This is a genomic window from Kitasatospora sp. NPDC058492 (assembly GCF_042720685.1).
GTDB lineage: Bacteria > Actinomycetota > Actinomycetes > Streptomycetales > Streptomycetaceae > Kitasatospora.
The window spans coordinates 55,872-101,690 of record NZ_JBHXMU010000008.1 but is presented as its reverse complement, the minus strand read 5'-3'; the positions used below and the strand labels follow the sequence as shown (position 1 = coordinate 101,690).

Below are 45,819 nucleotides of genomic sequence, written 5' to 3'. Positions count from 1 at the left end.
GGGTTGGGCCTGGCGTTCGAGGCTACGGCGTCGCCGCCGCCCGCCGCCCCACCCGCCCCCCACCACTGCCGTCGCCGCATCGTCCGAGGTACACCCGCGCCGTTCTGCCGCCGGCGAAAAACCGGCCCGCCCGGGCTCGACGCTCACTACAGTCCGGTCCCATGACGACGGTTACCACGCGCACGGTCGAGTACCCGGCCGACGGCCTCACGATGATCGGGCACCTCGCGCTCCCGGCCGGTACCGGCCGCCGACCCGCGGTCCTAGTCGGGCCCGAGGGGCCGGGGCTGAACGACTTCCAGCGCCGCCGGGCCGACGCCCTCGCCGAACTCGGCTACGTGGCAATGGCCTTCGACATCAACGGCGGGCGCTGGTTCACCGACCCGCAGGAGATGCTGACGCGCATCACTCCCCTGCTCGCCGACCCCGACCGGATGCGCGGCATCGGCCACGCGGCGCTCGACGTGCTGCGCGCCGAACCGCGGACCGACCCCGACCGGATCGCCGCCATCGGCTACGGCACCGGCGGCGCGATCGCCCTGGAACTCGGGCGCGACGGCGTCGACCTGCGCGCGATCGGCACGGTCAACGCCCTGACCACGGGCCGACCGGGCGAGGCGGCGCGCATCCGCTGCCCCGTCTGGGCCGGGGTCGGATCGGAGGACCCGATCATGCCGCCCGCGCAACGGGACGCGTTCGCCGCCGAGATGCAGGCCGCGGGCGTCGACTGGCGCCTCGTGGTCTACGGCGGCGCGCTGCACGCCTTCCACCACCCGACGGTCGGCCACGCCGTGCTCCCCGGCGTCGGCCACCACCCCCGGCACGCTCAGCGCGCCTGGCACGACATCGTCGCCCTGCTCACCGAGTGCCTGCCCGTAACGGAGTGACCTGGCCGTACCGAAGTGACCCGGTCGGCGGACCCGACCTGCCCGGCGAGTCAGACGTCGGCTTCTGCGATCTGACGCACCAGGTGATCGCCCTCGAACCAGCGGCTCAACAGCTGGTGAACCGGGTCCGGACTTCCCGCCTGGTCTCCACGGCCCCAGCCCCAGCCGGCTCCCTGGGCGGGCGGCGTGCCGCCGGTCATCGCGGCCAAGCGGATCAGCGCCGTCTCGGTAGCGCCCGCGTCCTCCTTCCCAAGGGCCCACATGAACGCCTGCGGATCCGCGGCAGCCGCCAGGACCGGGGAGAGCCCGCAGCCGGCCGAGTACCACAGGGTGTTTCCACGGCGACGCGCGTCCCGGAACTGCTCGGTCCACGTCCTCTCGTTTCTCGTTCGCCTGGCCACGTTGCCCGACCTGCCGATGTACAGCACCGGATGACCGACTGCCCCTACGTCCACCCAGACATAGATGCCCGATCCGGTCACCTCGTCCGCGCTCTCCGGCCCGATCGCCGCACGTATCGTGCCGATGTCCATGCACCCCTCCCAGGTCTCACGAAGGACGCCGACTGTACTGATCGGCCCCGGCGTACTGACAGCCGGGGCCGACCGACATCCCCTGGCCGACCTGTCCCGCCCACGGCGGCCACCTCGACGGGGCACCGCTGTTGCCGGGCGTCGGCGGTTCGACGGTTCGAGTCAGCCGGCCCGGAGCAGGGTGCGCAGCTCGGCGGTGTCGATGATGTGGGCCCGCGAGGGGAGGACCTTCTGCAGCAGGGCGTCGTGGACTTCGGTGTCCGGGTCGGCGACGCCGTCGGACAGGACGTAGAGCCGGTAGTCGCGGTCGGCCGCGTCGAGGACGGTGGACAGGACGACACCGCTGGTACTGACGCCGGAGACGACCAGCGTGGTGATGCCGCGCTCGCGCAGCTGCTGGTCGAGGTCGGTGTTGGACATGCCGCCGAAGCGGGTCTTGCGCACGACGAGGTCGTCGTCCCGGGGGGCCAGGCGCTCGTGGATGGCCGTGGCAGGGTCCTCGTGGTGCATGACGCGGTGTCGGGCCAGCGGGGCGAAGGACTTGTTGGTGGCCGGGATCGCGTCCCAGTCGGCCTCGGTGAAGCCGACGCGTACGTACGCGATGGTGCCGCCGCTGGTGCGGACGTCGGCGATGGCCGCTTCCACACGGTCGAGCAGGGCTTCCCGGCCTCCGCCCTCGGGCAGAGCAGCCAGGATCGCGGGCTGGCAGTCCAGGACGAGCAGAGCGGTGTGCTCGGGGTCAAGTGCGGGGGCGGTACTCACGCGAGTGTTCTCCTTGCTTAGCGGCACCCGGTCGGTGCGGGGACACGATTCGGCGGACCGAAAGCCACTCCCCCCGCACAACCGATCGGCGATCGGAAGCATCAAAGCGCGCCTCATCCCCGGGGATCAAACAACCCCAGGACCATCAACCCACAACCACCAGTTGTACCTATAGAGTGCCGCCATGGACCTCGACACCGTTCGGACCTTCGTCGCCGCCGCCGACGCGGGGCAGTTCCAGGAGGCGGCCGCCGAGCTGGCCGTCACCCAGCAGGCCGTCTCCAAGCGCATCGCCGCGCTGGAGCGCAACCTCGGCGTGCGGTTGTTCACCCGCACCGCGCGCGGGGCCGAGCTCACCATCGACGGGCAGGCGTTCCTGCCCCACGCGCGCGAGCTGCTGCGCGCCGCCGAGCGCGCGGTCGAGTCCGTGCGCCCCGGCCGCCGTCCGCTGCGCGTCGACGTGATCAACTCGCGCGGGGCGGCGTCGGGCCTGATGCGCGGCTTCCACCGCGCGCATCCCGAGATCGACCTCGACGTGATGATGCTGTTCGAGATCGAGACGGCCGTCACCGCCATCCGCTCCGGTGCGATCGACGCGTCCTTCCGCGCCGTCGTCGCGCCCGGCCGGCCCCTTCCCGAGGACATCGAGTCCGTCCGGGTGATCGACGAACCGCTCCAGCTCCTCACCGGTCCCGCCCACGCCCTGGCGGGCGCCCGGTCGGTGACCGTCGCCCAGCTCGCCGGGCACCGGATCTGGATGCCCGGCATCGTCCCCGGTACCGAGTGGGGCGCCTACTACGACGACCTCGTCGCCGAGTTCGGCCTCACCATCGAGGCGACCGGACCCAACTTCGGCTCCGACGCACTCCTCGACACCATCGCCGACACCCCGGCCCTGGCCACCTTCATGGGCGAGCACACCCGCCTCGCCTGGCCCGCCGACCACGGCCTGCGCCGCATCCCGGTGACCAGCCCGACGCCCGTCTACCCGCACTCACTCCTCTGGCACCGCGACAACCCCCACCCAGCCCTCGCCACCCTCCGCACCCACCTCGCCGCCACCACGCCGGGCCACGACGCCCCGGGCACCTGGACACCGGACTGGGTGCGCCCCCACTGAACGTCGCCGCAGTTGGTTCCCACGTCCGGCGCCGGGCGGTGCGGTGGCCGCTCGGGAGCGGGACCGCACCGCCCGGCGCCGGGGGGCTGTGGGCCGAGGGCCGTGGGTCAGCGCACGGTCACGGTGAACACGGGGGAGGCGACGTCTCCGCTGACGATGCGCAGCTCGTTCAGGCCCTTGATGCCGAGCTTCACGCCGAGCGAGTAGGAACCGTTGTGGTTGGTGGGGACGGAAGCCGGCAGGGTGACCCACTTGCCGTGCTGCTTCTGCTGCAGGGTCACCTTGGTGCCCGCCTTGAGGCCGGTGGTGGTGCCGTTGACCCGGAACAGCTGCCAGGCCTGGACGGACGTGACGGACGGCTTGGCGGTGATGCCGGCCTGCGCGGCGGCCTGCTGCGCCGTCGCCTGCTGCGTGGTGGAGGTGGGGTAGGCGGTCGGGGCGGCCGCCATGGCGGCGGTGCCCGCCAGCCCGAGGGAGAGCACGGCGACGGTGGTCACGGCGGCCAGGCGCAGGGAGTTCCGCTTGGAGACGATCACGGGTGCCCCTTTCAAGGGGAGGTGATTGCTCGGCCCGAAGAGCACGGTCGGCGCGATTCGGGCTCTGTCATCTGTAGGGACGCCGCGCTCCACACTTCGGTTGTGAGCGGATCGTCACCGCCTTGTAACAGTCGGCAATGCCTCGGAGTTCCCAACACCCGCGCACACGAGCGGAATTGGCGCATCCTCTTCCGCGAACGCGACGGCCCCCCTCGACGGCCCGCGCGGGCAGCCGGGCAGCCGTCCCTGGATGAACAAGTCCGAAGTCAGGCTCTCAGTGACGGTCGCCGAGGCTGGCGACCACGGCGGCCAGTCGGTCCATGGCGTGGGCTACGCCGAGCCCGTCCATGTAGTCGCGGACGTGCACGATCCGGCCGTTGCGGACCCGGATCACCAGGAGGCCGGGAATGCTGAAGGTCTGGCCGGTTGTGGTCACGGTCCCGGTGACGACCTGCTCGACGGTGATCACCTCGGGGTCGGTGCTCTCGTGCACGGCGACTTCGCGGATCTCCTGCGGTTGCGCCGGGCTGGCGCCCCAGGCCGCCCGGTAGCCCGCGCGGACCTCTTCGCGACCCTGGTAGCACGCGGGCATGCCGGGGAAGAGGAACGGGAACTCGTGGACGGCGTCGACGGTGTAAAGATCGGCCAGGTCGTCCGCTGACTTGTCGAGCATCGCCCGCTGGTAGCGGGCCAGGACCTCACGAGGGCCAGGGCTGGCGGGGGTGGTGTCCGGCATGGCGCTTGGGCTCCGTTCGGTCAACGCGGGACTGAGCTCTGTCGATCGATGGGCCGGGCGTTCGGGCGCACGGATGCGACGAAGGCCCCCAAGACCCGGTTGTGGCACCCGACTTGGAGACCCGCTTGACCGCACTCTACGTGAAGATCGACGCCGAGATCGGAGGAACGCGACGGATGGGACGACCGCCCCGGTCGAGAGTGCCGTCGTCGTGCTGGAGTGCGCGGTGCATGGACGCACCGTCCACAGCGAGCAGCCCTACGACAACCACCAGTGGCCTGATGAACGTCAATGCGAAGGCCACGGCCGCGCCGGCCCGCCCCTACCGACACCGCGCCAGCCAGGTCGCGATCTCATCCACCACCGCCGACTCCACGTGCCCCGGTCGCGCGTATTCGGCCGGGGTCGCACGGCCACTGCCGGGGAGGAAGAGGTGGTTGGCGTCCTGGTGGATCCTGATCGCCACCTCGGGCCGCTCTGCCAGGGCGTCCTGCCAGCGCGTCAGGTCGTCGGCGACGGTGACCTGGTAGTCCCGGCCGCCCTGGAGGATCAGCATCGGGCGGTCGAGTGCGGCCGCCGTGGCCACCGGGTCGTACGCGCGCAGGTCGAGCCAGTAGGCGGCGGAGAGTCCGAACGGCAGCAGCTCCGACGGCGTGTCGGGCATGAGTTCGGGGCCCGCCACCAGCGCGGCCTGTCGGGCCAGCGCCGCCACCGCGTCGTCGATGCCCGGGCCGGGGGCGAGCGCCGCGAGGTGGCGGGCCACCCGGACGGCCGCCTCGTGCATCGGCTGGGCGTCCGCGGCGAGCAGCACCAGTCCCGCGATCGACGGGTCGGCGGCGGCGATTCGGGGAGCCACCTTGCCGCCCATGCTGTGGCCGACCAGGTGGATCCGGTCCGCGGCCACCCCGGGCTGTCGCCGGAGCAGTTGGACGGCGGCGAGCGCGGGCGGCAGGTACTCGTCGGCCATGGTGAAGTCCGAGGGCAGGTGGTCCGGGTGCGCGAAGGTGGCCTTGTCGAAGCGCAGCACGGCCACCTGTCGGCTGGCGAGCCCCCAGGCGAGGTCCTTGAGCGGCTTGTTGGGGCCGCTGCTCTCGTCCCGGTCGAACGCGCCGCCGCCGCTGAGCAGTACGACGGCGGGCCACGGTCCGGGGCCGGCGGGCAGGCTCAGCGTGCCGGGTACGGCGAGCGGACCGGCGCCGAGCCGGACTTCCCGTTCGGTGAACCGGGCCTGGTCCGCGTAGGGCGGCGGCTGCCACTCGGCGCCGTCGTCCTGGGCGAGCCGCAGACCGTGCAGCAGGCCGTCGGCGCCGACCGACGTGACCACGGTGAAGCTGCCGTCCGCGCAGGTCACCGGGATTCGGACGCGCACCGGGTCGGCTTCTCCGGGCCCGCTCACCGGCTCCCCGATCGCCCTGACCCCTCCCCGTCCCGCGGCCTCGGCCGCCCAGGCGAGCCGCAGCGCTTCGGCGGATACGGCAGCGCGCAGAGGAGGTACGAACAGTTCCACGGTCTCGGCGAAACTCTCCGCGCGCAGTAGCGCGGCGAAGTCCCGGGTGAGCCGAGCCGGGGCTCGTGGCGAAAGCGCCGGTGCTGCCCAGTCGGTACTGTCCGGCCGCAATTCGGTAGCGGACCGAGCGGCGCTTCGGGCAGGCTCGCGTGCATGGTCTCGGTGTTGCAGAACGTGGCGATCGACTGTGCGGATGCCTACGGGCTGGCTCGGTTCTGGAGTGAGGTGCTCGGTCATCCGCTGCACCCGGAGGACGGCCCGGGTGATCCGGAGACCGCGGTGATGCTGCCGGAGGGCCAACTGTTGTACTTCCACCAGGTGCCGGAACCGAAGACGATCAAGAACAGGGTCCACCTGTGCCTGCGTCCGGAGACCACGCGCGAGGAGGAGGTCGAGCGGCTGCTGAACCTCGGGGCCACTCTCGTCGACGATCGCCGGGAACCCGATGGTGCCGGCTGGGCCGTCCTCGCGGACCCCAACACACGCGACTACCAGTTCTGCTGAGCATACCGTCACGTCAGAGCACGCAAGAGGCCCCGCACGGTCAGCGAGACCGCACGGGGCATCGTCGTACATGGGGCCTACCGGACAGGGCCCGTAGCTTCCGGGATCAGTCCCACTCGATCCGCTGGCCCTCGGCGCTGACGACCATCCGCAGCCGCTCGCCCGTGGGCTCACCCGCGACGCGCCACCGGGTGATCAGCTCGGCAACGGAGTCCCAGAGCCGGACCGGGCCGCCCTGCCGGACCAGCCACCGGCCCCCGTCCTCGAACACCACGGCCCAAGACCCGCCGTCCACGTCTACCAACACGTGCTCGGTGCGTCCGTTCCGAGGCATGGCGAAGTACTGCGCCGTGGACGCCGCGAACTGCGCCACGAACCGCGCTGCCCACTGGTCGAGCACGTCAGCGCCGATGCCCGCCGGACGGGCCTCGCCCCGGTCGAGCGCGGGCAGCATGCCGAGCGGCGGGGGCATGTGGGGGCGGGCGAGCATGAACGACACACCGCCGCCGAGCACCGGACCGGCTGCCGTACCGTCCTCGGCCACTGTGAGCCGCACCAGCTCGGAAGCATTCATCCAGCCGCCCACGGTCACCAGGATTTCGCCACCCGGCCGGGTCTGCGCGACCCACTCGGCTGGAACCGTCCGGACCCCGCACGTGGCGATGATCCGGTCATACGGCGCCGCCTTGGCGTGACCGGCGAGCCCGTCACCGGTCACCAGCTCGGGCCAGTAGCCGAGTCCGCCCAACGCCACGGACGCCCGCGCCGACACGTCCGCGTCCACCTCGATCGACGTCACCTGGTCGTCGCCAAGGACGTGCGTCAGCAGAGCAGTTGAGTAGCCGGTGCCGGTGCCCACCTCCAGCACGGACATGCCGGACTGCACTCGCAGGTCTTCGAGCATCCGGACCACCAGGCCGGGCAGCGTCGAAGACGACGTGGGCACCTGCGCCAACCGGCCCTCAACCTGTCGGGGCACCACGCAGCCGGCGAGTTGCGTCACCAGCGTGTCGTCCTCGTACACGCGGCCGATCAGCTCGGGCGACTTCTCCAGCGACGCGGGCCGATACCACCCGTCGCCGTCGTACTCGAACCAGCCGTCCCGCAGGAACGCCTCACGCGGGACAGCCAGCACGGCAGCTTCCCACTCGGCAGTCAGGATCACCCCCGCTTCCTTGAGCTGTGCGGCCAGCACCGCCCGCAGCCCTTCAGACTCGTTCACTCGGTTACTCCGTTCTCCAGAAGATCGGCGATGGCGGACGTGATCGGCAGGCCCGCCGCGTGCTCCAGCCACGCCCATTGACCGTTCGGGTTGCACTCCAGGAACCACCATTCACCCTCGGGGGTCACGGCGAAGTCGAACGCCCCGAAGCGCAGGCCGAACTCACCGAGGAACCGCAGCAGGACGACCCGGACCGGCCCGGGGCAGTCCACGGGTTCGTAACTCAGATTCCGGTACTCGCTGCGCCAGTCGAGCACCCCGGGAGGGGCAGTGATCAGCGCACAGAACACCTGCTCCCCGACCACCACGGCGCGCACGTCGCCGGACTTCGGCACCTGCGCCTGAAAGAGATGGGCGCAGGTGCTCACGGCGTCGGTGATCTCCCCCGGCTCGACCGATGCCGCCCAGATACCTGCCGGCTCGCCGTCCACGTGGTACGCCCCGGCATGCAGGGGCTTGTAGATCGTGGGTTGCGCGGCGGCGAACAGCTTCGCTTCGGCCGGATGGTTGGTGATCAGCGTCGCCGGGACCAGCAGCCCGAGCCGGGAGGCGAGGGAGAGTTGCGCGGGCTTGTACTCGGCGCGGGCGATGGCCTGCGGGTGGCTCAGGTAGAGGCAGCCCGGAAGTGCGCCGAGTACCCCGTTGAGCCCCCGGCGGTTCTCCTGCGCCGCGAACCGTTCGGCCTGGTGGTCGCTCTGCGGCGCGTACGGGTTCGGCCGCCGATGGTAGAGCGCGCGGACGCGGGAGAGATCGGCAGTGCGCTTGCCCACCGTGAGACTTCCCGACCAGCCGTCAGCCGTGATCGAAGCGACCAGCGCCGCGCGGGCCGGGAAGTCTCGTCCGGGGTCGAACCGGAGGACGGGCACCCGGCGCCGGTTCAACTCCGCTATGACCAGATCGGCGGTCGGGTCCTCGGCTTCGGTGGAGACCAGCACCGGGCGTCCGTCCATGGTGTTACCTCCTAGTCCTGCGTCGCGTCGTGGCCGGAGTCGCCGTCAACCTTGCCGTCCTTGCCGACCTGGGTGGGCGGGTAGGTGCCCACCGACGTACCGTGCTTGCCCAGCTCGGCGGGGCTCATGGTCCCGTCCTCGCCGAACCACAGGCCGGTCTGCGTCGCGGGGTCCAGCCCCGCGTACTGCCACTGCGACGGCTCGCCGTTGCGCAGCGGCGCCATACGCCCCATGCCCCACGGGGCAACGGGAGCGAGTTCGGTAGCGGTGCTCAACTTTCCTCCTACGTCTCGGTGTTGCTCGGAGGTGCGAAAGACCCACCTTGCCCGCTCCGGCCTGGTGCCGGGTGCGAACAGGCAATGTGGGGTTGGGCCCCGTCCCGGCGGGGGTGTTGGCCCTTCCCCACCCGCCGGAACGGGAGTTACTGGGGCGCCTAGGTACGCCCGAGGCGGGACGTCCTGCGGAGCGGGGCTGGCTCGCCGGGGCGCGTCCACCCGAGGGGGAACAACTGCGGCTCACCCGGGAACAGCGCGGCCCACTCGGCGGTCATGACACCGCCCCACCGGCCGCACGTCAGGCACCGCCAGACCGGCCCGCCCGGACCGCTCTGTAAGGCGCCGGGTTCCGTGGTCGTCTCGACCTTGTGTCCGGGGCCCTCGGGGCACTCGTGCATCTCCGCTCCATACCGTGATCCGTTTGTGCCCCGCCCCGGTCGTCCGCGTCCGTCCAAGTCGCGTCACCGGGGTGGGGGTTGTACTTCCTCCGGCGGCAAGCAGGCACCCGCCGGGGGGTCTAAGGGGTGGCCCTGGTTCGCGCCGGGGAGCTGAACCAGGACCACCGACGCGCGCTGTCCTGCGCATCCTTCCGCCGGGTGGGACCGGCGGGCGTCCCGAAGTGCCGGGGGAACACTCCGGGAGACTGCGGCGCCGGACGGACACGCGGGCGGGAGCGCGCGCCGTACCAGGCCCGGAACCGGACCGTACGTCGGAACCGCTCCGAGTACCGGTCGTAGTGCTTCGGGCAAACGGTCAGGATCGACCGGAGCCCTACCGCCGGTACCGGTGCAACGTCCTGCGTTGCTCCGCAGGGGTAGCACCAGCCCGAGGCCCAGCGTGGGCCATCGGGCGGTATGTGGGCTTCCCCGCTCACCTTCCGACCCACCCTTGCCGCGCCGATCGACACAGCGCCGTACCGTGGCGCCGAGCGGTCCGCACGCGGGCTCGGGCCCGTCTTCGGCGCCACCAGGTTTCCCAGTCTCCGCTGTACACGACGCCGAGCATGGCGACCGCCAGGGCGAAGAACCACCACACCCAACGACGCGCGGTGTCCGGGTCGAGTTTGGCGAGGGCGAGCACCAGAGCGGCAGGTGCGAGAGCGATCGCCACGCCCAAGGCACAGGCAACAAGAGTCTTGCGGCTCATGCCGGTTCCTCCTCGGGCACCAGCACCATCGGGACCGAGGCCGCGTCCAGGCTGTACGACCGGTGGTCCTGGTTGAGCCACGTGTGCGTGCGCGCCCACTCCGCCACGGCCCCCACGTCCGCACTCGGCCGGGACGTCTCGCCGCACATGGTGCCGTCTTCGTCCTCGGACACGCAGGACAGGACGTAGCGCGCCGGAACGATCCGAGGGTCATCCGGGCGCAACTTCCAGTCCCCGAACCGAGTAACGATCCGGTTCGTCTCCTGGCAGTCCGTGTGCGTCAGTACCGCTGGGAGTTCCCTGGTCGGCATGCTGCTCATTCGGCCTCCAAAATGCTGAATGCCCGTCACGTCCAATGGACGGTACGGGCATTCGAGTGTTGCAAGGGGGACAAACTGTCCCCCTAACCGATTGAGCTAGGCCGCGACGCCGATTGACTCGGCCAACGCCACGGCGGAGCGACGGAGCGGCCCAACTGCCTGCCGCTCTAGTGATGCTGCGAGGGTGCGGGCTCCGGGGACGTATCGAACGCCCTCGGGCGTCACGCCGATCGCTTCCCCGAGGTAGTGCACGGCTGCCGTGATGTCGCGCTTCTGGTGGTAGCCAAAGGCGATGTCGAGCAGCAGCCGCGAACGACGTTCCAGGGAAGGGATGGTGCCCGGATCGATGCTCTCCGACCGCAACAGCGCTTCGCCGGGCCGCCGGAGCCCCACCCCGATGGAAACCCCGTACACATCCACGTTCGAGGTGCCAAACGCACTTTGAGGATGCCAGTAACCCCCCGGAAGCAAGCGGGCGATGCGGGCCGCTTCGTCCAGGTGCCGTTCGGCAGGACCAGACACCCCGTCAAGTCCGTGCGTGCACGCCGCCTGCAAGTGCAACTGCCCATAGGCTGCCAGGACTTCGGGGCTTCCCGACTCAAGCATCGGCCGAACAAGGGCCATGCCCAACTCGGCGGTATGCACCGCCTCGTCAACGAACCCCACGGCGCGCTGACCAATGCTGACGGTCCATGCCCCGAGAGCCAGCGATACCGGATCGTCGGCGTTCTCCGAGGCGTCCCGGGCCCTGTCGAGTGCGAGCCAGTACAGCTCGGGCTCACTGATGTGAGCCAGCAGCCGTTGCACCAGGCGGTACAGGTCAGCTAGCGCACCGTACGCCGCTCGCCGCTCCCGCCCGTCGTAGGCGCGAACCGCACCGTGGGTCTCGCGCAAGAGGTCCGGCAGCAGAACGCCAACCTCGGTCCGCTGGTGCGCCGAGGTGTGCCACAAGCGCCAAGCCTGTTCAACCCTGCCGCGAAGCACTGCTGCTGGCAGCACCTCGGCCGGGGCCGGCTGGAACGCAACGCTGTGCATGGCCTTCCGGATCTCGGCCACCGAGGGGTGCGAGATCTTGCCAGGCTGGTCAGCGGGGATGCTCACCGTGTCCCCGGTCAGGATCGACACGTCCGTGACGTGGAGAACCTGCGCCAGCTTGACCAGCAAGCCAACGCCCCGAATCTCCCGCTCGCCGTTTTCGATCTTCTTCAGCCAGTCGGCCGAACGACCCACCAGACCCGCCGTGGCTGCGCGGCTCATTCCCCGCCGCTCACGCAAGGCTCGGATTCGTTCGCCTGTGGTCAACTCTGCTGGCAGGTCTGTCATGTGGCCACTCTCCCGCGACACGCGCTGATGTGGTATCAGCGTACGCGGGAATCCGCGCGGGCCAAGGGGTTCCGATGGACTCGCCTGGTCGGCGCCTCGGGCCGTGGAGCGGCGGGCGCGAGCAGCGGGGCCGCGCCGAGAGCGTCTGGCCGGACCACTCGCCAGGGTTGGGGCACGTCGGGCCCGGAACGCAGAAAGGCCCCGCCCTGACTCCGCTGAGGGAGAATCAGGACGGGGCCTCTGCAATTTCTGCCAACGGACTCGCCGTCATCACTTGGCGGGATGATCAATCCCAGATATCGGAATCGTCGTCAGGCTCCGGCGAGGCAATGGCTACTCGCGCACTCGGCGAGAGACCAAATTCCCTGATATACCGGGCAAGTTGGGAGCGATACTGTGCCGCGATGGTGGCGGCACCGTTCTTCACCGTGCCGCGCTCAGCGGTGACCATGAGTCCGCGTTCGGACAGGTCCCGCTCGGCCTGGTCGATCCGTGCCACGCAGACGCAAAGATCCTTGACGGTCGAGTGGTCCACCTCACCGAGCCCGGCAGCCACTTCGAGAATCGGCACAACGCGCTGCCATTCGGCCGAGGCCATTTCTCGACAGCGGATATTGGCTGCTTGGGTCTCAGCGGCCGGCGAGTCCTTGAATACCTCCCGCCAATCGGGCTCGGCGAGCACGGCGCGCGGAACAATCACCCCCTCTCTAATTTCGGACTTGGACGGGTTCCCTTCGCGGGCCCGTATTGCCGCTGGCTTGGGTCGGTACCGGTCGGCCATGGTCTCCTCTCTCGCTCGCCCGGGTCTCCAAAAGTGGCTACAGCTCCGGCGAGGGTTCTTTCTCTCCCTGCCGATCACCCTTGGGTATAGAGGGGAGTACCCCCCTGGGGCGCAGGCCGCTCAGTCGCCCTGTGCGCCCACGTATTCTTCACGCAGACCCACGAGACCCTGATTGAATTCCTCGGCAAGCTGCGCCGATTCCTTTTCAAGGCGGTCAACGATTTCTTCAAGGATCTGCGCCGCGTAATACCGCTGCTCGGGCACGGTCACGACTTCACCGATAGTCCGCTGTGCTCGCTGTGCCTCGGTCAACACATATTCACGCTTGTGCCGGGCGGCCCGGTACTCAACATATGCCGCGAACCACGGCTCCGCTGACAGGGCATCGTAGAATCGCTGTCGAGCATCGTCACCGGAATTTGCTGCTTCGCTGGCTCGCTCTGGCCAATTGCCGGCGAACTCGCGGCTGTACTCGATTTCTCGTTCCGCGCGTCGGGCCTTCTCGGCGTCCTCGGCGGCACGCAACTGTGCCTCGGCATCAGCCAGCGGGCCGGAAACCTTGTCGATCTGTGCGCGCAGCTTGGCGACGCGCTCGGTGGCCTTCTCGATTTCGGCGCTCATATCAGTTGCCGCCCTTCGTAGTGTCGCGCCCGAACTGGGCTGCAATCTTCTTCGCGTTCTCGTAGTAGCCGAGCATGATGTGGGCGGTGGCGCCCATGCGGTCGTACACCTCGGGGTTCAAGTCCCGCAGCGCGGTCAGCTGCTCCATGCGCTCGTCTCGCTGCCACTCGGCAGCGCGGGCCGCATCCTTGTCCCGGAAGCCGTCCAGATAGCCAACCCGGTTCAGGGTGTCGCTCACGATGTTGTCCGTCCTTCACGGGCCGCAGGTTGTTGCGGCCCTCTACTGGTTATGGGGAGCAGACCTTGCCGGGCTCCTCACTGGGCGTGCGGTCGTGGCCTTTCCCGGTTTGTATGGGGAGCGGACCTTGCCCGCTCTGCCCTCGCTCATGTGAAGGGCGGCGGGTTCCGGATCTCGGTGGCGAGGTGGCGAGAGTGGTCCTGTTTCTTGTTTTTCTTAGTTTTTTCTATGCAATCAAAAAAATAGGTAAGAACCACCACCCATCACCCCTCTTGCGCTGTCGGCCGGTCCGGGGCCGGCGGGAGCCGAGGCCACAGGTGCCCGTCTGCGGGCACGAGAGAGCCCCGGCCGACCACGGGGGCCGACCAGGGCTATTCGGGGCTCTATGGGGCCGTTACGCGGCTGCGGGCAGTACCTCGGGAACCGTGCTGGTATCCCATGCGGAAAGCTCCTCGGCGGCGGGGTCGAGTTCGCCGTTCATGGTGAAGTCCACCCGCCGTGTGTCGAGCTTGCGCCATCCGCCACGGGTGCCCCGGCGGACATTCAGCCGGACTCCGGCGTCAACGAGCATGCCGCGCCGCTCGGCCGTGTCGGCAGCCTGCCAGTCGTCGGCGAAGGTGCGTCCGGTGCCCGTGGTGATGCGCTGCGGCTCGGTCTTCTCGCGGGACTCCAAGTCGGCTATGCGGTTGTCCAGCGCATCGTGTCGCCGCTGCCACTCCTGCGCGGCATGCCTGGACTTCTGCTGTCCCTGGATTTCCAGGTGCGCGGTGAACTCGGCCACGGTGGCGTTCAACTCCGGCTCGGGGTCGTACCCGGGGACGACCATGGTCGTTCGGGTCTGAATGTCGCCGACCAGACGCAGGAACTCGGCTGTCACGTACTCGTCCACCCAGTCTCCCCGGATGTTCGCGGGTGCTTCGCACTTGTCGCCCCGGGCGTGGTAGTTGCACTTGTAGACAGGCGCCTGATTCTTCTTGCTCTCCTGCCTGTTGAGGTACATGCGCCCGCCGCACGAATCGCAGTGGATGACGCGCAGCAACAGCGCTTCCGTGTCGGACCGCTCGCCGTTGTTGATGCTGCGTTCGTCCAACACGGCGCCGATCTGGTCGAACTCCTCGCGAGTGAGAATCGGCGTCTCGCTGCACATGACCGGGTTGCCCTGGTCATCGCGCACGGGCACGCCGTTGTGCATCTTCCAGCCCAACAGGACCTCATTGCGGAGCATCCGGGTAATGACCGCCGGAGTCCACTGGAACGACTCCCGCACGACGTGCGAGCCCTTCGTCCCACCGGTCTTGCCGCCCCGCTCGCGGCCCATCTTGTCGGCCCAGTAGTCACGCGGGCTCAGCACACCATCGGCGTTCAGCCCCGCAGCGATGGCGGACACCGTGGCACCCTCCAGCAGCTCACGGACGATGCGCTCAATGACCGCCACGGCGTCCGGATCGGGCACCAGCGTCCAGCCCTTGCCGCCGAACTCCTCGGGCATCGGGGCGGGCATGTAGCCGTACGGCGGACGACCCCCGCCGCGCCAGCGAAGCGGCATCTTGCGCATGGCGGCCTGCGCACCGCTCACGCGGTCGCTGATGGACTGCGACTCGAACTGTGCGGCGAAAGCCAGCATGAACAGTTGGAGTTCCGCCATGGGGTCCATGGGGTTGCGGAAGTCGAACACCTGCCGACCCCCGCCCAGACCCTCGGCGAAGATGAGCACCTTCCGGTGCTCGCGCGCCCAGTTGGCGAGGGCGTACATGTGCCCCATGGACCGGATGGCACGGTCGAACCGCCAGAACACCAGCGCGTCGTACGCGCTCGGGTTGCTGAGCCAGCGCAGAAGCTGCGGGCGCTCCCACGGGGACGTCTTGGACGCGCTGACGTCAAGGTCCACCGCCTCGCGCAGCGCGTCACCCTCGCCGAAGGTGACCCGCAGCTCTGCGCCTACGTGGTCGCACGCTTCCCGCTGCCGCTCGGGGCTGGTGGTCTCGTCCGTCAGGACGGACAGTCGGATGCACCGGACGCCCCGAAGGGTCTCGGTGAACACGGTGCCGGACAGTGGGTTTCGAGCATCTTCCATGCTCTGCGTGGGGAGCGAGGGTTGCCCGCCGGAGAGCGTGCGCGGTGTGCCTTTCACGCTCTCTGTGAAGGGCGAAGGTTGCCCGCTATCCGCTTCCGATCCCCTGACCAGCACAGATGCCGCTGCCATCTCTCACACTCCAGAACATCCAGTTCTGTGTGTTGGGAGACCCTGAGGGCAATGAATTCTGTGTTCTCCGCAGCGCGTCCGACCGCGCGGCGATGTCTTCCTGCGACTCCCCCGCGCAACGGCCGGCTGCCCCGCAGTAGCTGGTCACAGCCGTTCGTTGACGGCCGGGACGACGTGGTGGTCTCCGAGCAGTGACGCGGTTCTCACGTCCGGTTCAGTGCAGCGTGGCGGCGAGCGGTCGGACGGCTTCCAGCACGTGGCGGCGGAGCCACCGGGACGCGGGATCGTCGTCGAGTCGGCGGTGCCAGCGCAGTTCGATGTCGGCCGCAGGCATCTCCAGCGGCACCTTGTACCACCGGAGGGGCACCTGTCGTTCGACGAGGTGCTCCGCCACCACCCGGGGGCCGAGGCAGATGACGTCCCCCTCCAGCGCCATCAGGGCCGCCACGGCGAAGGAGGGAACCACGGCGACGACGCGGCGGGAGCGGCCCAGGCGGTGAAGTGCCTCGTCCAGCGGCCCGTGCGCGAGGCCTCGGCGGGAGGCGGAGATGTGCGGGTGGGCGCACAGGTCGTCCACCGTCAGCCGTGCTGCCTGGCCCAGGGCGGAGTTCGCCGCCACCACGGCGACGAAGTGGTCGGAGAACAGCGTTCGCGCGCGCACGTCCGGAGGGGGCGGGTCGGCGACGCCGATGTCGAGGTCGAGCGAGCCGTCGCGTAGCCGGTCGGGTTCCTTGGAGTCCTGGGCGACGAACCGCAGGCGGACCTCGGGTGCCTCGGCGGCGATCCGGTGCGTGAGGCGGGGTGCGAGGACGGGGCTGAGTCCGTCGTTGACCCGGATGGCGAAGGTCCGCCGCCACGATCGCGGGTCGCTTCCCGCAGCATCCACCCGGAGTTCGGCCGCGGCCTCCAGCAGCGCCTTGACCCTGGCGGCCGACCGCTGGGCGAACGGGGTGGGTACGAGGCCCCGGCCGGCGCGCACCAGGATCTGGTCGTTCATCGCCCGTCGCAGCCGGCCCAGGGCCCTGCTGGTGGCCGGAATGGACAGGTGAAGGCGCGTCGCGGCCGCGGACACGCTGCCGGTGTCCATCAACGCGTCGAACACGCGTAAGAGGTTGAGGTCCAACTGGTCGGCCACGGACGCCCCCTTCGTTTGCGTCTGACGCAAACTCCCTGTGCAAAGCATGCATTAGACATCGTGTCAGGGGCGTTCGAAACTGACGTCGTGGCCACCACACCCTCCGTCCCGTCCACGAGGAGCTGCGGACATGCCGAACACCAGGCACCCTGAGAACCGGACGCCGTCCCCTAGTGAAGCCACCGAATCCGCCGAAATCGCCGTAGTCGGCTGCGGGCCGGTCGGCATGACGCTCGCGGCCCTGCTGGGCAAGGCCGGGCACTCGGTCGTGGTGCTCGAACGCTACCCCGGCCTGTACGGCCTCCCCCGGGCCGCCAGCTTCGACGGTGAGATCATGCGCGCGCTGCAAGGGCTCGGACTCGTCGACGAACTGGCGCCCACCCTGCGGACACAGGACGCGTACGAGTGGCGCAACGGGGCGGGTGACCTCCTCATCCGACAGGTGTTCCGCAACGTCGGCGCCAGCGGTTGGGCCGACCTCTACCAGTTCCACCAGCCCGACCTGGAGACGGCGCTGCACTCGCTGTGCACCTCACTGCCGAGCGTCGACCTCCGTTTCGGCACGACGGTCACCGGCCTGTCCCAAGGCCGTGACCAGGTCACCCTGAACACGTCGAACGGTGCGACCCTCGCGGCGCGCTACGTGATCGGCTGCGACGGCGGGAACAGCTTCGTGCGGAACGACCTCGGCGTCGAGCAGGACGACCTCGGCTTCTCCGAACCCTGGCTGGTCTGCGACTTCGCCCTCCGGCGCCCCGCGGCCGACCTGGGACTGCCGTCGATGCTGCAGATCGGCGATCCCGAGGGGCCGACCACCGTCATCACCACCGGTGCCCAACGCCAGCGGTTCTGCTTCCTGCTCGACGATGACGACGACCTCGGGCGGGAACGTGCGGCGGACGGCGTGTGGTCCCGCGTAGGCCGCTACCTGTCCCGCGACGACGCCGACATCGCCCGTACCGCCACCTACACCTTCCAGTCGCTGGTCGCGAGGCGCTGGCGGGAGGGGCGGGTCCTGCTCGCGGGCGACGCCGCACACCAGATGCCGCCCTTCCTGGGGCAAGGACTCTGCTCCGGGATACGGGACGCACTCAACATCGCCTTCAAGCTGGATCTCGTGCTGCGCGGAGTCCGGGGCGCCGAGGTGCTCGACACCTACCAGAGCGAGCGGGAGCCGCACGTGCGCGGTGTGACGGCCACGAGCATGGAACTCGGCCGCCAGCACACCCTGCGGGACCCGGTGCTCGCCCGCGAACGCGACCGCACGCTGATGGCCCACCGACGCGCGCTCCGGGAGCCGGACCGGATCCGGCTGCCCGACCTCGGTCCCGGCCTGTTCGCCTCCGGCGGAGGCCGACTGTCGGTCCAGGGCCGGGTGAGCGACGGCCGGCGGACGGGCCTGCTCGACGACATCGTCGGCGGAGGTGGCTTCCGGCTGCTGGTCGCCGAGCAGGCCCTTCCCCTGCTGAACCGGGCCCCGCTGAGCGACCTGGGCGTCACGGTCGTCGGCTTCGGCCCCACCGCCACAGGCACCGCCGCCGGAGCCGTTCACACCGGAGCCGCTACCCCCGGAACCGTCGTCGCCGACCCGGACGGCACCCACCGTCGCTGGCTGTCCGACCTCGGCGCCACCGCTGCCGCCGTGCGCCCCGACAACTACGTCTACGCGGCCGGGCCGGACGCGGTCACGGTGGCGAACCAGCTACTGGCCCTCCTCACCCCCGGCACCTGAGCGCGAACCGGCTCAGCCAGACCCCACCGCCGTGCTCCGCGCCCGGAACCGCGGCCACGCCCACGAGCCCGCGCCCACCAGCAGGACCGCCCCCAGCGCGTACACCGGCAGCCAACGCGTCGTCGTCGCCGCCAGGCAGACGTCGACGGCCTGGCGGCTCTGCTCCCGCTGCACGTACCCCAACGCGTCACCGGCACGCCCGGCCAGGTCCCCCAGCGCGGCCTGCGTCCGCAGGACCTCGTAGCGGCCGGCCTCGACGCACCCGCTGCGCGTCCCCGGCATGGGGAACAGCCAGTCCCAGCGCTGAAGTGCCGGAGCCAGCGCCAGCGCCACGCACAGCCCCACGACCAGCGAGTACGCCGCCAGGCTCCGCCCGTAGGCCGCCCGTCGACCCGGCGCCGGCAGCGGCGCACGGCCGAACGACAGGACCACCGCCAGCAGCGTCACCCCGAGATAGGTGGAGAACCACTGCCATGACCCCTGCGCGAGCGAGAACGCCAGCACCACGCCGAGCGCCGTCCCCAGCACACCGGCATCACCGGCCGTCCGTCCCCCGCCCGCGCCCATGGACACGGGGCCGCGGTCACCTCCAGGGCTGTGCCCACTCACAGGCTCTCCTCGTCCGCCAACGGGGCACCAGCCTCCCGCCACCGCCTACCGCCACGGCTTGTCACCACACCGGTGAGCCCTCGGACGCCACCCGCCCAGCCCAGCCCGGGCCTACGGACGGGTCAGTGCCCTCACCGCTCCCAGTAGTCGACGTCGGGCAGCCGTATCCAGCTGTCGGCGGGGCCCGTGACGGCGCGGGCGTCGGTGGGGCGCAGGCCCGCGAAGGCACAGGCCTGGGCGACGGCGTGGTGGTGGTAGAGGTAGCCGGTCAGGACCTCGTCAGGGCTGTGGTTCGGGAGGGGGGCGCCACCGGGGTGGAGGTCCCAGGCTTCGACGGTGCCGTCGCGGACGATGCTGCCCTGATTGCCGCTGTTCCAGGTCACACCGTCCCAGCCCGTCATCGCGGCCCCCGTTCGTTCGTCGTCAGCGCGGCTCTCCGCGAGCGCCACCCGTCCACACACGATGGCATACCGGTCTGACAGTCGCTGTCCGGTGCCTTCGGTAGCTGCTGGCGCCGTGCCCTCGGTGACCGCCACTCGTCACCGGACAGCGCCGCAGGGCTCTCCCCCGGCTGCCCGACCGTCGTGCTCCGGAACCGCAGGACCGCAGGACTGTGCCGGGAGCCCGACGCCTTCCAGATGCCGGCTGACCGGTCGTCGCCCGAGGTCAGCGGTACCAGGTGCGGACGGCGGCCGCCGTCTCACGGACGTCCGCGTCACCGGCGCGGATGCGGGCGGCCAGGTCGGCGGCCTGCTTGGGCTCCGCGGTGACGATGACCCCGGAGGCGCTGAGGTAGGAGGCGGCCACGACGGCGGCGAAGTGCTCGTTGGCGAACTCCAGGGCCGGGACGCGGATCAGCTGGTGCATGAGAGCGGCGGCCCGCTGGTGCACCTCGCCGTACACCGGCACGTCCATGACCTCGTCGAGGTGACGGGCGACCGCGGCGGCGAGGGTGCCGTAGTCGGTGATGTCCGGATCGGCGGGCAGGAACTGGTGGGCGATGTCAAGCAGCCACGCCCGGTCTATCCGGAGGATCACGCGGCATCCGCTGCGGCGCCGCGAGTGCTCTGCGGGTAGGGCCCGAACTCGGCCTCGAAGGCCGGCGCCCACGTCGGCGCGAAGTGCGCCGCGGCTGTCAGGAACCGTTCGCGCCGCTCGTCCGCCTCCTCGGCCAACACCTTGCGCGCATAGTCCGTCAGGCTCAGCCCGGCTGCCTCCGCCCGCTGCTCCAGCGCCTCGTGCACGGCGTCGTCCAGTCGCACGTTCAGCTGCTTCATAACGGCGAATCGTAGTTCGGGGTACACCCCGCTACAAGCTTGAGAACGGCGTGTCGGGCAACGCGGACCACCCCGGCGGGCTCCGGCACGTCCTGAGCGACCAACTCGGCCGATGGCCGACGGAGCCTCGGCCCGTTGCTTTCTCGACCAAGTCGGAGTCTCGGTCGCTTGGGTCGCTTCAGTAGCTGCCCTGCCGAGCCGCGTCCTGGCGCTACGGACCCTCCGCCGGCTCAGGCTTCCAGCGACTGACCCGGATCCGGTGCCACAAAAAGGCCGTACGTACCGGGACAGCAGGGCAACGACACTGTCCTCGGAGGGCAGCGGCGACCGAAGCGACTCAGCGACTCAGTGCTGGAAGTGTTCAGGCACTGATCGCTCCTGCGGACATAGTCCCAGGTCACAGCAGCGAAGCGACTCTCCAGGCCCTGCGGCGGAGCTACTGAAGCGACCCAAGCGACCCAAGTCGGGGACTTGCACGAGAACCTGGTCCGGCGACACGCCGGGGGACAGTGCCCGAGAGACTCAGTCGCTTTCAGTCGCTGAGGTTCAGTCGCTGGGAAAAACCCCAGGTCAGGGCAGGTTCACCCACCCCGTCAGCGACCGAAGCGACTCAAGGTCAGGTATATGAAGACATTCCCCTGTGCGTGTGCGCGTTATAGACCCGGGCTACAGTCGCTTCAGTCGCTGTTTGCTGTTAAAACCGGCTTTGACCTGCGAAAATGCCGGAAGACCGAAACCAGCGACTGAACGGGGTCAGTCGCTGGCCCGGGTTTCGGTAGCTGAGTTTCGCCGCCGACTCCGGCAGTTCGCGTTCCCACGTCCTCGCTCGGATAGTCTGTGTGAGCTATCTTCTGGACTTCGGTCGCTTCAGTCGCTGATCCGGCGCCCACCAGTGCCCTGACCTGGCTATTTGCCCTCAGCGACTGAACGAGCGACTCAAGTCCGAGCAGCTACCAACCATGGGGAGAGGGACCAGCGTGACGGCGCCTAAGGCCGTGGGGAGCGACCGAGCGTTTCGCCAGCCGGATGCGCTGGCCGTCGCGCGCTGGTGTGCCGTCCAGGGTTGGCCCGTCCACCCGCTCGCACCAGGCCGCAAGACCCCGCCCGCCAACTGCCAGCCCTGCCAGGAGCCGGCTCACAGTCCCGCCGACTGCCCGTGCCCTGCGGCCGGTCGCTGGTGTCACGGCTTCCACGCGGCCACTCTCGACCAGGACATCCTCACCGCCTGGTGGCGCGTCAACCCGGACTTCGGTACCGGGGTCGCCTGTGGCCCGGCGGGTCTCGTCGTCATCGACGTCGACAGCCACCCCAGCACCGTCCCCGCCCGGGACCGGATCCTGCCCGGAATCCCGATCCACGAGAACGTCAACCTCGACGGCCTTGAGAACGGCTACCACACCCTTGCTCTGCTCGCGGCCCTGCGCCAGGCTCCTGACCCGGCGACCGACGCGGAAACCCTGCGCGTGCGCACCCCCTCCGGTGGCCTGCACATCTGGTACCAGGAGGACGCCCCCCGCCGGTTCGCCTGCTCCACCGGCTCCTCCAACGGCCGGGCCCTGGCCTGGCAGGTCGACGTGCGCGCCCACGGCGGCTACATCGTCGCCCCCGGCACCGTGACCACCGCCGGTACCTACACCGCGCTCCCCGGGGCAAGGACCCCCGCGCCCCTGCCCCAGTGGCTCAGCGACGAACTCGTCCGCACCGGCCACCTCAAGGACCAGCCCAGCACCCAGCGCCCCGCCCAGCCGTCCGTCCCCGACCGTGGCCGCGCGGCCGTCGTCGCGGCAGGCGGCGGCAAGCGCGGGGCCGAGCGAGTCCTCGACACCGTCCTCCAGGACGTCACCGACTGTGCCACCACCCCCGAGGGGGCCGGTTTCACCGGCAAACTCAACCGCGCCGCCTACACGATGGGAGGCCTGGTCTCCGCCGGTCACCTGACCCACACCGCCGCCGAGCGGCTCCTGCTGGACGCGGCCCGCACGGCCCGCCCCAGCCAGGACAGGCAAAGCTCCGCCGTCATCCGCTCCGGCCTCGCCGCCGGCGCCCGACAGCCCCTGCACGTCGGGAAGGCACGCGGATGAACGACAGCACCCGCAAGAGGACGGTCTTCGATCCCGTGGCCACGGCCCAGCAGATCCTGGAGTACCCGCCGGTCCCCGGCCCAGCCTCCCCGCCCCCCTGGCACGGCACCCCCGTCCAGGAGAGCCTTCTCGACACCCCGTCCGCCGAACCCGCGCCGGCCCCCGAGCCTGTTCAGGAGACCAAGCAGGCCCCGGCCGGGCCGGAGGCGAGCGCGCACGGTCTCCTGCCCGACTCGCTGTCCGACCGGGGCAACGCCAAGCTCTTCGTCCACCTCTACGGAGGCGACTACCGCCACGTCCCCGGCCTCGGCTGGTACCGCTGGGCGGCGCACCGCTGGCAGCTCGACGAGGACGACACCGTCCTGTGGGCAGCCGGCGAGATGGCCGAGAGCATCGCCACCCACGACCCCCGCGGCGTCTACACCAACACCGATCTGCGTCGGCACCGCCGCCGGGCCCTCTCCACCTCGGGCATGAACGCCATGCTCGCCCAGGCCAAGTCCGCCCCGGGCATGGTCCTCAACGCCGCCCTGCTGGACGCCGACGCCTACGCCCTGTGCACCCCCGGCGGCGTGGTCGACCTGCGCACCGGCGCCATCGTCCCGCCCGACCCGAAGGTCCACCACCACTCCCGCTCCACCACCCTGGCCCCCGCCCGGATGAGGACCCCGCGCTGGGACCGCTTCCTCACCGACACCTTCGGCGACGACAAGGAAGGCCGGCAGACCCGGGACTTCCTCCACCTGCTGCTCGGCTACTCGATCAGCGGCGACGTCGGCGCCCAGGTCATGCCGTTCCTCTACGGCCAGGGCAAGAACGGCAAGAGCGTCCTGCTGGACGTCATGATCCAGCTCCTCGGCGACTACGCGGACGCCGCCCCGCCCGGCTTCCTGATGGCCAAGACCTTCGACGGGCACCCCACCGACCTCGCCGAACTCCATGGCCGGCGCATCATCGTCTGCTCCGAGCTCAAGCCCGGCGACCGCTTCGACGAGGCCCGGGTCAAGCTCCTCACCGGCGGCGACAAGATCAAGGCCCGCCGGATGCGCCAGGACTTCTTCTCCTTCGAACCGACCCACAAGCTCTGGCTGCTCGGCAACCACCGCCCCGAGGTCGGCACCGGCGGCTTCGCCTTCTGGCGCCGCATGCGTCTGATCCCGTTCGAACGGGTCGTCCCCGAGGAACGTAAGATCGACAACCTGGCCCACGTCCTCGTTGCCGAGGAGGGCCCCGGCATCCTCGCCTGGCTCATCGACGGCGCCCGCCGCTACTTCGCCGGCGAGAAGGACCTCGCCGGCCCCCAGCGCGTCCAGGTCGCCACCACCGCCTACGCCGAGACCGAGGACCACGTCGGCCGCTTCCTCAAGGAGGCCTGCATCACAGGCGAGGGCATGCGCGCCGAACAGTCCCAGCTCTTCGGCGCGTACACCCGCTGGTGCGGATTCGAAGGCGCCAATCCCGTATCCGGTCGTGCGTTCGCTGCACGAGTTCGCGAGACACTGGGTATGACCTCCCCCAAGGAGATGGTCCTGTCCAACAGTCGCAAGTACTACCCGGGCATCGGCCTGATCACCGACGACACAGAGGAGCAGAACGCGTGAGCGCGCTGATCGACCCGGCCGAGCTCGCCCACGAAACCGATCTCGTCTGGCTTGAGGACACCACCGACCTCGACTACGTGCGCCAGTCCCTGGACCGCCTCACCACCCGCCGCGGCCGCCCCGCCTACCACCGCGACGGCCGCATGGTCGGCTACGCCATCCTCGGCCCCGACGCCAGATCCTCCCGGGCCTCCGGCACCTTCCGCCGCCGCGTCTTCTGGCTCCTGCCGCACGACCGCGACCAGGACCCCGAGGGCCTCTACTCCACCGGCGCCCCCTCCGAGGCCGTCGACCCGCGCACCGTCGCCCCCGGCGTCAAGGGGTACAAAACCGAGCGCTCCGAGGGCGGCCCGGCCTCGCCGGCGATGCTCGAACTGGGGATAACGCTTCCGAAGGCGTGACCGTATCGGCGTGGGTGCACTCGCACCCACGCCGTTTTGATCAGACGGCAGCTGCTGTTGCTCGTCCGGCTCCGGCGGTTACGGCTCGGTGTCCGGGCGGTGCTGCTCCTCGAAGAGGGCCGACTGCCCCGCCAGGAGGCTGTCCAGGAACCGGCCGTGCTGCGGGGGCGTGCGGTCCTGGGGCTCCAGGGCCGGGGTGAGGGCCTGAGGAACCTCGGTCTGCCGGCCTTCGGCCCGCGGCTTTTCGGCTCGCAGCGTTTCAGCCTGCGGCGTTTGGATCCGTAGGGTTTCGCTCTGAAGGACTCGGGCCCGGAGGACTTGGGTCTGCGGGACCTCGACCTGGCGGACCCGGCCGGCACCCAGGACACCGAGCGCCTCGGCGAGACAGGTCATCGCCTGACCAGTCTCGGCCTCCCTCTCCCCCGGCCTCTCTCCCGTGCTGGTCTCGTCCTCCACCTGGGCGCGGCCGCGCGGCGACGTATGTGCCTTCGCGGCTCTCGCTGCCTTCGCACCGCCCCGGCCGGCCATCGCCGCCCCCGTGCGCGACGCGGCGGACTCCTTCCGAAGCCGGTCGACCTCCGTCTCCAGTGCCGCCAGGCGCATCCGCAGGTCGTCGAGCTCGCTCATGCTCCCCCTCGTTCAGGACCGTCCCCGGCCTCCCACGGCCGTTGACGTGCCGCTTCAGCCTAGCCGGGCGCCCCCGGGCCGCCGCCCCCGGCTACGGACCTGGCCACGGGCACGCCAGTTCGCTCGCCACTCATGCATTCGCATAAGGCCACGGCACGTAGTTCGGACGCTGCCGCAATGCTGTTACTCCGCCTCATGAGCATCGGGAGCGGCCACTGAAACCTCGCGGCCGTCGGCGCCTCACCGGGTTGCGGCTCCGGGCAGTTCGCAGAGGTCGAGCAACTCGTGGAGGCGGTCAGCGGCCAGATTCGGGTTGGCTGCGGCTCCTTCCGCGTGCTCCGGGTCGTTCAGCAGGGCCGAGACCAGGTCGAGGGGAAGGCGCGGATTGGCTGCCGCGGCTTGACGGACGCTGGGGTCGGGGTCGGCGAGCAGGTGGACGGGCGGCTGGGCCAGGCCGGCGTCGGAGGCGGCCAGAGCGCGGACGTCCGGGTCGTCGTGGTCGAGCAGGTGGTCCAGGCCGGTGCGGGGTAGGCGGGGCAGCGTGAGCAGGTAGGGCCGCTGGCGCGGTGCGGCGATGAAGGCGTCGAGAACGAGTGCAGGCGGTGCCAGCGGGTGGTTGAAGGCCAACAGATGGCGCACGTCCGCGTCGAGGTCCTCGGCCAGACGGCGCACCAGCTCCGCCGACAGCAGGGGGCAGGTCGCGGCAACTCGGCGCAGCTGAGGATCCGCGGACGCGGCGCACGCCTCGTACCAGCTCGTCCCCGGCTCGACGAACATCTCGCCGACAGCACCGACGTTCTCGACGGCGTGGCCGAAGACCCGGTCGATGGCGGCGCGCTGCGGCCAGGTCCGCGGCAGCGGGTGCAGCTGGGCCCGGGCCCGCACGGCGCTGTCCGGGTCCTGGGCCAGTTCCGCCAGGAGTGGCGGGTCCAGGTCGGCTCTGGCGGCCACCTGCTTGCGCACGTCCGGATCGGGGTCGTGGGCGAGGCGGGCGACGATGTCGCCGGGCGTGTGGGGGTTGCGGGCAAGCGACCACAAGTCGCGCCGTTCAGCGAGGCACTGCTCGGCCACGGCGGGGGAGACGGCGTAGCTGATGAGCAGAAGATTCCGGGCGTGGCAGTCGCGTTCCGGCAGCTCCGCTTCCATCGCCGCCGGGTCCAGGATCCGGCGGCGGTCACGGGCGGCCTCTGCGACGGTGGGATCCGGGTCGGCCAGGAGCGCGTCGCGTTGGCCAGGAGTCAGCCATAGCCACAGGCCGGCGGCCTGGGCCCGAAGTACGGGGTTCGGGTGGTCGAGCATCCTGCGGTGGAACGATGCACGGATCTGCCCGGAGAACGCCAGCTCCTGCCGGATCTCGTCTGCGCTGAGCATCTGGTCCCGGTGGTGTTCGTCGCGGGTGGTCAGCAGGATTTCCAGGACGTCGTCGGGCAACGGCTCGGCCCTGCTCAGGCGCGGGCGCGGACCTGCGGCAAGGCTCGCGCGGACGAGGGCATTGGGGTCGTCGACCAGCCGGCCGCGCTGTTCGGGAGCGGCGTGCCGGTTGCGGGCGAAGGCGCGGCGGACCGTCTGCTCGGGGTGTGCGAGCACCGCCTCGACGACCTCTGGGGGAAGGGCACGTTCCTGGCAGAGGGCCATCCAGGCCGCCCGCCCCTGCGGGGCCAGTAGACGCAGCAGAACCCCGGACGGCGCAGCCCGGTTGGCCGCGACGCCTCGCAGCCACGGTTCCGCGAGAAGAGAGGAGGACATCGGGACATCGTGGCAGCGAGTACGGCACCGCGTCGACGGGTTCGCTGAACCTGACGGCCCACCGAACCGCAGCTGCCGACTTTGATCGACCATTGCTGCCTCCTGAATTTTCCGCGGAAAATTCAGGAGGCAGTGAGAGAGCGGAGCCGACGTGTCATCTGGATCGGGCTGCCGCTCCCCCGCTGGCTCAGCTCTCCACCGCTGAATTTTCCGCGGAAAATTCTGCGCCTTCGGACTGGGCGCTGCGGAATCGGCGGCCCGCTGGCGGACCTTCGGTCGTGCTGCGGCCGCAGTGGATCAGGTCGACTGACACGGCCTGGGACAGTCGTTCTCGACGGCGCGGGCGTGGCGGGGGCTCGTGGTGATGAGCATCCGGCGGGCCGTCCAGAGTGAGTCACGGGAAGCCGATCAATCCCCCGGGCCGTCCCGGTGTCCTCTCTGAGGCTCCGAATTTTCTGCGGAAAATTCCGAGATGCGGTTCAGCAGTCCGGGCTGTCGAAGCGGCCGGTTTGGCGGAGGAAGAAACGGGATGTGTGTTCCGACCTGGACGGGCGCGGTTCAGGACGGATGGTCGTCATCCCGGCAACGCCCGCCGTCGTCGCCTACCAGAACCAGTGCGGTGGGCGCTCCTGCCCTCGGCGCGGGCCTGCGGGCAATCGCCATGCAGTGAGCTCGGAGCAGGCGATTTTCCGCAGAAAATTCTCCACGCTCAGGACAGTCGTGGGGCAGAAGCTTCTGCCGCTCCTTGTCCCGCCGGCGGATGATGGGCAGAGCAGCTGTGCGTCCTGGCGGCCATCGGTCTCATGGATTCGCACGTTTTCTGCCGTTGGCACAGCATGGCGGACACGCGCCGTTGGAGTGGGGTCCGGACGGGGTTTGACGTCATCACGGGGAGTCGATCAATCTCCCAGGCCGTCCCAGTGTCCTTTCTGAGGTCCCGAATTTTCTGCGGAAAATTTCGGGACGCGGTTCTGTAATCCGGCTTCCTGGTCCACCGCGATCCGAAGAGAGCGGCACTCGGCCGGCTGGCGAACGACCTTGCGGGCGATCCCGGGCAGACCTGTCGGTTCTTTCTGGTGGAGCCGTACCATCGGCCCGCGGTCGTGATGGGCACTCAGCCACGTGTGGGGAAGTCGTTGAGGCGACTGATCCAGCCTGAAGTAGATGGCGCGTCTGTCTCGACCTGGACGGGTTTGGCTCGGGATGGACGGTCGTCATTCTGCAGCGCCCGTCGGCGCCGTCTACCAGATGGCGCTTCTTCGCTTGGCGCAGGCAGGCAATCGTCGCGCAGCGAGCCTCGGAGGGCGCGTCGCGTCATCAGGGAGAACCCAGCAATTCCCCGGGCCACCCCAGCGCCCTACCTGAGGTCCGCCGAATTTTCTGCGGAAAATTTCGCAGCGCGGTCCACCGCAGTCCGAAGGGACTGGCACCCGGCCGGCTGGCGAACGACCCTGCGGGCTTGCTCGGCCGGACCGTGTGGGGCGGGCCAGCGGAGCCGCATCATTGGCTGCGGTTGTGACGGAAGCTCAGTCGTGTGTGGGGGAGCTGTTGAGGTGACTGATTCAGCATGGAGGAACGGAGCGTCTACCTCGGACTGGATGGGTGTGGCCCACGATGAATGTTCGTCACCGTGGCAGTGTCCATCGGCGTCGCCTACCAGGACCAGTGCGGTGGGTGCTCCTGCGCCCGGCGTGGGCAGCTGGGTAGTCGTCGTGCAGCAAGCTCCGGATAGCACGACTGTGTCCTGGGCCAGGGGGTCGCGGCTCGGCGATTTTCCGCAGAAAATTCGTCGGCGGTCGGGCAGGGGCAGAGCCGCTGTTGGTCTTCGCCTCGGTAGCGGATGACTGGGTACGCGTCCTGCCACGGCCCGTGTCGACAGGCTCTACGACTCCGGCGAACCGGCCTACCTGTGCAGGCGCGGCATCCGTCGCACCATCCTGGAGAAGACCTACCAGATCCGTAGCCGAAAGAAGCTCGGCGGCGGCGACGGGGTACGACGAGTTGGCTGTCCGCTACGAGGCAACCGCGTTGATCGCCGCCGTATACGAGTAGCTGCGAAACGCCCCCCGCTGCGATCATGTGGCGGTGAACGATGGACTGCCCGACGGCTGGACGATCGAGCGAGCGCGCTCCGCATCAGAGGATCCTGAAGCCGCCTTGCTCACCCTCGAACGACTGGTCGTGGTCGAGGAGCACGGCCGCGCGGACTATGTCTCACTCCGACCCGACGTCATCCTGTCCCTCCACGGCCTGTGCCTCGTGCGAGCGGACGACGACTGGTACATGGGCGAGCTCGACTCCGACGGCTCAGTCATCTGCTGGGTCGCCTACGGTCCCGACTTGGGCGAAGCCATCCAGGGGTTGTGAGTATCAGGCGATCGGCTTGATCACTTTCAGCGTGCCTCAGTGGGGGAGAGGACCACCCCGACTTGCCGTGATAGGCGCTCCCCCGTAGGAGGCCGCAGGGGAGTCGAAGCCGTCGGCAATTCTTGTGTCGCGAGGGTGGGGGCCGCTTGCTGGGAACCGGCACACAGCGCTCGCGCCAATCGGAGCCCGATCTGTCTAGCAGTCAGCCGACGGATTTTCCGCAGAAAATTCGAGGGCTTCGATGGGGGAGCAGCATCAGCATCCGGACCAGCCGACTGGCAAGCGCACGCTCACGTGCTGCACAGCCACGACTCGGACCCGGGTTCGGGTTCGGGTTCCGGCTCATCAAGGGGCTTCCGTGCCGCCGATCCATGCCGTCCGGGCTGGCTCTTCCGAGCTTCTCCTCGAAGGCCGGCCAGAGTTCTCGACGGACATCCATCGTGCCTACGGGCAACGGCAACGGACGATGCCAGCAATGGACGATGCGGGGGCGGCCGATCCATGGGCCTTCGTCGAGGGACTCTGAATTTTCCGCAGAAAAGCCGATGCGCCATCGGCCAAAGCGATGCTCTGGACATCCACGGCGGCGCCGAGTTCGCCATCTCTACGTCCGCCGGTTGACCTGCTCTACGGCGCCTCTGCCTTCACGATCGAACCAGCAGCTCGTATCCGACCGGACCGATGGCCCCGGAAGTGCTCACCGGGACAGGGCCGCCACCCCCCGATCTCGACCGTACGGCTCATACCTCGGAGAGAACCCGGCCAGTGGGGCAGCGGGCCACAGCTGATGCCGGTCGTCGAACGCATTGGACTCAAGGGCCCCGGCGTGGTCATTCGCGCACACCCCCGACTGCCGCCGCAACTGTCGCTACCTGCGAAGGCGCCAGTTTCAAGCACACCATTCCGGAGAAGCAGGATCAGCGGGCCAACCGTCGGCGACGACGCAGCTGAAGAGATTGGCCGGGCTTCGACAAGGAGATGTACAAGCGCCGGAACGAGGTCGAGCGCACGGTCAAATCGGCTCAAGCATTCCCGGGCCCCGGGGCTGTGGCGACGCGCTACGACAAGCGTGCCTACGTTTTCACCGGCGCCGCCACGGTTTCCTCGATCCGGCTGTGGCTCAGGCCGTGGGTCGGTTTTTCAGGCCCGTCGCGATGCCGTCCCAATCCGGGCCGTGTAACCACAGACTCTGTGCCGCCTTCCGCATCAGTGCCGGCTCGCCCGGCCGTGGCAGAAGCACGAGCCGGTACGCCAGACTCCGCATCTGGACCGGCAGGTAGCCCCGTCAGCTAGCTGCGGGCACAGCTCCCGCAGCATGGCGAGGATCGCATCCGCGTCGGCGAAGGCCAGCTCCCCGGCGAAGTGACGAAGTAGATGGCGCTGACGGCCGGTACCTCGGTGCTGCCAGGAACCCGGGTCTACCGTGAGGCGGAGGCCCGGAGGCCCGGAGGCCCGGAGGCCCGGAGGCCCGGAGGCCCGGAGGGGAAGGGGAGCGGGTGAAGGTCCAACTTGCCGCGCTGCCGCAGCGGGCTGCGGTACGCCTGAGGTCGAGCTGGCTGGCCAGGAGGTGGCGGAGCTGGGGACGGGTTTCCGGCGGAAGGAGAAGCGGGCGCGATGTTCGGCACCTGCCCGGCGTGGGTGTGAGCGCGAGTGGCTTCTTCGAGGCCTCGGGAGCCGACTCCTCAGCGGTCAGAGGCGATTTGCATGCCGCAGGCCACTTCACGTTCAAGGGCCTGAACACAAAAGACGTCAGAAGACCACTAATAAACAAATCTCGATACGGCGCCGTTTTCGGACGACGTGGTGCTGGGCATGTCGACCCGTAGCCTTCCGATGGTGGTCGGGCCCTTCGGCATTTAGTTCGTATGCACAAGAAAGAGGGCGGTCCGGATGCGCGGTGCGGATGCGGTGGCCGAGGTGAGCCAGGTCGACGGTCGAGACTTCGCGACGTGTCGGGTGATCGACCCGACGAGTCCGGATGTGGGGGAGAGGGCAGGATGCGGCCTGGGGGAGTGGCGGAGCGTCGTCCACCAGAGCCGGGCGCCTCGCGCGGACGGGAGCCCGGTGCGCGGGGATGACTCCCGCTGTCGAGGTGCCACGGGACTCTGTGAGTCGGTGACCGAGTCCTGGAAGCTCATTGACGCCTGGCTGGCGAAGAATGCACCGGCCAGCCTGGCCGAGCTTCGCCCGCCCGCATCGCCCGAAGCCGTCGGGCGCACCGAGGAGCGGCGCGGGTTCGAGATCCCCGCCGATCTGTGCGAGTCGCTGCTGTGCCACGACGGAGACGACGCCTAGATCGCTGTCCTTCCGTGCGGCCCCTGTACTCCACGGAGGGGATCTGGGACGCCGACGATCCGGACCAGCAGGACGACCCGTGGTGGGGAGCGCGGTGGGCCTCGTTTGCCAGCCGCGACGGCGGCGAGCCCGACCTGTGGCACAACCACCTCGGAGGGCTGCCTACGACTCGGCCTACCTCGCCGGCTGGCCGAGCTTCGCTACTTGGCTCCACGCCGTCGCCCGGACGATGCTGCATCACGACGACCGCGATCACGTCGAGCCATTCAGGTCACCAATTCGCTTTCATATCAAGGTAGTTGATCTATAGATCTCACCGACCGGGCGGAACTCGGTTGAACTGCAAGCCCTTTGTGGGAGTCCTGCTCAGGCGTTGGGAACGCAACACCTGAACTGGGCGGACTGGTCTTCGGTGTTGCCCACTACCTGGTTGAAGAGCCCGCGATGCGGTGTGTCATCACATCCCGCACGAGGCCCGCCGTGAAAGCCAGTTGCAGGTGTCTGGTCATCGGACGCGACACGACCGTGGCGAGTGCGGTGCCGGACACCGGCCGAACTCCGCTGCCTACGCGAGAAGTTCGGAGCCTGTCGGCTGGAAGTCGCCTACGAATGGCTCCCGATAGCGGAGGCCTTCGCGAAGCCGTCCACGGTGCCCGGAGGGCAGTGCCGTCAGTGGCGCCGCAGGTGACGTGAGTGGGTCGCTGCCCGGCCGGTCACACCTGGTGCCGTCGGGGCAGTTCGGCGTGCCTGACCGGGGCGGAGGCCAGGGCGAGGGCCGCGCCCAGGCCGGCGACGGCGCCACAGCCGAGGAACACCGGTGCGGCGCCCCAGGTGCCGATGGCGGCGCCGACCAGCGGGTAACACAGGGGCGCGAGACCGACCATGGTGAGCATGACGACGGAGGTGACCCGGCCGAGATAGGCGGGGTCCGCGGCGGCCTGGATGAGGGCGTTGTCCAGGGCGCCGGAGACGCCCAGGCTCAAGCCGACAACTGCGGCCAGCACCGCGGCGGTCCACAAGGTCGGGACCAGTGCCATGGCGGCCGCTCCCGTGCAGCCCACGAGCAGTGTCGCGGCCAACACGGGGCCCGCGCGCGGCAGCCACCCGACGACGGCGAGCAGCGCGGCGCTGACCGCCGCTCCGGCGCCGAAGGAACCGACGATCCACCCGTAGCCGGAAGGCCCCCAGCCGCGTTCGGCGTTGAGCAGCACCATGCCGACGTTGAGGGTGCCGGTGAGGCCGAGTTCGCAGACGGCTCCGGCGGCGACGAGCGGGCCGATGAGGCGGTGGCGGCGGATGTAGCGCAGCCCGTCGAGGAGATCGGTGCGCGCGCTGCCGGGTTGCGGAGCGTCCTCGCCGCGTGCTCCGAGGGGACGTATTCGTACCGTCAGCAGAAGCGGCAGGGAGAGGGCGAAGAGCAGGCCGGCGGTGGCGAAGGCCGCGGCCGCACCGCCGAGGCCCATGGCGAGGCCGCCGATCGGCGGGCCCGCGATCTGGCCGAGGCGCATCGACAGGGACCGCAGACCGGTGACGCGGGCCAGCTGGTCGGGGCCGGTGATCCGCGGCGGGAGGGCCCCGACGGCGGGGATGAACAGCGCGTCCACGGCGCCGAAGACGAGCGCCACCGCGACCAGGACCCACAGGACCGGCGCGGTCAGCGCGATGCCGGCGGCCACCGCGAGGATGAGCAGGCAGCGCAGGGCGTCGCTGCCGAGGATCACCCGACGGGGGTCGGTCCGGTCGGCCAGCACGCCCCCGCCGAGCATGAGCAGCGCCCGCGGGAGCGCCCCGGCGGCCATGACGAGGCCCACCTCGGTCGGGCCGCCTGCCTTCTGGGCGGACCAGCCGAGGGCGACGAAGTACACGCTGTCGCCGACGAGCGAGGCGGTGTACGCGGCGAGCCAGCGCAGCACGTTGCCGTCACGGAAGGCCGGGATGCCGACGCGTTCGGGCGGGGCCGTTTCGGGCGGGGCCGTCTCGGGTGGTGCTGTCTCCGCGGTGGCCATGATGGGCTCCAGCAGGTCGGGACACATCCGTGTCAGGTGCGGGACGGGAAGAGGCGGAAGGGGCACAGAGGAGGAGGCGTCAGGGGCGGAAGGGGAAGCCGTAGAGGTGCACGGACACGTGCTCGCGGTCCTCGGTGTCACCGGCTGCCTTGGCGGCCTTGCCGCGCTCCCGCCAGCGTCGCCCCAGCGCCACGAGTTCGCCGTTAAGCTCGGCGAGTTCGGCCGGCGTCAGGTCGAGCATCCACTCGGAGCTGAACGCAGAGTCCGTCCACACCTTGCCCCAGGCGGCGCCCTGGTCCAGGTAGGCGCGGTACTGGGAGGCCCGGGTCTCGACGATGCCGCGGGTGACCGCGCCGACTGCGGCGGCTCCCTCGGGCGTGCCCGCGAAGTTCGAGTCCTGAAAACCCCAGCCCTCCTCGGAAGCCACCTGCCACCACCGTTCGCGGCCGTCCGCACTGCGGCCGCTCGCCGCGGTCACGAAACCGTGTTCGGCCAGCTTGCGCAGGTGGTAGCTGACCAGCGACGGAGCCGCGTCGACCTGTTCGGCGAGCTGGGAGGCGGTCGCGGTGCCTGCGGCGTACAGCAGCCGGTAGAGCTGCATCCGTAGCGGGTTCGTGAACGCCTTCAAGCGGGACAGGTCGGTGATCTGGTCGGGCTCGCGCTCGGGTTGCATGTCCTGACCGTAGGTCTGAAGGGAAAATTGCGCAATAAAGTTTTCAGATCTTCGGAGGAGCGATTCCCAGAGGGGTGATGCCGCCACCGCGTGGCCCGCTTCGGCGGTCGCCAGCCGACCACCCCGTCGGCGCGCGCAGTTCGGCGATCTCACAGTGGAAGCGCCGCGCGACCTGGACTCGGCCGCTCTCGATCCGGCCGGCGCCGACGGCGGGGCGGGGGTGGGTGCCGGGCAGCGGCCTGGTCCAGATCGTGCTGCTGGCATCGGCGGTGACGTCCGGGCGTTGGTGCCTGACGCTGTCGGAGATCTCGGAAATCAAGTGTCGGGGCATGATCCGATCGGCCTGATGACAGAGCGTCTCCCCCAGCGCGGGATCTGTCCGTCCGGCGGGACCTCCGGGTGGGATCGCCGAGCCTGTCGCTCAGGGGCAGTTAGCCCCAGCATCTGTCACGAATACTCAGGAAACGGCTCGGAACTGCTGATAGCGCCGCAGCCGGGATGGCCGGTGATCGTACTGGATTGCATGGATGCATAAGACACGCCCGTGCCCCGCCGTGAGATCTACGACGCCAGGAACAAAGAGAGCCTCCCGGGCGCCCTGGTGCGCTCCGAGGGCGAGGCTGCGAGCAAGGACGAACTGGTCAACAGCGTCTACGACACGCTCGGCACCACCTTCGACTTCTTCCTCACCGCGTACGGCAGGAACTCCCTCGACGGCGAGGGCGGCCCACTTCGGGCGACCGTCCACTGCGGTGGCAAGTTCGCCAACGTGTTCTGGAAGGGCGGGCGGCTGGTTCTCGGCGACGGCGACGGCGAGTTCATCCAGCTGCGTCCACGCGACCTCCTCGACGTCGTCGCGGCCAGCGTGAGCGGGCAGATCCTGAACCCGCAGCTCATGTACCTCGGTCAGTCGGGGGCGCTCTCCGAGTCCATCAGCGACGTCTTCGCCTCCCTCGTCAAGCAGTACTCGCTCGGCCAGAGCGCCGACCGGGCCGACTGGCTCCTCGGCGCCGGAATGCTCTCCCCTGGTCTCAAGGCCAAGGCGCTGCGCTCGCTGGCCGCACCCGGCACCGCCTACGACGATCCCCGGCTGGGCAAGGATCCCCAGCAGGCCCACATGGGCGGCTACATCGAGACCCAGCGGGACAACGGCGGGGTGCACCTCAACTCGGGTATCCCCAACCGCGCTTTCCACCTCTCCGCCACCGCCATCGGCGGCAACGCCTGGGAGAAGGCAGGCCGGATCTGGTACGACGCCGCGACCGGCGGCAAGCTCGCCGCCGATGCCACGTTCGCCGACTTCGCCAAGTTGACCGCGACCGTCGCCGAGGACCTCTACGGCAGCGGGACCGAACTGGACGCCGTCAACAACGCCTGGAAGTCGGTCGGCGTCCTCTGACCCCTTCCTCACCAACAGGTTGTCCGGCGGGCCCACAGGACAGGGCCCCGCCGGAAGAACGTGCCGAGCCGTTCGGCGTCCTCCGCCGCGTCGCTGGGTTTCCCTCGGCCGGGGTCACCCCGGTGGCTTCGAGAACGATCAAGTCAGCCCCCGGGGTGGGTGGCGGCGCGCCAGGACCATGGCCGTTGGACGCCCTGCCGGTTGAGGAAGTCCTGCAAGGCTGTCGGCTGCAGCACGGGCACAGGTACCGGTGCGGTTGGGGGAGGGGCCGGGGACGGGCCGGTCAGGCCAGCCAGCGCAGCACGGTCCAGGGGCCGGCGGGCAACGGGGAGAAGACGATCGTGGGTACCAGGAGCAGTCCGGCACTCACCCACCAGTAACGCCGGCCCCGTAGGCCGGTCAGGCTGCGGAGCCCGAGGTTGACCAGCCACCACAGCAGGCCGAAGACCGTCCAGACGACGACGCCGGCCACTATCCACACCATCGGGCCGTCGTTCTCGGTGGGTTCGCGCTGCCCGAGCCCGAGCCAGACCAGCGGGTAGTTGAGGAAGAACACCAGCGTGAACATCAGCGGGACCATGGCGGCGAACCCCAGCGCGACGTTGGCCAGCACCGGGGCCGCCCACGCCGCCCGCCTCGGCTGGGCCTCAGGCGCTGCGCAGGGGTGCATGGTGCTTCTCCAATGCCCGGTAGAGCTCGATCAGTTCGACGTCGTATTGCCCTGGCTGCCCACCGCCGAGGAGGCGCCCGGATTCGCAGCGAGAAGGGCGTCCGTTGGGGAGAGCGGGCGGGCCTCGGCTGCCTTCGCCTGATCAGCTGTTCCGGATACTTCTTCCATGGGAAGCAACAGGAAGCCATTCTGGCGCACGCTCGGAACTCCGAAGACGCTCGCCCTGTACCGCACGCCCGACCGGTGGCGGTTCGCCGTGTACTTCGAAGCGCCGGGAGGGGTCGCCGACGGTTTCCTCGATCGTCCCGCACCCTCCTGCGAGGCCGAGTTGGCCCAGTTCGCTCTGCGCCTCAGGACCGAAGAGATCACCCATCGGGATCTTGAAGTCTCGTGGCAGCCCACCGATCGACCGGACTGGTGGATCGGAGTCATCACCAGGGTCGGCCCACTCCTCGATACGGATCACTGATCCGCCCTCGGCAGCCAAGTAGCGAACCCGGCCAACCTATGCCGTCACAGCACCGGTAGGGCTGTGCCAGGAGACGAGGTCGACCTCGCCCGTGACGGCGTCGGCCGTGGTGTCGAATCAGCCGTGGGCGACGTCCTCGGGCACCGACCGGGCGAGGGTGTCGGCTACCGTCGTGCAGGCGAGCCGGGCCACGGAGCGCAACTCGGCGTCGGGGGAGTCTGCCCGGCTCAGTACGGCCAGCGACTGGTTGACGGCGACGACGAATGCGGCGAGTTCGTCGAGCGTCCGGGGGTCGGCCGAGGAGTCCGCCAGTGCTGTGCGCACCCGTTGGCGCTGCACGTCGAGCAGACGGCGCACCTGCGCGCTGTTCTCCTCCTTCAGCGTCGGCGACTGCGCGGCGGACTGGGTGATGAGGCACCCTGCGGGGACCGACGGGTTGGCGATGCGGCCCAGGACGACGCCGAAGAACGCCTCGACCGCGCGCACTGGACCACCGGGGTGTGCCGCAAGCGCCTGCTCGTACTGCGTGCCGTAGATCGACGCGTAGCGGTCGAGGCACTGGCCGCCGCCGACGACGTGCAGGGCCCCGTCCTCCCCGACTGCGGCCACTACCCGGCCGAGGAGGCCCCGCAGGCGATGCTGGCCGCGCTGACCGCGTTCCTGGCCCCGTACCGGGACGGGGCGACCGCAGAAGACGCCCTCACGGCACGCGTCGGCCCCACCACCCCGACCCGCGAGGTCGACTCCGCGGACACGGCCTCGACGACCGTTGCCCAACCCGCTTCGAACGCCCGTCGGCAGGCGTCGGATACTGACCGCTGTGACCGCTGAGCCCTCTCTTCTGACTGACCCCCGTGCTTGTGGGGGAGGAGCTTCTTTCTGGCCTGCGCGGAGCAGTGATGCCTTTGCCATTTCTTGATCAGGGCTCACGCTGCCGGATAGCGAACTGCGGTGATCTGTTGAACTGTCAGGAAACGGCAGGGAGGTGTTCCATACGCCAGAGCTGCGCGGGGGCGCACGGCTGTTCGGGGCGGCCGGTGAAGGCGAATGCGTCCCGGTAGCGGTGCCGTCCCTATGCCGCTGCCCGTGCGTCACGCTCTCTTGCGATGGCGGGATTCGGGGCCGGGTCGTCGGGGATATTCGGCGGGTCCTCGGAAATCAGGGGCTCAGAGAAACGGACATTGTGCTTCATGACACGCGGGTCGTGTCGGCATCAGGCCTGATCATCTGGAATGCTGTTCCAGTCCGCCGTCACCGGCTTTGATCGGCGGGCATCCGCAGTACCGGGCAAGCGGCCCGGGAAGCCCACGGAGAGAACGGAACATCATGAAGCCATCTGTACTTGTCGTGTCCACTGACCCTCAGGGATCGGCCGTCGTCTGGGCGGAGCGGGTGGGGGACAACCTGCCCTTCGATTTCATGGCGGCGCACGACCAGGCCGATCAGCTGCTCCACCTCAAGAACACCGGTGCCAAGGTCCACGTCATCGCCAACCAGAAGGGCGGCGTCGGCAAGACCACGACCACGGTGAACCTCGCGGCGTGCACCTTCGACGTCCTCGGCGAGAAGGACGAGTACGAGCACATCTTCATCGACACGCCGGGCACCCTGGCCGATGAGGAGATCCTGCGCAGTGCTCTGGAGATAGCGGATGACGTCCTGGTCCCGATGATCACCGAGCCGTTGTGCTTCGACCCGACGGCGCGGACGATCCAGAAGGTCATCGAGCCGATGGACATCCCCTTCCGGGTCGTCATCAACAACTGGGACCCCCGGGACGGCCGCGCCGACCTGGAGGACACCGAGGCGTACATCGCCGCGAAGGGGTGGCCGCGGGCCAAGACGGTCCTGCGGCGTTACAAGATCCACTCCCGGGCGGTGGCCGAGGGAACGGTCGTCACCCAGTACAAGGAGAGCGGCACCGCCTACCGGGCCCGCGAGGACTTCTTCCGGCTGTCCCTCGAGCTCGGATACGGGGGTCGCTGATGGCCGGCCGTCGTGTTTCCTTCGCCTCGATGGCGGCCGACCCGGTCGTCGACGCCCCCGGGGTGGTCAGCAACCAGGAGACTCCGGCCCGGTGGGTCCCCACGGGGCCGGACTCTCCGGCCCGGTGGGTTCCCACCGCCAACTGCCTCCCCAACCCGCGCAACCCGCGCGACGACCTGGGCGACCTGTCGGACCTGGCGAGCATCAAGGACCGCCAGCTGCAGAGCTGCCTCGCCGTCACCCCGGACGCGTACCTCCGGCTCTGGCCGGAGGACGAGGGCCTGCTCGCTGCGGGCCCACAGGACGTGGTCATCGTCAACGGCAACCGGCGCCGGGCCGCTGCCGCGCTGTACGGGCGCGAGCAGCTGCTCGTCGTCGTGGACGACTCGGTGGCGGACTCCAAGGCGACCCTGCTGCGCGCGGCGCTCGACGAGAACATGGCGCGCAAGGACTTCGACCCGATCGAGGAGGCTAACGCGGTCCTGCTCATCGTGGCGCAGTACGCCACCGCCAAGGAGGCCGCCGAGGCGGAGGGCTGGTCCCAGAGCTGGATCTCGCACCGCAAGAACCTGCTCAAGCTCCACCCCGAGCTGCAGCGGCAGGTGCGGGCCAAGGCGCGGGGCGAGGAGGGCGTCTCCATCAACGTCGCCCGCCGTCTGGGATCGGTCAAGGGCATCGAGGCGATGTCCCTGGCCGAGCAGACGGAGCAGTTGGAACAGTTGCTCCAGGCCGACGCCGATGCCGTCGCGGCGAAGCGGGCGGCGAAGCTGGGGGCCCGGGCGGCGGCGGCTCAGGCCTCCGCCGACGGGGCGACTCCTCAGCCCGCGCCGCAGCGACCCGTCGCATCCGCGAGCGGGCCTGCGGAGAGCGCGACCGCGACCGCGACCGCGGCTGTGAGCGCGGCTGCGTCCACGGCCACCGTCACGCCGTCGCCGGTGGATCCGTCGCCGGCGGATCCGTCGGCCTCGGCTACCCGGTCGAAGCCCGCCAGTTCCGGCGCGGGTGAGAGCTCTGCTTCGGCTCCGAGCACCGAGTCTGCTTCGAGCACGGAGTCCGCTCCGAGCGCCGAGCGATTTTCCGCGGAAAATTCCGAGCCTCTCCCGATGCCGGAACAGCGAGCCGAGGCCTCCCCGGCCGAGCAGTCGTCGGCCACGCCGTCCGCGGAACTCGGCGATGTCGACTGGCACGACGTCGAGGAACTCGCCGACGCCATCTGCCGCACCCTCTCGGCCGACGAGGCCTACCGCCTCGCCGACGCCCTGGCCAACCGTCTGCTGACGACCGACAGCTGACGCGACTTCCGGTGCCCGCCCCGTCGTTCGCACGGGGCGGGCACCGGATCGGCTTCCCTCGCCGGTGCCTGCGGGAGGGAAGCGTGGACTTCTTCGGCCGTCCGAACGGTGCCGCTCACAGTCCGGCTTCGTACGTCCCGGGCGGCACGGGCGTCCCGTCGTACGGGAGATAGCACCTCATGCGGTACGACAGCAGGTGCTGTACGAGGTCGCTCGCCAGGAACGGCTCTTCCCACTCCCACTGGGCACCGCCGCGGCAGGCGGTGCAAGAGGCGTCCCGGTGGCTGCGGCACACCGCGCGGCGGGCAACGTGCTGGGTGCGCATCTGGAGTCGCCCGGACAGCCAGATCTCCGTATGGGCTCTCGCCTTCTGCGGCTTGCAGCGCAGCAGAACGCAAACCTCTTCGACGCTGAGCACCCGCAGGGCAACGCCCAGGCGGGCGTGCTGGCTGACCTGTGAGGTCGCCAGGCCGGGCAGGAGTTGCTCGGTCAGGCTCGGCTCAAGCCGCTTGATGAGCTGGTAGCTGGCTCTCTTGCTGTCCTCCCCTGCGGGGAGATCGTGGATCAGCCAGATGAGCGGGCTGTGCACCACACTGGTCGCCTTCCGGTTCGCCCGCAGGAGGCGCGCGGCGTCCTTGAAGTCCTGGCAGGACTTCTCATCCTCAAGGCGCTCCAGGAGGTTGCGACGTGCCTCGGCGTACTTTCCGAACGGCCGGTGTCCGTAGTCGACGACCTTGATCTTCGTCTCGGGAGCCGTCACCAGCTTGGCTGCTATCCAGGCCCACTCCGTCAGCATGGGACCGACCTAGCCCACCCCGGTGCTCCCGGAGGAGGCCTCGTCGCGGACTCGGGTGGTGACGGAGAGCGGTTTCGGCCGCCCGAAAGTTCGGGTGGGAAAGGTGTTTTGACGCTGCGTCGACTGGTGCATTCCGCCGCGGCGTGCGGTCAGGTCTGTTCGTTCCCGGTCCACGCGCGGAGCTTTTCCGGGTTGCGGACGGCCCAGATGCGGCTGACGTGGTCGCCGGTGGTTTCGAACGCGGCGACGGTCACGGTGACGCCGGTGTGCTGGGCGACCAGGCCGGGGCGGCCGGAGTTGTTAGAGCTGCCGGAGTCCGTGCGGCGCGGATGCGCCGACGGCCCGAGGACGCCAGTTGTCGGCAGGCCGCGGGCGTCCGGTCGACGATCTCGGAGACCTCGGCGCCGCACCTCACATCTCGCGGGCCTGCGTCGTCGGACTGCCGAGTACGTGCTCGCCGCGATCTTGGCGTGGCGGCCGGGCGGCGGGCCTCCCCGCCCCATCCTGTACGCGGCGGGCTTCCTCGCACTCGCCTCGGTCCAGGTTGGCGTTGCGTCAGGCGCTGCCGGGTGCCTCTGGTGCCGACCCGCTGCGACGCACCCCGTGACGCCCGCCGAGCCTCGGGGGCCCCGCGCCGTACCGTCAGCGACCCGTCTGCGGGCTCGGGCCGGGGCGCCGCAGTGTCGGTGGTGTCTGGTACGAAGGCCCTGTGACGGAGGACGAGATCATCAAGCGGCTCATCGAGCAGAATGCCGGAGAGCGGCCTTCGCCCGCGCCTCCGGAGGCCGTGTCCGGGCTCGAAGCAGTTGTGGGGCACCCGATGCCGTCTTTGCTCAGACGGATCTATCTCGAGGTCGCCGATGGCGGATTCGGCCGCTGGGGCGGTGCCCTGTCGCTCACCGAGTACCGTGACGAACCGCCCGTACTGGAGGCGTACCTCGGGTGGCGCGAGGGCTACGGCGCGGACTATCCGACACCGGTGGTACCGCTACTGCCCTGGGGCTGCGCTATCTGGTCGCTCGTCGACTTCAGCACTCCCGAGGGGCGGATGTGGGGCTGGGACCCGAACGGCGGGTGCTTGCGCCACTCCCTCTTTCCCGAACCGTTCACCCTGTCCGAGCGGCTCACCGGCTGGCTGGACGGCCGGGAGGACTTCCCGCAGCCGTCCAACCGGGCTGACTGCTCGGAGTGAGTGGTTCGGCATGGCGGTATGGCTATGGCCTGACGCGAATGATTGCTCGGGACCAATGGGTCACCCGGAAATCCGCAGACTGGTGGCGGCTCGTCACGCACGGTTTCTTGGGGGATTCTTGACCGGGAAATCGAAGCGGGCGCTCGTCGAGTTGGACAATCCGGAAAAATCGTCAAATTTTCACATTTTGCACAATCGATGCTTGTGCATTGCGGAGGTGAGGATGACGATGGACCGAGGGGGACTTCGAAAGAAGGTTGATCATGTCATTCCTCGGACAGTTCCAGTCCTTCGGGCGGTTCCGTGACGACTGGGGCGGCGGTGGTCGCGGTGGCGACTACGGCGACTTCGGCGGCGACTTCGGTGGCGACCGTGGCGGCTACGGCGGCTACGACGACTTCGGCGGCGACTTCGGTGGCGACCGTGGCGGCTACGGCGGCTACGGAGGCGACCGCGGCGGCTACGGAGGCTACGGCGGAGGCCGGTGGTAAGGATCGCTTCCCTGTGAGAGCGGGCCGGGCACGTGTGCCCGGCTTTGCCGTGTCGGCCGGGAGTGACCCCGTGCGGGCCCGCGCCGGCCGTGCGTGTGGAGACCTTCCATTTCCGGAGCAGGGCCTCTTTGATCGGGAGTTCCTCTCAATCCGGAAGTGATCTGGGCTCGGGGACGAGCGAGAAGACCGTGAGATGACGAGGAAACACAGGCTTCGGTCGGCTCTGCGACGCTTGCTCACGGTCGCCGAGACCTCCGATGTGGTCGCCGCGGCACCGCCGGTCCCGCTCCAGGCGATCTTCCGGCGGTTCTGGCCCTACACCAAGGGCGGCCGCCGATGGCTGGTGGTGCTGCTGGCCCTGGTCGCGGTGGGCCCGGCGATCGAGGCGATGGAGATCTGGCTGTTCAAGATCGTCATCGACGACATGCTCATTCCGCACCGGCTGAACCTGTTCCTGCCGATCGCCCTCGCCTATGTAGGGCTGACCCTGCTCTCCGGAGTACTGGGCTTCGCCCGCCGGGTGATCTCCACCTGGGTCAGCGAACGCTTCCTGCTCATCCTGCGGTCGGACGTGTTCCGGCACATCCAGGGCCTGTCACTGGGCTTCTTCGAGCGCCGGCGGCTCGGCGACGTGCTGTCCCGGGTGACCGGCGACGTGGACGCGGTCGAGACCTTCCTGCTCTCCGGCATCGTCAACGCGCTCGGCCAGGTGGCGCGGCTCGGCATCTACGTCGGCCTGCTGCTGGTGCTGCGCTGGGAGCTGACCCTGGTCGCGTTGGTCGCCGCGCCGCTGTTCTTCCTCACCGCCCGCCGCTTCGCCAAGCTGATCCGGGCGGCCTCGCGCGAACGCCGCCAGCGCAGCGGCTCGATCAGCGCGGTCGCCGAGGAGACGCTCGGCAACATCGCGCTCGTCCAGGCGTACAACCGCCAGGGCTGGGAGCACGCCCGATTCCAGCGCGAGAGCATCGGCCGGTACCACGCGGCGATGGCCTCGACCAGGATCGGAGCGCTCTACGGGCCGGCGGTCGACTTCGTCGAACTGCTCGGCGGCCTGGTGGTCATGGGCCTCGGGGCCTGGGAACTCGTGCACGGTCGGCTCACCTTCGGTGGCCTCATCGTCTTCCTCACCCTGCTGAGCAGGCTCTACGGCCCGATCCAGAGCATGTCCGGACTCGGCAACACCTTCTACGCGGCCTCCGCCGCCGCTGAGCGGATCATCGAACTGCTCGACCAGCGTCCACAGGTGACCGATCCCGTCACCCCCCGGCCGCTCGGTCGCGCCCGGGGCGGCATCGAGTTCGACGACGTCACCTTCCGTTACCCGGAGGTGGAGGCGCCCGCGCTGTCGGGGGTGTCCTTCGAGGTGGCACCGGGGGCGACGCTGGCCCTGGTCGGCGCCAGCGGTGCGGGCAAGTCCACCGTCGCCAAGCTGCTGCTGCGCTTCTACGACCCGGACGACGGCGCGGTACGGCTCGACGGCCTCGACCTGCGGGACCTCGCCCTCACCGACCTGCGCGAGAACGTCGCGGTGGTGCTCCAGGAGACCCTGGTCTTCCACGGCACCGTCCGGGAGAACATCGCCTACGGGCGCCCCGAGGCGAGTGAGGCCGAGATCCTGGCGGCGGCCCGGGCGGCGGACGCCCACGAGTTCATCACCCGGCTCCCGGACGGCTACGACACCCTGGTCGGCCAGCGCGGTCGCCTGCTCTCCGGCGGCCAGCGCCAGCGCCTCGCGATCGCCCGCGCGATGGTCCGGGACGCCCCCGTCCTCATCCTCGACGAGCCCACCACGGCCCTGGACGCGGAGTCGAGCCAACGGATCATGGGCCCGCTGCGTCTGCTCATGGCCGATCGCACGACGATCATCATTTCGCACAACCTGCTGACCGTCCGCGACGCCGACCAGATCGTCCTGCTCGACCAGGGCCGGATCGTCGCCCACGGTACCCACACCGAGCTCCTCCTCCGCAGCTCCGTCTACGCGGGCCTGCACCGGTTGCACCACCCGCCGGGCGAGTCCGTGGAGGCCGTCCCCTGAGTCGTCGCCCGGGCGTACCGATCTCGGCCACGGCGCTGCAGGGCTGTTGGTAGATTCCTGGCGTGAGTGAGCAACTGCCCGGCGGTGGGGTCGAGCTGTCGGCCGACGAGATTGCGGCCCTCGACGACAGGTGGTCGTCGTGCTGGACGCCGGAGGAGGTCGCGCGGCGGTTGGCGGGGGTCGGCACGCCGTGGTGTGTGGCTGCGGGGTGGGCGTTGGACCTCTTCCGGGGCGGGCAGGCGCGTGCGCACGGGGACATCGAGATCGCGATTCCGGCCGCGAGCTTTCCCGAGGTCCGCAGCCGCTTCCCCGGGTACGTCTTCGACGCGGTGGGCAGCGGCCGGATCTGGGAGGACGCCGCACCGGGGGTGCTGGCCGCCACCCATCAGACCTGGCTGCGCGATCCGGCCACCGGTGACTACCTGCTCGATGTGTTCCGCGAGCCGCACGACCGGGACGTCTGGATCTGCCGGCGCGATGAGAGGATCCGCTTTCCCTACAGCGACATCATCCGCCACACGGCAGATGGCATCCCGTACCTGGCGCCCGAGCTGGTCCTGCTGTTCAAGGCCAAGCACCTCCGCCGGAAGGACCAGGCGGACTTCGACACGACCGTCCCGCTGATGACCCCGGCGCAGCGCGAGACCCTGGCCGAGCTGCTCGCCTGCGTCCACCCCGGGCATCCCTGGCTCGCGGACCTGTAGCCCCCGCGCCGACGGCTCGCAACGGCGGGACGTGGCCCCTGCGGCGGGGCCGGCGCCGCGCGGTGGTCGGCGCGGGGGCTTACCGGGTCTGCGGGGAACGTCAGCGGACGACGTCGAAGACCTGCTTCTGCAGACCGTTGGGGTAGACCTCGTGCTCGACGAGCGTCAGCTTCTGGGTGTCCTTGTCGGTGGTGCTGAACAGGCGCTTGCCCGCGCCGAGCAGGAGCGGGAAGACGAGCAGGTGGTAGCGGTCGACCAGACCGGCGTCGGAGAGGGCCTGGTTCAGGGTCGCACTGCCGTGCACGATGATCGGGCCGCCCTCGGTCCGCTTCAGCGCGGCAACCTCGTCGAGTGAGCGCAGGATCGTGGTCTCGCCCCAGTTCGACACCAGGTCGTCCTCGGTGAGGGTGGTGGAGACGACGTACTTCGGCATCACCTTGTAGTCGGCGAAGTCCGCCATGTCGGGCCACACCGAGCTGAAGGCCTCGTAGCTGACCCGGCCCAGCAGCATCGCGGTGGCCTCCTGCTGCTCCCGCCCCTTGATCTCGAAGGCCTCGGGAAGGAACTC

General features: G+C 69.8%; 45 protein-coding genes and 2 pseudogenes (1 of these 47 cut by a window edge). 18 read left to right on the top strand and 29 right to left on the bottom strand.

Features of this window, described 5'->3' with window-relative positions; translation table 11 throughout:
• Positions 1 to 161 precede the first annotated feature (161 nt).
• Positions 162 to 887, top strand: coding sequence for a dienelactone hydrolase family protein (locus ACFWPI_RS08095; protein WP_380374347.1), 726 nt, complete (start codon positions 162 to 164; stop codon positions 885 to 887).
• Between the two features lie 50 nt (positions 888 to 937).
• On the opposite strand, the gene ACFWPI_RS08090 is transcribed toward ACFWPI_RS08095, so the two are convergent.
• Positions 938 to 1,420: a hypothetical protein gene (locus ACFWPI_RS08090; RefSeq protein WP_380374345.1), complete on the bottom strand. Its 483-nt coding sequence runs from the start codon at positions 1,418 to 1,420 to the stop codon at positions 938 to 940.
• 162 nt (positions 1,421 to 1,582) lie between these two features.
• The gene (locus ACFWPI_RS08085) at positions 1,583 to 2,182 is read right to left on the bottom strand and encodes a cysteine hydrolase (RefSeq protein WP_380374342.1); all 600 of its coding nucleotides are present in this window, start codon (positions 2,180 to 2,182) and stop codon (positions 1,583 to 1,585) included.
• Between the two features lie 184 nt (positions 2,183 to 2,366).
• Between ACFWPI_RS08085 and ACFWPI_RS08080 the strand changes: the two genes are divergently transcribed.
• Positions 2,367 to 3,302, top strand: coding sequence for a LysR family transcriptional regulator (locus ACFWPI_RS08080; RefSeq protein ID WP_380374339.1), 936 nt, complete (start codon positions 2,367 to 2,369; stop codon positions 3,300 to 3,302).
• 107 nt (positions 3,303 to 3,409) lie between these two features.
• On the opposite strand, the gene ACFWPI_RS08075 is transcribed toward ACFWPI_RS08080, so the two are convergent.
• The 3 genes from ACFWPI_RS08075 to ACFWPI_RS08065 form a co-directional block, all read right to left on the bottom strand.
• Positions 3,410 to 3,838 (bottom strand): hypothetical protein, encoded by a 429-nt coding sequence (locus ACFWPI_RS08075; protein ID WP_380370997.1) that lies wholly within the window; start codon positions 3,836 to 3,838, stop codon positions 3,410 to 3,412.
• A 274-nt stretch (positions 3,839 to 4,112) separates the two neighbouring features.
• On the bottom strand, positions 4,113 to 4,574 hold the full coding sequence (locus tag ACFWPI_RS08070; protein WP_063352552.1) for a nuclear transport factor 2 family protein: 462 nt from the start codon (positions 4,572 to 4,574) through the stop codon (positions 4,113 to 4,115).
• 322 nt (positions 4,575 to 4,896) lie between these two features.
• Positions 4,897 to 5,943: an alpha/beta hydrolase family protein gene (locus ACFWPI_RS08065; RefSeq protein ID WP_380370994.1), complete on the bottom strand. Its 1,047-nt coding sequence runs from the start codon at positions 5,941 to 5,943 to the stop codon at positions 4,897 to 4,899.
• Between the two features lie 291 nt (positions 5,944 to 6,234).
• On the opposite strand from ACFWPI_RS08065, the gene ACFWPI_RS08060 reads away from it, so the two are divergent.
• Positions 6,235 to 6,585 (top strand): VOC family protein, encoded by a 351-nt coding sequence (locus ACFWPI_RS08060; RefSeq protein ID WP_380370992.1) that lies wholly within the window; start codon positions 6,235 to 6,237, stop codon positions 6,583 to 6,585.
• Positions 6,586 to 6,691: 106 nt separating this feature from the next.
• Here ACFWPI_RS08060 and tgmC read toward each other — a convergent pair whose 3' ends face one another.
• From tgmC to ACFWPI_RS08005, 11 genes are all read right to left on the bottom strand, one after another.
• A complete protein-coding gene (tgmC, locus tag ACFWPI_RS08055; protein ID WP_380370989.1) occupies positions 6,692 to 7,780 on the bottom strand; it encodes an ATP-grasp peptide maturase system methyltransferase in 1,089 nt (362 codons plus the stop codon).
• Positions 7,781 to 7,803: 23 nt separating this feature from the next.
• Positions 7,804 to 8,757 (bottom strand): ATP-grasp ribosomal peptide maturase, encoded by a 954-nt coding sequence (gene tgmB / locus ACFWPI_RS08050; RefSeq protein WP_380370986.1) that lies wholly within the window; start codon positions 8,755 to 8,757, stop codon positions 7,804 to 7,806.
• Between the two features lie 11 nt (positions 8,758 to 8,768).
• Positions 8,769 to 9,032 carry a putative ATP-grasp-modified RiPP gene (gene tgmA, locus ACFWPI_RS08045; protein ID WP_380370984.1) on the bottom strand — a complete coding sequence of 88 codons (264 nt, stop codon included), beginning with the start codon at positions 9,030 to 9,032 and terminating at the stop codon, positions 8,769 to 8,771.
• Between the two features lie 870 nt (positions 9,033 to 9,902).
• Entirely contained in the window at positions 9,903 to 10,178 is a 276-nt protein-coding gene (locus tag ACFWPI_RS08040; RefSeq protein WP_380370981.1) for a hypothetical protein, read from the bottom strand.
• A complete protein-coding gene (locus tag ACFWPI_RS08035) occupies positions 10,175 to 10,351 on the bottom strand; it encodes a hypothetical protein (RefSeq protein WP_380370979.1) in 177 nt (58 codons plus the stop codon). The genes ACFWPI_RS08040 and ACFWPI_RS08035 overlap by 4 nt, the downstream gene beginning before the upstream one ends.
• Before the next feature lie 243 nt (positions 10,352 to 10,594).
• Complete coding sequence (locus ACFWPI_RS08030; RefSeq protein ID WP_380370977.1) at positions 10,595 to 11,821, bottom strand: helix-turn-helix domain-containing protein; 1,227 nt, start codon at positions 11,819 to 11,821, stop codon at positions 10,595 to 10,597.
• Between the two features lie 286 nt (positions 11,822 to 12,107).
• Entirely contained in the window at positions 12,108 to 12,602 is a 495-nt protein-coding gene (locus ACFWPI_RS08025) for a phage terminase small subunit P27 family (protein WP_380370975.1), read from the bottom strand.
• 120 nt (positions 12,603 to 12,722) lie between these two features.
• Entirely contained in the window at positions 12,723 to 13,223 is a 501-nt protein-coding gene (locus tag ACFWPI_RS08020) for a hypothetical protein (protein ID WP_380370972.1), read from the bottom strand.
• Between the two features lies 1 nt (position 13,224).
• Positions 13,225 to 13,461, bottom strand: coding sequence for a hypothetical protein (locus tag ACFWPI_RS08015; protein ID WP_380370969.1), 237 nt, complete (start codon positions 13,459 to 13,461; stop codon positions 13,225 to 13,227).
• Positions 13,462 to 13,855: 394 nt separating this feature from the next.
• The gene (locus ACFWPI_RS08010) at positions 13,856 to 15,535 is read right to left on the bottom strand and encodes a recombinase family protein (protein ID WP_380371009.1); all 1,680 of its coding nucleotides are present in this window, start codon (positions 15,533 to 15,535) and stop codon (positions 13,856 to 13,858) included.
• A 343-nt stretch (positions 15,536 to 15,878) separates the two neighbouring features.
• Positions 15,879 to 16,799, bottom strand: coding sequence for a LysR family transcriptional regulator (locus tag ACFWPI_RS08005; RefSeq protein WP_380370966.1), 921 nt, complete (start codon positions 16,797 to 16,799; stop codon positions 15,879 to 15,881).
• 130 nt (positions 16,800 to 16,929) lie between these two features.
• On the opposite strand from ACFWPI_RS08005, the gene ACFWPI_RS08000 reads away from it, so the two are divergent.
• Entirely contained in the window at positions 16,930 to 18,531 is a 1,602-nt protein-coding gene (locus tag ACFWPI_RS08000; RefSeq protein WP_380370963.1) for a bifunctional 3-(3-hydroxy-phenyl)propionate/3-hydroxycinnamic acid hydroxylase, read from the top strand.
• A gap of 12 nt (positions 18,532 to 18,543) precedes the next feature.
• Here ACFWPI_RS08000 and ACFWPI_RS07995 read toward each other — a convergent pair whose 3' ends face one another.
• The 4 genes from ACFWPI_RS07995 to ACFWPI_RS07980 form a co-directional block, all read right to left on the bottom strand.
• Complete coding sequence (locus ACFWPI_RS07995) at positions 18,544 to 19,098, bottom strand: hypothetical protein (RefSeq protein ID WP_380371006.1); 555 nt, start codon at positions 19,096 to 19,098, stop codon at positions 18,544 to 18,546.
• A gap of 173 nt (positions 19,099 to 19,271) precedes the next feature.
• Positions 19,272 to 19,541 carry a hypothetical protein gene (locus ACFWPI_RS07990; RefSeq protein ID WP_380370960.1) on the bottom strand — a complete coding sequence of 90 codons (270 nt, stop codon included), beginning with the start codon at positions 19,539 to 19,541 and terminating at the stop codon, positions 19,272 to 19,274.
• 265 nt (positions 19,542 to 19,806) lie between these two features.
• Positions 19,807 to 20,178 carry a fic family toxin-antitoxin system, toxin component gene (locus ACFWPI_RS07985; RefSeq protein WP_380370958.1) on the bottom strand — a complete coding sequence of 124 codons (372 nt, stop codon included), beginning with the start codon at positions 20,176 to 20,178 and terminating at the stop codon, positions 19,807 to 19,809.
• Positions 20,175 to 20,417, bottom strand: coding sequence for a plasmid mobilization protein (locus tag ACFWPI_RS07980; protein WP_063352545.1), 243 nt, complete (start codon positions 20,415 to 20,417; stop codon positions 20,175 to 20,177). Before ACFWPI_RS07980 ends, ACFWPI_RS07985 begins: the two co-directional genes overlap by 4 nt.
• Before the next feature lie 995 nt (positions 20,418 to 21,412).
• Between ACFWPI_RS07980 and ACFWPI_RS07975 the strand changes: the two genes are divergently transcribed.
• From ACFWPI_RS07975 to ACFWPI_RS07965, 3 genes are read left to right on the top strand one after another with little or no spacing between them, the layout of a single operon-like run.
• Positions 21,413 to 22,498: a bifunctional DNA primase/polymerase gene (locus tag ACFWPI_RS07975; protein ID WP_380424665.1), complete on the top strand. Its 1,086-nt coding sequence runs from the start codon at positions 21,413 to 21,415 to the stop codon at positions 22,496 to 22,498.
• Positions 22,495 to 24,099: a phage/plasmid primase, P4 family gene (locus ACFWPI_RS07970; RefSeq protein ID WP_363373991.1), complete on the top strand. Its 1,605-nt coding sequence runs from the start codon at positions 22,495 to 22,497 to the stop codon at positions 24,097 to 24,099. Before ACFWPI_RS07975 ends, ACFWPI_RS07970 begins: the two co-directional genes overlap by 4 nt.
• Positions 24,096 to 24,500, top strand: coding sequence for a DUF6009 family protein (locus ACFWPI_RS07965; protein ID WP_063352543.1), 405 nt, complete (start codon positions 24,096 to 24,098; stop codon positions 24,498 to 24,500). The genes ACFWPI_RS07970 and ACFWPI_RS07965 overlap by 4 nt, the downstream gene beginning before the upstream one ends.
• A 78-nt stretch (positions 24,501 to 24,578) precedes the next feature.
• On the opposite strand, the gene ACFWPI_RS07960 is transcribed toward ACFWPI_RS07965, so the two are convergent.
• Both ACFWPI_RS07960 and ACFWPI_RS07955 read right to left on the bottom strand, forming a co-directional pair.
• Positions 24,579 to 25,127, bottom strand: a complete 549-nt coding sequence (locus ACFWPI_RS07960) for a hypothetical protein (RefSeq protein WP_380370953.1) — start codon at positions 25,125 to 25,127, stop codon at positions 24,579 to 24,581.
• 240 nt (positions 25,128 to 25,367) lie between these two features.
• On the bottom strand, positions 25,368 to 26,873 hold the full coding sequence (locus tag ACFWPI_RS07955; protein ID WP_380370951.1) for a hypothetical protein: 1,506 nt from the start codon (positions 26,871 to 26,873) through the stop codon (positions 25,368 to 25,370).
• A 2,085-nt stretch (positions 26,874 to 28,958) separates the two neighbouring features.
• Here ACFWPI_RS07955 and ACFWPI_RS07950 point away from each other — a divergent pair.
• The 3 genes and pseudogenes from ACFWPI_RS07950 (at position 28,959) to ACFWPI_RS07940 (ending at position 31,535) form a co-directional block, all read left to right on the top strand.
• Complete coding sequence (locus tag ACFWPI_RS07950) at positions 28,959 to 29,240, top strand: hypothetical protein (protein WP_380370950.1); 282 nt, start codon at positions 28,959 to 28,961, stop codon at positions 29,238 to 29,240.
• Between the two features lie 757 nt (positions 29,241 to 29,997).
• Positions 29,998 to 30,368 (top strand): annotated as a pseudogene (locus tag ACFWPI_RS07945) (IS5/IS1182 family transposase); the annotation flags it as partial.
• 987 nt (positions 30,369 to 31,355) lie between these two features.
• Positions 31,356 to 31,535, top strand: a complete 180-nt coding sequence (locus ACFWPI_RS07940) for a hypothetical protein (protein WP_380370947.1) — start codon at positions 31,356 to 31,358, stop codon at positions 31,533 to 31,535.
• Positions 31,536 to 32,248: 713 nt separating this feature from the next.
• On the opposite strand, the gene ACFWPI_RS07935 is transcribed toward ACFWPI_RS07940, so the two are convergent.
• A complete protein-coding gene (locus ACFWPI_RS07935; protein WP_380370944.1) occupies positions 32,249 to 33,541 on the bottom strand; it encodes an MFS transporter in 1,293 nt (430 codons plus the stop codon).
• Positions 33,542 to 33,620: 79 nt separating this feature from the next.
• Positions 33,621 to 34,214 carry a transcriptional regulator gene (locus ACFWPI_RS07930; RefSeq protein WP_063352539.1) on the bottom strand — a complete coding sequence of 198 codons (594 nt, stop codon included), beginning with the start codon at positions 34,212 to 34,214 and terminating at the stop codon, positions 33,621 to 33,623.
• 544 nt (positions 34,215 to 34,758) lie between these two features.
• Here ACFWPI_RS07930 and ACFWPI_RS07925 point away from each other — a divergent pair.
• Entirely contained in the window at positions 34,759 to 35,613 is an 855-nt protein-coding gene (locus tag ACFWPI_RS07925) for a M4 family metallopeptidase (protein WP_380370941.1), read from the top strand.
• 283 nt (positions 35,614 to 35,896) lie between these two features.
• Here ACFWPI_RS07925 and ACFWPI_RS07920 read toward each other — a convergent pair whose 3' ends face one another.
• On the bottom strand, positions 35,897 to 36,283 hold the full coding sequence (locus ACFWPI_RS07920; RefSeq protein WP_380370939.1) for a hypothetical protein: 387 nt from the start codon (positions 36,281 to 36,283) through the stop codon (positions 35,897 to 35,899).
• Between the two features lie 166 nt (positions 36,284 to 36,449).
• On the opposite strand from ACFWPI_RS07920, the gene ACFWPI_RS07915 reads away from it, so the two are divergent.
• Positions 36,450 to 36,752 carry a hypothetical protein gene (locus tag ACFWPI_RS07915; protein ID WP_380370936.1) on the top strand — a complete coding sequence of 101 codons (303 nt, stop codon included), beginning with the start codon at positions 36,450 to 36,452 and terminating at the stop codon, positions 36,750 to 36,752.
• Between the two features lie 117 nt (positions 36,753 to 36,869).
• Here ACFWPI_RS07915 and ACFWPI_RS07910 read toward each other — a convergent pair whose 3' ends face one another.
• Positions 36,870 to 37,361 (bottom strand): TetR/AcrR family transcriptional regulator, encoded by a 492-nt coding sequence (locus ACFWPI_RS07910; protein ID WP_380370933.1) that lies wholly within the window; start codon positions 37,359 to 37,361, stop codon positions 36,870 to 36,872.
• Positions 37,362 to 38,099: 738 nt separating this feature from the next.
• Here ACFWPI_RS07910 and ACFWPI_RS07905 point away from each other — a divergent pair.
• Together ACFWPI_RS07905 and ACFWPI_RS07900 are read left to right on the top strand one after the other, a co-directional pair.
• Positions 38,100 to 38,738 (top strand): ParA family protein, encoded by a 639-nt coding sequence (locus ACFWPI_RS07905; protein WP_279634975.1) that lies wholly within the window; start codon positions 38,100 to 38,102, stop codon positions 38,736 to 38,738.
• On the top strand, positions 38,738 to 40,030 hold the full coding sequence (locus tag ACFWPI_RS07900) for a ParB/RepB/Spo0J family partition protein (RefSeq protein WP_380370930.1): 1,293 nt from the start codon (positions 38,738 to 38,740) through the stop codon (positions 40,028 to 40,030). Before ACFWPI_RS07905 ends, ACFWPI_RS07900 begins: the two co-directional genes overlap by 1 nt.
• Before the next feature lie 115 nt (positions 40,031 to 40,145).
• Here the strand turns inward: ACFWPI_RS07900 and ACFWPI_RS07895 are convergent, their stop codons facing one another.
• Together ACFWPI_RS07895 and ACFWPI_RS07890 are read right to left on the bottom strand one after the other, a co-directional pair.
• A complete protein-coding gene (locus ACFWPI_RS07895) occupies positions 40,146 to 40,826 on the bottom strand; it encodes a hypothetical protein (protein ID WP_380370928.1) in 681 nt (226 codons plus the stop codon).
• 149 nt (positions 40,827 to 40,975) lie between these two features.
• Positions 40,976 to 41,229 (bottom strand): annotated as a pseudogene (locus tag ACFWPI_RS07890) (hypothetical protein); the annotation flags it as partial.
• Between the two features lie 306 nt (positions 41,230 to 41,535).
• Between ACFWPI_RS07890 and ACFWPI_RS07885 the strand changes: the two are divergent.
• The 4 genes from ACFWPI_RS07885 to ACFWPI_RS07870 all read left to right on the top strand — a co-directional run bounded on the left by ACFWPI_RS07885 (position 41,536) and on the right by ACFWPI_RS07870 (position 45,251).
• Complete coding sequence (locus tag ACFWPI_RS07885; RefSeq protein WP_380370925.1) at positions 41,536 to 42,018, top strand: hypothetical protein; 483 nt, start codon at positions 41,536 to 41,538, stop codon at positions 42,016 to 42,018.
• Positions 42,019 to 42,281: 263 nt separating this feature from the next.
• A complete protein-coding gene (locus tag ACFWPI_RS07880; RefSeq protein ID WP_380370922.1) occupies positions 42,282 to 42,509 on the top strand; it encodes a hypothetical protein in 228 nt (75 codons plus the stop codon).
• Positions 42,510 to 42,741: 232 nt separating this feature from the next.
• A complete protein-coding gene (locus tag ACFWPI_RS07875) occupies positions 42,742 to 44,547 on the top strand; it encodes an ABC transporter ATP-binding protein (RefSeq protein WP_380370920.1) in 1,806 nt (601 codons plus the stop codon).
• A 62-nt stretch (positions 44,548 to 44,609) separates the two neighbouring features.
• Positions 44,610 to 45,251, top strand: coding sequence for a nucleotidyltransferase domain-containing protein (locus ACFWPI_RS07870; RefSeq protein ID WP_380370917.1), 642 nt, complete (start codon positions 44,610 to 44,612; stop codon positions 45,249 to 45,251).
• A 100-nt stretch (positions 45,252 to 45,351) separates the two neighbouring features.
• Here the strand turns inward: ACFWPI_RS07870 and ACFWPI_RS07865 are convergent, their stop codons facing one another.
• Positions 45,352 to 45,819: the 3' portion of a dihydrofolate reductase family protein gene (locus tag ACFWPI_RS07865; protein WP_331744967.1), read on the bottom strand. It continues 105 nt past the right edge of the window; the window shows 468 of its 573 coding nt (coding positions 106–573); its start codon lies off the right edge, out of view; its stop codon occupies positions 45,352 to 45,354.

What these genes read in the sequence shown, in the direction of transcription:
- ACFWPI_RS08095 (WP_380374347.1), top strand. Translation starts at nt 162, where the DNA reads ATGACGACGGTTACCACGCGCACGGTCGAGTACCCGGCCGACGGCCTC.
- ACFWPI_RS08090 (WP_380374345.1), bottom strand. Translation starts at nt 1,420, where the DNA reads ATGGACATCGGCACGATACGTGCGGCGATCGGGCCGGAGAGCGCGGAC.
- ACFWPI_RS08080 (WP_380374339.1), top strand. Translation starts at nt 2,367, where the DNA reads ATGGACCTCGACACCGTTCGGACCTTCGTCGCCGCCGCCGACGCGGGG.
- ACFWPI_RS08070 (WP_063352552.1), bottom strand. Translation starts at nt 4,574, where the DNA reads ATGCCGGACACCACCCCCGCCAGCCCTGGCCCTCGTGAGGTCCTGGCC.
- ACFWPI_RS08060 (WP_380370992.1), top strand. Translation starts at nt 6,235, where the DNA reads ATGGTCTCGGTGTTGCAGAACGTGGCGATCGACTGTGCGGATGCCTAC.
- tgmB (WP_380370986.1), bottom strand. Translation starts at nt 8,757, where the DNA reads ATGGACGGACGCCCGGTGCTGGTCTCCACCGAAGCCGAGGACCCGACC.
- ACFWPI_RS08040 (WP_380370981.1), bottom strand. Translation starts at nt 10,178, where the DNA reads ATGAGCCGCAAGACTCTTGTTGCCTGTGCCTTGGGCGTGGCGATCGCT.
- ACFWPI_RS08030 (WP_380370977.1), bottom strand. Translation starts at nt 11,821, where the DNA reads ATGACAGACCTGCCAGCAGAGTTGACCACAGGCGAACGAATCCGAGCC.
- ACFWPI_RS08025 (WP_380370975.1), bottom strand. Translation starts at nt 12,602, where the DNA reads ATGGCCGACCGGTACCGACCCAAGCCAGCGGCAATACGGGCCCGCGAA.
- ACFWPI_RS08020 (WP_380370972.1), bottom strand. Translation starts at nt 13,223, where the DNA reads ATGAGCGCCGAAATCGAGAAGGCCACCGAGCGCGTCGCCAAGCTGCGC.
- ACFWPI_RS08010 (WP_380371009.1), bottom strand. Translation starts at nt 15,535, where the DNA reads ATGGAAGATGCTCGAAACCCACTGTCCGGCACCGTGTTCACCGAGACC.
- ACFWPI_RS08000 (WP_380370963.1), top strand. Translation starts at nt 16,930, where the DNA reads ATGCCGAACACCAGGCACCCTGAGAACCGGACGCCGTCCCCTAGTGAA.
- ACFWPI_RS07995 (WP_380371006.1), bottom strand. Translation starts at nt 19,098, where the DNA reads ATGGGCGCGGGCGGGGGACGGACGGCCGGTGATGCCGGTGTGCTGGGG.
- ACFWPI_RS07990 (WP_380370960.1), bottom strand. Translation starts at nt 19,541, where the DNA reads ATGACGGGCTGGGACGGTGTGACCTGGAACAGCGGCAATCAGGGCAGC.
- ACFWPI_RS07980 (WP_063352545.1), bottom strand. Translation starts at nt 20,417, where the DNA reads ATGAAGCAGCTGAACGTGCGACTGGACGACGCCGTGCACGAGGCGCTG.
- ACFWPI_RS07970 (WP_363373991.1), top strand. Translation starts at nt 22,495, where the DNA reads ATGAACGACAGCACCCGCAAGAGGACGGTCTTCGATCCCGTGGCCACG.
- ACFWPI_RS07960 (WP_380370953.1), bottom strand. Translation starts at nt 25,127, where the DNA reads ATGAGCGAGCTCGACGACCTGCGGATGCGCCTGGCGGCACTGGAGACG.
- ACFWPI_RS07955 (WP_380370951.1), bottom strand. Translation starts at nt 26,873, where the DNA reads ATGTCCTCCTCTCTTCTCGCGGAACCGTGGCTGCGAGGCGTCGCGGCC.
- ACFWPI_RS07935 (WP_380370944.1), bottom strand. Translation starts at nt 33,541, where the DNA reads ATGGCCACCGCGGAGACAGCACCACCCGAGACGGCCCCGCCCGAAACG.
- ACFWPI_RS07930 (WP_063352539.1), bottom strand. Translation starts at nt 34,214, where the DNA reads ATGCAACCCGAGCGCGAGCCCGACCAGATCACCGACCTGTCCCGCTTG.
- ACFWPI_RS07920 (WP_380370939.1), bottom strand. Translation starts at nt 36,283, where the DNA reads ATGCACCCCTGCGCAGCGCCTGAGGCCCAGCCGAGGCGGGCGGCGTGG.
- ACFWPI_RS07915 (WP_380370936.1), top strand. Translation starts at nt 36,450, where the DNA reads ATGGGAAGCAACAGGAAGCCATTCTGGCGCACGCTCGGAACTCCGAAG.
- ACFWPI_RS07900 (WP_380370930.1), top strand. Translation starts at nt 38,738, where the DNA reads ATGGCCGGCCGTCGTGTTTCCTTCGCCTCGATGGCGGCCGACCCGGTC.
- ACFWPI_RS07895 (WP_380370928.1), bottom strand. Translation starts at nt 40,826, where the DNA reads ATGCTGACGGAGTGGGCCTGGATAGCAGCCAAGCTGGTGACGGCTCCC.
- ACFWPI_RS07880 (WP_380370922.1), top strand. Translation starts at nt 42,282, where the DNA reads ATGTCATTCCTCGGACAGTTCCAGTCCTTCGGGCGGTTCCGTGACGAC.